The organism is Reyranella sp. (genome assembly GCF_050185545.1).
In the GTDB taxonomy this organism is placed as follows: domain Bacteria; phylum Pseudomonadota; class Alphaproteobacteria; order Reyranellales; family Reyranellaceae; genus Reyranella.
Window position 1 is genome coordinate 1 of record NZ_JBFWZI010000042.1, and the last position, 47,075, is coordinate 47,075.

Consider the following 47,075-nt stretch of genomic DNA (forward strand, 5'->3'; position numbering starts at 1 on the left):
TGAACTGGACCCGGTTTTTGGGACCAGTCGGTTAGTTGGAGACAGAGCTGTTCCGCACTACTAGACGGAGCAGACCATGAACCAGAGAATGAGACGTAAGATCGATGCGGCGTTGAAGGCGAAGATCGCCTTGGAGGCGCTGCGAGAGGAAGCGACGGTTGCCGACCTGGCGCAGCGCTATCAGGTACACCCCAATCAGATCTACGCTTAGAAGAAGCAGCTGCAGGAGCAGGCATCACGGGCGTTCGACGGCGGCGGCGGTAACGTGTCGGCCGACCGAGAGCGCGAGGTCGAGCGGCTGTACGCCAAGATCGGCGAGTTGATCGTGGAGCGGGATTTTTTAGCGGAGGTCCGGAAGATGAGCATACCGGACCGCAGAGCGCTGCTCGACCACGACCAGGAGCAGATTTCAGTGCGTCGCCAGTGCCGGCTGCTGGGAATCGCCCGCTCGGGCGTCTACCGCGAGCGCCGGCCGGCCAACGACAATGACCTGGGCCTGATGCGACGGATCGACGAACTGTTCACGAGCTGGCCGTTCCTGGGCTCGCGGCGGCTGGCCCGGGTGCTGTGGGAGGAAGGACATCCGATTAACCGCAAGCGCGTGCACCGGTTGATTAGGCGCATTCGAATGCGCTCAGGCAGATGGGGATCGCCGCCCTGGGACCCAAGCCACGCACGACCAAGCCGGCGCCGGGCCACAAAGTGTACCCCTACCTGCTGCGCGGCATACCGATCGATCGGCCGAACCAGGTGTGGGCAGCCGACATCACCTACATCCCGATCGGCCGGGGCTTCCTGCATCTGGTGGCGATCATGGACTGGGCCAGCCGGGCTGTGCTGGCCTGGCGGCTGTCGAACACGATGGACAGCACCTTCTGCGTCGAGGCCCTTGAGGAGGCGCTGGCGGGCTCCGGGATGCGAAGGGCCCGATGCAGGTCGTCTCGAACCCCTATGGACGCGTACGCGTGCGCTACGAGGCGCCGGCGGCCCGTCTTCTCGATGCCGAGATGCGCGCATTCCTCGATTGGTTCAACACGCCCGGGACACTCGACCCGGTGCTCAAGGCCGCCATTGCCCATCTGTGGTTCGTCACCATCCATCCTTTTGAGGACGGCAACGGTCGCATGGCGCGGGCGATCGCCGACATGGCGCTGGCGCGTGCCGACCAGACCTCTCAGCGCTTCTACAGCATGTCGGCGTGGATCCAGATTGAACGCAGCGCCTACTACGACATCCTCGAGCACTCCCAGAGGATCGCGATATCACCGCCTGGCTGACGTAGTTCCTGGGATGTCTCGACCGCGCGATGGATGGCGCTGAAGAAATTCTGGGCACCGTTCTGGCCAAGGCCGAATTCTGGAAGCGTCACGGCGACTTCCAGATGAACGACCGCCAGCGCGACATGCTCAATCGGCTGCTGGATGGGTTCACGGGCAAGCTCACTTCCAGCAAGTGGGCAAAATTCGAGAAGTGCTCACCTGGTACGGCGCTTCGAGACATCACCGACCTGGTGAGCCGAGGGGTGCTCAGGAAGGATCCCGCAGGCGGCCGGAGCACGAGCTACTCTTTGGCGCGAGCACCACAATTGGTGTCACATCCCTGATACGGCTTTCGCGAGTGTGGAGCCTTCCTTGTCACTTCCCCCGGTTCATGCCAACAAGACGGGCTGGCGCCGCGATCGTCCCATCGAACCGGAGGCGACCGCCTTGCTGGTGGTCGACGTCCAGAATCTCGAGATTTCGCCGCCGATCGAGCGTGAGCACCCGGCCTTTGTCGCCGACCTGCAAGCTCGGGTGGTGCCCAACATCGCCCGCCTCATCGCGACCTGCCGCCAAGCCGGCATCGAGGTGGTCTATACGGTTATCGAAAGCCTGACCCGCGATGGCCGCGACCGCAGCCTCGATCACAAGCTCTCCGGCATCCTGGTTCCCAAGGGAGCCTGGGAAGGACAGGTGATCGATGCGGTGGCTCCGCACGACGATGAGATCGTCCTGCCGAAGACTTCATCGGGGGTGTTCAACTCCACGAATGTCGATTACGTGCTGCACAATCTCGGGGTGCGTCATCTCCTCGTCGTCGGCCTGCTGACCGATCAATGTGTGGATATGGCCGTGCGCGACGGCGCCGATCGCGGCTACTATGCGATCTGTATTACCGACTGTTGCAGCACCTATACGGCCGAGCGACAGGCCAACGCACTGCAGGCATTCGGCGGCTACTGCCGGACCGTCACCCTTGAGGGCATGCTCGCCGAGATCGCAGCATCGGCGAAGAAAGCTCCGGTGCGCTAGGGTGTCTCCTGCAGTGCGGGGCAGAGCGACATCCACAGCAGCAGGGCGAGCGCCGGCAGCACCATCCACCTGATGGTCATCGTCGTCTCCCGGCTGCCATCCTGGCGCCACTGCGGTTATGATCGAGCGTCATCGAAGTCAGTTGGAGTATCGCATGAGCGTCGCACCGGGTCAGCCTGCCCAACCTGCCGTCGTCGACTTTCTCTCCGTCGACGTCCTCACCGACAATGTCAGCGACACCTATGTCAGCAAGACGTTGTTTGCGGTGTCGGAGTTCGCCAATGTCGTGCTGGCAGGCGCCAAGGAGATCTCAGGCGAGACGCTGCTCGTCGCCAACCTCGGCTACGGACTGCGCCTGCGCACGCGCATCGGGCAGCGCGAGCACGTCCTGCTGTTCGACACCGGCACGGAGGGCGCAGCGTTCATCCGCAACTGCCGCAATCTAGGGCTCGACCTCGGCTCGGTCGAGGCCATCGCCATCACCCACGGCCACTGGGATCACATGGGGGCGGTGCCGGCGGCGATCGACGCCATCGTTGCGCGCCGCGGCCGCGAGTCCGTCACGGTGCACGTCAATCCCGGCATGTTCAACGAGCGCGGCGTGCTGCTGAAGGGTGGGGTCATCTTCCCCGCCGCCCGCGTGCCGACGCCGGCCCAGATGACGGAGCGCGGCGCGCGCGTCGTCAACGACGGCGCGGCGCGCCTGCTGCTCGACGGGCACTTCTATTACAGCGGCGAGATCCCGCGCGTCACCACGTTCGAGACCGGCCGCGAGGATCACCTCTGCCGGCGCGACAACTCCGAGGAATGGCGGCCCGATCCCTACCTGATGGATGAGCGCATGCTGATCGTGCACGTGCGCGATCTCGGCCTCGTCGTCTTCACCGCCTGCAGCCACGCCGGCGTGGTCAATGTCTGCACCGAGGTCCGCCGGCTGTTTCCCGACCTGCCCATCCACGCGGTCATGGGCGGCCTGCACCTGGGCGGCGTCATGGAGCACATCATCCCGCAGACGGTCGAAGGGCTCCGGCCGTTCGACATCCGCTACATCATCGCCGGCCATTGCACCGGCTGGCGGGCGCTGCATGCGCTGGCCGACACCTACGGCGAGCGGGTCAGCCAGTCGGCCGTCGGCACCAGCTACACGTTCGACGCCAGCGCACCCAGCCCGGCCGGATGACCCTGCCGCCCGTCCTGTTCACGGCAGTGCGGCGCGCGAACGGCCGCCTGCCGGTGACCGTGGTGACCGGCTTCCTCGGTAGCGGCAAGACCACGCTGGTCAATCACATCCTGACCAACCGACAGGGCATCAAGGCCGCCGTGCTGGTGAACGAGCTGGGCGAGATCGGCATCGACAACGACCTGATCGTCGCCAGCGAGGGCGGCATGATCGAGCTCAGCAACGGCTGCATCTGCTGCTCGACCAACACCGACCTGATCGACGGCATCGTGCGCGTGCTCGGCCGACCGGAACCGATCGATCACATGCTGGTCGAGACGACGGGAGCCGCCGACCCGCTGCCGGTCGCCCTCACCTTCCAGCGCCCGGAGTTCCGCGACCTGCTGCGCCTCGATGCCATCGTGGCGCTGGCCGACGCCGAGCAGTTCAGCCTCGACCATTTCGACAGCTTCGCCGCCCGCCATCAGCTGCGCTACGCCGATGTCCTGCTGCTGAACAAGTGTGACCGGGTGGACGAGGCCAGGCTCGGCGCCGTGGAAGCGGACATTCGCGACGTCAACCCGAGCGCACGTCTGGTGCGCACGACACGGAGCGCCGTGCCGCTGCCCCTGATCCTCGACACCGATCTGTTCCAGGAGAGCTCACTCGATCGCGCGCGGACCACGGCGCATCTGGCGGACGACGGACTCGTCTCGGTGTCGTTCTCGAGTGACCAGCCGTTCTCGGTTTCGTCGTTCCAGGCCTTCCTCGACCACGGCCGCCCGCCAGGCCTGTTCCGCGGCAAGGGCTTCCTGTGGCTGGCCGAGACCGGCAAGCGCTATGTCTTCCATCTGGTGGGCGAGCGCTTCACGCTCGACGACGATCCCCGGTCGGCGCCTGGCCCCAACCGGCTGGTGCTGATCGGACGCGGGCTCGAGACGGAAGCCCTGAAGGCGCGGCTGGCGAGTTGCCTCGCGCCGCCATAGGCCGCCCTCGGCAAACACGAATGGTCCTGCAACTCTTCTGATGGGAGCGCACCTCTCTAGAGCGAGATCTTCTTGGATTGAAGCACCGAAAAACCTCACCCCGAGGAGCGGCCACGGGCCGCGTCTCGAAGGGTCGGCAACAGACGAACTTCGGCCGACCCTTCGAGACGCCACGCTCCGCGTGGCTCCTCAGGGTGAGACCCTCTTTGGTACTTCGACCAAACAAAACCACGTTCTAGCGGGACATCGCGATCTGCCGCATGTCCTCGAGGGCGGCGGCCGATCTTTCGATCAGGCCTTCGGCGACGGCGACGGATGAGCCGCTTGCCTCGGCCGCGGCGGCAAAGCGGGCAAGATCCGCCAGCCCGAGATGGGTGGCGAAGCCGTGCAGTCGATGGGCGGCCAGGCGTCGAGCCTCCGCAGTCCCGGCGTTGGCCAGGTCCTCGGCGAGCGACGGCAGCTCCATCTGCGCTGCCGACAGGATGGTCCCGATGCCGTCGGCGCCCAAAGCTTCGAGCAGATGCGCGAGGCGGCCGGCGTCGACGCCGACCTCGGCGGGGCGGCCCGGAACCAGGCTGGCAGCCGCGGCCACGATCTCCTCGCGGGTCGCCGGCTTGGCGAGGACGGCATCGGCGCCTGCCGCCTTGGCGCGCTCGACGATGGTCGGCGACGGCATGGCGGTGAACAGCACCAGCGCCGGCCGTTGCGTCCTCTCCGCCAGGAGCCGCGTCATCCGATGCAGGGTCTCCAGCCCGTCCCATCCCGGCAACGACATGTCGAGCAGCACGAGGTCAAAGGTCGACTGCGCCAAGACCTCTAGCGCCTGCTCACCGGTCTCAACGGAGACGACTCGCCAGCCTTCGAGGCCCAGCAGCGTGGCATAGGACGTGCGCGTCAGCTCGAGATCGTCGACCAGAAGCACAGTGAGGGAGCGCGGCGCGACAGCCGACGGCCGGTTGGCGAGCGCCTTGTCGAAGCTCACCTCCAGGCAGAACGAGGCGCCAGGGCCGAGCCGACCCGTCGCCGTCAGGGTACCGCCGAGTGCCGCGGCGAGATGGTGCGATACAGAGAGACCGAGGCCGCTGCCCGCAGACGGCAGGGTCGTCGAGAATGGCTTGAAGAGCCCGGCTGCGCCGCGCTCGCCGAGGCCCGGCCCCTCATCCTCGACCGTGAAGCGGCAACGCAGCGCACGGCCCTCGTCGACGAAGGTGGCGCCCAGCGTCACCGGTCCGCTGGGGGCGTGGCGGTAGGCGTTCGACAGGAGGTTGAGCAAGATCTGCTGCAGGCGTCGCGCGTCACCGATCACCGCTTCCCGGCAGCCGCCGAGGGCAACCGAAAGCGGCCGGCCCGCGACCGCGTGTTGTGCCTCCACCAGTCGCGCCGCGATGCGCGCGACCTCGACGGGGTCGAACGGCGCGGCGCTGAGCGGCAGCTTGCCGGCCTCGCACAGGCCGACCGTCAGCAGGTCGTCGACCAGCTCGCGCAGCGACAGAAAGGCGGCGCGCAAGGCGGCGACATGCCCGCTCGGTGCCGGCCCCTGGGACGACACCTCGATCAGGGCCCCGACCGCAGCCAGCGGGCCGCGCAGCTCGTGGCCGATCGTCGCCATGGCGGTTGCCGACCGCGACGCCAGGGCCCGCTCGCGCTCGGCCGACTCCGCTGCGCTGGCGCGTGCTGCCTCGGCGGCCGCAGCCAGTCGGCCGCGAACAATTTCCATCTCGGCAGCCAGCCGATGCCGGTCGACGACCGGCGCCAGCCATCGCGCGAGCGGCGCGAGCCGCGCCAAGGCCGTGCCGGCCGCCGCCCCTTCGGCATCGACGACGAGAAGGCCGATCTCGTCACCGGCCGACAGGAGACGTGCATTCGCCTGACGCGACTCGCCCTGATCGCCGACCATGGCCAGCCGTCGTCGAAGGTCGCTCGCCTGCGTCTCTGGCCTGGAGGTCCAGGAACGCCAGGCCCCCTCGACACGCACGGCAAGCCCGACATCGAACCCGCAGATGCCGGCAAGCACGGCGGTGGCGCGCTGGCAGGCCTGATCGAGCGAAGCCGCTTCGGCAACTTCCGACAATTGGGCGAAATCGGCGCCGATGTTGGTGGACGACGTGAAACGTGTCACGCCAAGCTGCCGCCAGACCATCTCCGCCGCACCGGCATGCCGTTCTTGTTCGCCCGTCAGGTCGCTCCGCCGCGCAGCGCTCGCCGCCAGCCGATGGATGAAGGCGCGGTCGAAATCCCGGCCGAGCCTCGCCGCCGTTTGCGCCGCCCGATCGTAGAGATGAACGGTGGACCGGCCGCGTGCCGCGGCCACCTCGGCCAGGCAGAGGTCACGCAGGGCCGAGAAGGCCTCCGGACACGTGCGCGCATAGCCGGCAAGCCGGCGCAACGAGCGCCGCGCTCCGGTGAGATCCGCCGTCCGGGCACAGGCAACCACGGAGAACGCGCAATAGAACGGGTGAATGAGCGTCCCCACGAGATTGTTCGCGCGCGGCGCCAGCTCGTCGGCGATGCGGCGTGCGGCCGCGAAGTCGCCATCGACCACCCGCAATTGCAGATCGAGCGTCTTGCAGATCGCCCAGGCATCCCAGTTGTTCATTCGCGCGAGCTGCTCGACGTCCTCGGCCGACACGATGCGGCCATCGAGCGCCAGTGGCTTGTCGACGCCTTCCTTCAGTCCGGCGATCGCCTGGGAGATCGACTCGACGATGCGCCGATTGCCGACATCGCCAAGGCGCGTCAGCAGGCTGGCATACTCGTTCGCCACCCGGGAAACCTGGTCCAGGTCGGCGGCGGCGAACCACAGGCAATGGACCAGGTTGCGCACGCCATAGGCGACGTAGAGCTGGTCGCCCTCGAGGACCGCGTACGCGACGACGCGACGATTGACGTCGGCGAGCTCCGCGAAAGGCCGGCGCCAGATCTCGCCGAAGAACGTGGCGCGATAAAGTGCCGAGGCGCGACCATAGCTCAGGCTGTCCGGCAGCGCGTCCAGGGTCGAGCGCGCCCAGCGCCGCGCCATGGCCAGGCGTCCGGCCGATGCCAGCGCCACGGTCATGCCTGAGTTGGTGCTGTACTGCCGACTTCCATCGACCGCCAGCTGATGCAGGGCCGCACGCGCCCGGAGCCAGGCGCACAGGTGAAGTGTCGAACTGTAAAGTGCCGGCACCCCTTTCTCGATCAGGAAGGCTTCGGCGTCGATCAGCACCCGGCGCGAGGGAGGTGCGCGCCACATCCGCGACAGCCGTCGGGCGAGCGGTGCGGCGAGGCTCGTCCAGGCCATCCCGGCGCCGGCGCGGAGCTTGCCGACCGATCGCGGCGCCGGCAGCCCGAGCGCCGCGAGACCGGCCAATACCGCTGCAACGGCGCGCTTGTTCTCGCCCGCACCAAACCAACGGGCGGCGAGCGTTCCATAGGCGATCGCGATCTCCATCGCCGTCGCGGCCAGCGCGACGAGCTCGGCTTCATGGCCCGCCAGCTCCTCTAACGGCGCCGTCCGCGCGAACACCACGCTCAAGCGAAAGGCAGGCGATGGGCTCCTTCCACGTGCATGCGACTTGACGAGAGTCAGGCCATGCCGGGCGATGCGGCTGGCACCTGCGAGGTCGTCGAGCGCCAGCGAGACTTCCGCGGCGTCGGCAAGCGCGTCCGTCCACGCGGCTGCGAGCTCGATCATGGGCTCGCAGGCCAGCGCATGCGTGGCAAACTTCAGGACTTCGCCGGCCGCCTCCTCAGCCAGGTAACGCTGGCGATGCAGCTCCGCCGCCAGCTGATGAACCCGATGCCGCTCGTCGGCGGCGATGTCTCGCTGGGCGCTCTCCTGAAGCAAATCGTGCGCGAACCGCAGATCGTCATCGCGTTGCGACAGGATCGCCATCGCCAGCAGGCGGTCGACCATGCCCGGCGCGACGGGAGCGCCGGTCAGGCGCGCGACGATCGCGTCGAGATCGGCGCGGCGGAAACGGTCACCGAGGCAGGCGGCGATCGATGCGATCCGGCGCATCTCCGGCGCGAGATTGGCCAACCGGCTTTCCAATCGCACCCCGACATCGGCACGGAGCGCCGTCAGCGACCACAGGCCCGTGGCGCCGCGCGCGAGGATACCGTTGTGCTCGAGCAGCCGCAGCGCTTCCAAGAGACCGAACGGCGTCGACGAGGCCTCCACACCGACGATCTCGACGATGTTGCGCGCCAGGGCACGATCCCCGCCGATTTGCGATTCGACTAGCCGCGTGGCGTCGGTAACGTCGAGCGGCGCCACGATCAGGCGATCACCATCGATGGAGATCCCGGCGGTGCGGCTGCCCGCGATCACGAACAGGGCGTGCGCCGGGCCGAACTTCACCAGCTTGGCAAGCAGCGCGAGAGTCCGCTCCTCGGCCCAGTGCAGATCGTCGATGAAGAGCACGACCGGGCGGCCGAATTTGACCATCGCCGTGGTCACTGCAAGCGCGCCCTCGAGAAGGCGATCGAGCGTGCCGGCGTCGCTGCCGACGTCGACCTCGCCCTGGACGAGAGCGAGCAGTGGGCCGACATCGCTGCGCAGCCGGGCGAGCGCGGCAGCGCGGTCTGCCGCCACAGCCACGACCGCCTCGAGCGACTGCTGCAACGCTTCGCGAACCGGAGCCAGGCCGTTGAGACCGGCCTGCTGGGCGATCTTTCCTCGGCCCACGAAAGCCTCGACGTTCGCCAGGGCAGCTTCGATCGCGGCGCTCTTGCCGATCCCCGCTGGGCCGCAGACCAGGACGACGCCCGAACGATGACTGAGACCGAGCCGTCCGGCGATGGCGCCCACGAGCGCGCGTCTGCCGTCGAGCGCGGTGAAGGCCGCGGCCCGGCAGTCGTTCCTCACGGTCGCCGCCCACGGAGCAGCCGGTACCCCACGCCGTGCTCGGTCTTGATCTGGTGGCTATCGCCCAGGCCCGGGCCGAGCTTGCGGCGCAACCGGCTGACCAGCGTATCGACCGTGCGCATATCGCTCGGCCCGAGCTGGCGCGTGACCACCGAGGCGAGCGTCTCTCGTGTGACGACGTTGCCGTTCGACCTGATCAGGGCGGCGAGCAGATCGAACTCGCCGCGCGTGAGATCGATCGATCCGTCACCTGCCGAACGAACCTCCCGGCGCAGCAGGTCGACCTCGATGTCGCCGATCGACACCACGGTCCCGGTGCCGGCGCCGCGCCGGCGCAGGACGTTGCGCAGCCGGGCCAGCAGCTCGCGCAGGTCGAGCGGCTTGGTGAGGTAGTCGTCACCCGTGGTCTCGAGGGCCTCGATGCGCGTTCTGCGCTCGTTGTGCTGCGTGACGAAAACGATGGCAACGTCGAAGCTGCGGCGGATCTCGGTCGCCAGCGACAGCCCGTCGAGATCGGGCAGGTTGATATCGAGCAACACGAGGGCGAAGGCCTCGGCGACCAACAGGCCGTAGGCCTCTGCCGCTGTCGCGGCGGCCTTCACCTCGAATTCGTTGCGCGCCAGGAAGTGGCTCAGCGTCGCCCTGGTGACCGCCTCGTCCTCGACCAGGAGAATCTTCGGCCTCTGTTCCATCGCCGCATCTAACCGCCCAGCTGGCTCACAACACGTCGACTCGTTGGCAGATTCACAAGCCATCAGCAGGCGTCGACAAGGAATCGACTCCGACGGGACGGCGTGTCCGCGCAGAGAAATATTGTAGCATCGCCAGTGAGCGTTCCAGCACGGAACAATTCGCAGTGTCGTGAGCTCTCGCGCCAACGGGCGGCTGGGTATTCGCGTACGGCCCAAGAGCCGTCATCCCCACCGGAGCCGAGCGCCGCGAGGTGCAGCGGAGGGACCCTTCTTTGTTGCAGCAACAAGAAAGGTCCCTCGACTACGCCGCCAATGGCGCTGTAAACAGCGCCTAATCGGGTGGCTCCGCTCGGGATGACGGCTTTTTTGGCCATAGGCGAACGCCCCTGCGACGTGGGGAGCCGGTCATCCGGCGATGGCACGCCTCGCCATGTCCACGCTTTCGCCCTGGAGGGTGCGGGCAAGGTCGCCCAGCCGCGCCTTGTCGGTGGCGTCCTTCACCGGGATCGAGAACTCGCAATGGGTGACGACGGATCCGTAGCGCTCGTGAAGCTTGCGCGCGATGGTGTCGTAGGTCCCGATGGTCACGAAGGTTTCCAGCACCTCGTCGCTGATGTGCCGCGGCATCTCCTCCCAGCGCTGGGCGCGCGACAGCAGTTTCAGCCGATCGGCCAGCTCGCCGAGACCGAGATGCTCGAAAGCGGCGCGATATTGCGGCGTCGATGCGTAGAAGGCGATGCGCGCCCGCACGTCGCGCACCTTGGGCACCAGCTCGGCCTCGCTCGCCGCCGCGGCGACCAGGGGCTTCATGCAAACGGAGAAGTCGGCAAGCGAGCGGCCGGTCCTGGCCGCGCCGGCGCGCACGGCAGGCAGCATCACCCCGGCGATGTAGGACGGCGTGCACACCGGATGGGGACGGATGCCGTCGGCCACCTCGCCCGCCACTTGGCACATCACGGCATTGACCGCGGCCAGCTGGATGGGAATGCGCGGATGCTCGATCGGGCCCGGATTGAACAGCGGCACCATGAGGTCGAGGTTGTAGTGCGGGCCACGCACCGCGAGCGGCGTGCCGTTCTGCCAGCACTCCCATACGGCGCGGACGGCGCCGACGTACTCGCGCATCCACGGACCGGCCGGCGACCAGGCAAGGCCATAGCGCCGCTCGATGTGCGCCTTGACCTGGGTACCGAGGCCCAGCGTGAAGCGGCCGCGCGACAGCTTCTGCAGTGTCCAGGCGCTCATCGCCGTCACGGCCGGACTGCGCGGAAAGGCGATGGCGACCGACGTCGCGAGCTTCAGCCGGGTCGTCGCCTGCGCGGCCAGCGCCATGATGACGAACGGATCGTCCTTGGTCTCCTCGACGACAATGCCGTCGTAGCCGACCTCCTCGAGCAGGCGGGCGTTCTCGCCGACGGTGGCGAGGTCGAGCGGAATCTCGGGGGCGCGCAGGCCGGGATCGACCTTGCCGAGCGGCAAAAGAGTTTCTAGGAGCACTGTGTCACGAAGATGGAAGCGTCACGAGGATAGATGCAGCCGGCGCGGCCCGACAAGGGCGCGATGCGGCGAGGGAGACAGAAGCCATGAAGGATTTCGCAGGCAGGATCGCGGTCATCACCGGAGGCGGCACCGGCATGGGCCGCGAGCTCGCGCGCCAGCTCGTCGCCGAAGGCTGCAACGTGGCGATGTGCGACATCTCGGCAGCCAGCATGGCCGAGACCAGGCGGCTGTGCGAAGTCGAGCGGCTGCCGCAGGGCCTGCGCATCACCACCCACGTCGCCGACGTCGCCAACGAGGACGATGTCAAGCGTTTCGCCGCCGAGGTGGCCGAACAGCAAGACACCGACAAGATTCACCTGTTGTTCAACAATGCCGGCATCGGCGGCGGCGGCAGCATGATCGCCAACAGCCGCGAGGAGTGGGAACGCACCTTCAACATCTGCTGGTTCGGCGTCTACTATTCCACACGCGCCTTCCTGCCGATGCTCCTGAAGGCCGACCAGGGCCACATCGTCAACACCAGCAGCATCAACGGCTTCTGGGCCTCGGTTGGCCCGATGGTGCCGCATACCTCCTACAGCGCGGCAAAGTTCGCCGTGAAGGGCTTCAGCGAGGCGCTGCAGACCGATCTGCGCATCAACGCCCCGCACATCAAATGCTCGGTGGTGATGCCGGGCCATATCGGCACCTCGATCGTATCGAACTCGCGCAAGATCCAGAGCGGCAATCTCAGCGACACGATGAATGCCACGGAAATCGCCCAGATTCGCGCCCGCATCGCCTCGATGGGCTTCGACGTCGGCAAGCTGTCGGACGACGACGTCGCCCGGCTGGCGGCCCAGCGCGCCCGGAGCTTCCTCGAGGACGCCCCGACCAGCGCCGCCCAGGCGGCCAAGATCATCCTCGACGGCGTGAAGGCCGAGCGCTGGCGCATCCTGGTCGGCGCCGACGCCGAGAAGATCGACCGCCGCGTACGCGAGGCGCCGGAACAGGCCTACGACGTCGACTTCTTCCAGTCCTTCGCCAAGGAAGTCGGCTGGAAGCTCGGGACGCAGTAATCTCGGAACCCGATCTGCTGCCGCCCGTTTCCCGGCATTGGGAAATGGAGTGGCGTCATGATTGCAGCATCAGGACGGCGCACGCTGCTGCGTGCGGGTGCGGGTGTGGGTGCGGGCCTGGCGAGCGCGGCGATCGTTCTGCCTGGCCGGGCGCAGGACATCAGGAAGAAACGTTCCGACGAATTCGTCTCGCCGGCCGAGATGTTGATGCGCGACAACGCGGTGCTGGCCCGCATCCTGCTGATCTACGAAAGCGCCATGCGCCGGCTCGGCCAGGGCGAGGACATCGACCCGGCGGTGCTCGAGGTCTCGGCTCGCATCGTCCTCGACTTCATCCACCGCCACCACGAAAAACAGGAGGAGGAGCTGGTGTTCCCGCGCTTCAAGACGGCCGGGCGCATGGTCGAGCTGGTCAACGTCCTGGCCGTCCAGCATGCCGCCGGGCGCAAGCTCACCGAGCGGATCATCGCCGCCGCCCCGCAGGCGCGCAACCGGCAGCCGCGAGAGGCCATGGCGCCCGACATCCAGGCCTTCGTCACCCTGTACCGCCCGCACATGGCGCGCAAGGAAACCGACGTCTATCCCACCCTCCGCCATCTCGTGACCGGCGACGAGCACCAGGAGATTGCCGACGAGATGGAGAAGACCCAGCGCCAGGCCTTCGGTGCCGACGGCTTCGAAAAGGTCGCCAAGAAGGTCCACGAGATCGAGAAAACGATCGGCCTCGGGGACCTCGACGTATTCACCCCGAAGGGGTGAACGTCACCCTCCTGCGGACCGCGGGCGTCCCGCCCGCTCATGAAACCACGAGCGGGCGGGACGCCCGCGGTCCGCAAGACCATGCCCCCTCCGCCTGCCTGCGCGAAGCCGAAGCGGCTTCGCTTCGGCGAAGGCAGGTCCGCGAAGACGCGGACACCTCCCCAGCGATGGCGCTGGGGAGGAGCCTACCCCCTATAGTGGCAGGACACCCAGTGGCCGGGACGGCTTTCGCGCAGCTCGGGCACGCGCTGAGCACAGTCGGGCTTGGCGATCGGGCAGCGGGTGTGGAAATGGCAACCCGAGGGCGGCCGGATGGGATTGGGCACGTCACCCTGCAGCATGATGCGCTTGCGCTTGACCGTGGGATCGGGGATCGGCACCGCCGACAGCAAGGCCTCGGTGTAGGGATGCAGCGGCGTCTCGTAGAGATCGCGCGCCGGCGCGATCTCGACCACGCGGCCGAGATACATCACCGCCACCCGGTTCGAGATGTGCTCGACCACGCTGAGGTCGTGGGCGATGAACAAATAGGTGAGGCCGAACTCTTCCTGCAGGTCCTCCAGGAGATTGATCACCTGGGCTTGGATCGAGACGTCGAGCGCCGACACCGGCTCGTCGCAGACGATCAGCTTGGGCTCGACGGCGAGCGCGCGGGCAATGCCGATGCGCTGGCGCTGGCCGCCCGAGAACTCGTGCGGGAAGCGGCGCATGTGGTCGGGCTGCAGGCCGACCGTCTCCAGCAACTGAACGACGCGATCCTCCTGCGCCTGACGCGATTCGGCCAGCTTGTGGATGGTCAGCGCCTCCCCGATGATCGCGCCCACCGTGAGCCGCGGATTGAGCGACGCATACGGGTCCTGGAAAATGATCTGCATGTCGCGCCGCAGCGAGCGCAGCGCCGTGGCATCCATGCGCGTGACGTCGGCGCCCTTGAACGAGATCTCGCCCGAGCTGGGCTCGATCAGGCGCAGGATGCAGCGGCCGGTCGTCGACTTGCCGCAACCCGATTCGCCGACCAAACCCAGCGTCTCGCCGGCGCCGATCTCGAAGCTCACGCCGTCGACGGCGTGAACGCGATCGATCTCGCGTACGAACACGCCGCCCTTGACGGCGAAGTGCTTGCGCAGATTGCGGACCGAGAGGAGCGCGTCGCCTGCGCCTGCCGTCGCGCCGCTCACAGCACGCACCGAACGAAATGGCCGGGCGACACTTCCTTGAGGGGCGGCATCTCGCGCACGCAGATGTCGCTGGCGTAGCGGCAGCGGGCGGCGAAGCGGCAGCCAGGCGGCGGATCGAGCAGGCTCGGCACGGTGCCCGAGATCGCTTCCAGGCGCTGCTTCTTCTCGGCCGCCCGATCGACGCGCGGGATCGAGCGGATCAGCCCCTGGGTATAGGGATGGCGCGGCTGGCCGAACAGCTCGCCGACCGGCGCCTCCTCCACCACCTTGCCGGCGTACATCACCGTCACCCGCTGGCAGGTCTCGGCGACCACCCCCATGGCATGGGTGATCAGCATGATCGCCATGCCGAAGCGATCCTTCATCTCGTGCATCAGCTCCAGGATCTGCGCCTGGATGGTGACGTCGAGCGCCGTGGTCGGCTCGTCGGCGATCAGCAGCTTGGGCTGGCACGACAGCGCCATGGCGATCATGACGCGCTGGCGCATGCCGCCGGAGAACTGGTGCGGATAGTCGTGCACGCGGCGCTGCGGGTTGGGGATGTTGACCAGGCGCAACATCTCGGCCGCCCCTTCCATCGCCTGCTTGCGCCCGAGCTTCTGGTGCAGTGCGATCACCTCGGCGATCTGGTCGCCGACCGTGTAGACCGGGTTGAGCGAGGTCATCGGCTCTTGGAAGATGATGGCGATCTCGCGGGCGCGAATCCTGTTCATCTCCTCGTCGTCGAGCGGGATCAGGTCGCGGCCGCGCCACAGGATCTTGCCATCCTCGAAGCGGCCGGGCGGCATGTCGATCAGCTTGAGCACCGAGCGCGCGGTCACGGTCTTGCCGCAGCCCGATTCGCCCACCACTCCCACGGTCTCGCCGTGATCGATCCGCAAGTCCACGCCGTCGACGGCACGAACCATGCCGTCGTCGGTCTTGAACCAGGTTTTCAGTCCGTGAATCTCGAGCAGTGTTTCGACCACGAACCCCTCAAATGACGCGGCGCGGGTCCAGCGCATCGCGCAGCCCATCGCCAATGAAGTTGATGGACAGCACGGTGAGGAAGATCGCAGCACCGGAGGCGAGCGCCCAATGCGGCGCGATGTCGAGATAGTCCTTGGCGTCGGCGAGCAGGCGCCCCCAGGTCGGGATGTCGGGCGGAAAGCCCAGCCCGAGGAACGAGAGGGTCGATTCCTGGATGATGGCGGCGGCGACGTCGATGGTGGCGGCCACGATCACCGGGCCCAGCGCATTGGGCAGGATGTGCTGGATGACCTGGCGGCTGCGCGAGGCGCCGAGCGCCCGCGCTGCTTCGACGAACTCCTTTTCGCGCAATGACAGGAATTGGGCGCGCACCAGGCGGGCCGCCGGCATCCAGCGCAGGCCGCCGATCACGATCACGATCATGATGAAGATGCCGCCCTCGACGCCGAACACCGCCTTCAGCGAATCGCGGAACAGGTAGATGATCAGCAGCAACAGCGGCAGCGTCGGCAACGACAGGAACAGATCGGCCAGCCACATCAGCGCGGCGTCGACCTTGCCGCTCGCCATGCCGGCGATTGCGCCGACCAGCACGCCGACGAAGATGGCGACGACCATCGCCGCCAGACCGACCGCGAGCGAGATGCGTCCGCCGTAGATCATGCGGGCCAGCACGTCCTGGCCGAGATCGTCGGTGCCCAGTGGATGGGACCAGCTCGGCCCCTCCAGCTTGGCGGCGAAGTCGATCTCGTTGATCGGCACCGTCCAGATGAACGGACCGACCACGACGGTGGCGACGATCAGTCCCAGAACAATGGAGCTCGCCAGCGCCAGCCTATGGCGGCGGAAGCGCCGCCATACTTCCTGCCAGGGGGAGAAATGCTGCTTCTTGCGCGCCGGCGCGGCCGCGGCCGCGGGCTGCGCGGCGATACCGGTCGGGGCGCTCTGCGTGACGGTCATGGGCGCGCCTCAGCGGTAGGAGATGCGGGGGTCGAGCCAGGCATAGAGCACATCGGCGATCAGGTTGCAGAGGACGACGAGACAGGAGAACACGAAGGTGACGGCCATCACCACCGGCGTGTCGTTGGCCAGCATGGCCGAGATCAGGAGCGAGCCGATGCCAGGGACACGGAAGATCTGCTCGGTGACGATAGCGCCGCCGAATACCACCGGCATCTGCAGCATGACCAGGGTGACGACGGGGATCAATGCATTGCGCACCACGTGCTTGGTTATCACCTTGCGCTCGCCAATGCCCTTGGAGCGTGCCGTGATGACGTAGTCCAAGCGGACCACGTCGAGCACCGAGGAGCGCACGTAGCGTACCAGGGAGGCGCCCTGGAACAGGCCGAGCACCATGACCGGCATGATCGACTGCTTGATGTGCTCCCAGTAGAACTTCCAGCCGGTGGCGTTGATGTCGGCCCGGTAGACGAAGGGCAGCCAGTCGAGCTGGATCGAGAACACCAGGATCAGCAGCAGGCCGGTGAAGAAGGTCGGCAGCGAGAAGCCGATGAAGGCCAGCGTGTTGGCGATCTGGTCGAACACGGAGTACGGCCGGATGCCGGCCAGCACGCCGACCGGCAGCGCCACCAGGATGGCGATCAGCTGGGCGGCACCGATCACCACCAGGGTGGTCGGCAGGCGTTGCAGGATCAGGGTGTCGACATCCATGCGGCTGACGAACGAGAAGCCCCAGTCGCCGCGCATCATGGAGGTGAACCAGTGGCCGTAGCGGACCCACACCGGGTCGTCGAGGCCGAACTTGGCGCGCAGCGCCGCCGCCACCTCGGGCGGCACTGCCGGATTCTGCGCCAGCTCGGAGAACGGGTCACCCGGCGCCAGCGCAAGAACGGTGTACAGGAGAACGCTGATCCCGAGCATGGCCGGGATCACGAGCAATAGTCGGCGAACGATCCACTGTCGGGACACTCACAGCCTCCGCTGCTCTGCCGTCACGACTGTCGGCTCAGCTCTCCTTGTACCAGTCCTGGATGTCCCAGGTGTTGTTGTCCCAGCCGCTCAGGTTCACCCTGAGCTGGTTGCTCACCGCCGTGACCGTGGGACGGGCCACCACCGGGATCACGACCACGTTGTTGATCACCATGTCGTTCAGCTTGATGAACATGCCGGCGCGCTTGACCGGGTCGACCTCGACCTGGGCCGCACTGAAGATGTCGTCGTACTCCTTGTTCCGCCAGCGCGTGATGTTGCGACCCTGCCATTTGTTGGCCTTGGTCGCCGCCTCGGCCGACGTGAACTGCAGCATGAACACTTCCGGATCGGGCTGCGTCATGGTCGTCGTGTACATCTGCAGGTCGGTGTAGAATTTGGTGTAGGTGTCGGGGTTGGCGACATCCGACGAGAAGTACACCGACGCCGTCACCGCCTTGACCTCGATGTCGATGCCGGCCTTTTGGCAGGCCTGCTTGACGATCGCCTGGTTCTTCTGGCGCGGCTGGTTGATCGAGGTCTGGTAGACGAACTTCAGCTTCTTGCCGTCCTTGGCGCGGATGCCGTCCGATCCCTTCTTCCAGCCCGCCTTCTCCAGAATGTCGTTGGCCTTGTCGACATTGAACTCGAACTTGGTGTTCTTGGAGCGGAACTTCTCCGGGTTGTTGACGAAGTTGGCCGTCGCCGTGCCTGTCCGGCCGTAGATGAACTTCTCGACCGAGACCTTGTCGACCAGCATCGACAGGGCCTGGCGCACCGCCGGATCCGACAGGGTCGGATGTGTGGTCTTGAGGCTCGAGCGCTCGCCGTCGACCTCGGTCCAAGGATCAGTGCTGTTGAGCTGGATATGCTCGATGTTGCCGCCCTGGGAAATGACCACCCTGCCCTTGCCGCCCTTCTCCAGGCGCTGCAGGATCTCGTCCTCGACCTGCATGTTCCAGGCGAAGTCGAACTCGCCGGTCTGCAGCACGGCGCGGGCCGCCGACACCGCATCGCCGCCGCCCTTCATCTCGAAGGCGTCGAAGTAGGGCCGGTTCGGCATGTGGTAGTTGGGGTTGATCACGCCCGCCAACATGTCGCCCGGCTTGAAATCCTTGAACATGTACGGGCCGGTGCCGACCGGCTTGAGGTTGGTCGGCGCGTCGCGCGACTTGTCGCCGGCAAAAGCCTCGAACAGGTGCTTGGGAATGATCATGCCGCGCGGGCCGACGAAGGCGTCGGCCCAGAACGGCGTCGGCTTGGCGAAGCTCACCTTGACCGTGTACTGGTCAATCTTCTCGGCCACGACATCCTTGTAGGAGCCGCTGGTGGTCGCGGCAGTCGCCGGGTTCTTCGCATAGGCCCAGTTGAACACGACATCGTCGGCGGTGAACGGCTTGCCGTCGTGCCAGGTGACGCCCTGCTTCAGCTTCCAGATCACCGACTTTCCGTCGGCCGCCAAGGTGCCGTCCTCGCGGCCTGGAATGGATGCCGCCAGCCTGGGCTGGAGATTGCCGTCGGCGTCCCAGTTGGCCAGCGGCTCGTAGAACCAGCGCGAGCCGTCCTGGTCCTTGGTGCCGACGGCGAAGTGCGGATTGAGCAAGGTCGAGCCTTGCCACCACAAGACCTTGAGCAGCCCGCCGCCACCGCGCTTGGTCGGCTTGTAGGTCGACTTGGGCTGCGCCATCGCCACGCCCGAGTAGGCGAGCAGCTGTGTTGCCATCGGCGCTGCCAGTCCCACCGCCGCCATTCGCTGGACGAAGCCGCGTCGCGACAGCTTGCCAGTCTTCACCGCGCCGATCAGGCGCCGCAATTCACGTTCGTTCATGGTCCCGCTCCCATCACCCTGTACCAATCCATTGCCATCCGACGCTCTCGCTATCCTGCAAGATGCGTGCAAGTCTTAGATCAGAAGTGGGATCAGAACAGGCCGGCACGCTGTCGTCAACGATGCTGCGACCGGCAGCGAGGAGGAGAGGGATGGCGTGGCTCTATCTGGTGCTGGCGGGAATCTGCGAAATCGGCTGGCCGGTCGGCCTGAAGCTCGGCTGGACCGACCAGGGCGCCCGCTGGGGATGGATCGCCTTCGCCGTCCTGGCCATGTCGGCGAGCGGCGCGCTGCTTTTGTGGGCACAGCGCTTCATCCCCATGGGCACGGCCTATGCCGTGTGGACCGGCATCGGCGCGGTTGGCGCTTTCGTCGTCGGTATCGCCGCGTTCGGTGATTCGGCATCCACCCTGCGAATGGTGTCGATCGGCCTCATCGTGGCCGGAATCATCGGCCTCAAGCTGGCCTGATCCAGGCAGCCTGATCCAAATTGGCCCAATCGAATTGGCCGGTTCGTACATAACCTCGAGGGAGAGAAACGATGCGCATGAAGGACAAGGTCGCCCTGATCAGCGGCTCGGCCGGCGGCATGGGCGCCGCGACGGCCCGCCTGTTCGCCCGCGAAGGGGCCAAGGCCGTCATTGTGGCCGACCTGCTCGACAAGGAGGGCGAGGCGGTGGTCGCCGATATCGTCAAGGCGGGCGGCCGGGCGAGCTACGCCCATCTCGATGTCACCGACGAGGCGCAGTGGAAAAGCGTGATCGATCGCATCCTGGCCGACCATGGCCAGCTCGACGTGCTGGTCAACAATGCCGGCATCTCGGGTTCGGCGGAGCAGGATCTCTATGATACGGCGGCCTGGAACCGGCTGATGGGCATCAATGCGACCGGCGTCTTCCTCGGCATGAAGCACGGCATCGCGGCGATGAAAAAGGCGGGTCGCGGCTCGGTGATCAACCTGTCGTCGGTCTCCGGCATCGTCGGCCAGGGCTACATCCATGTCGGCTACAACGCCTCCAAAGGCGCTGTGCGGCTGATCACCAAGGCGGCCGCCGCCCAGCACGGCCGCGACGGCATCCGCGTCAATTCGGTGCATCCCGGCCTGATGCCGCCGATGCGCACGTCGGGTCGCACCGCCGATCCGGCGACCCGGGCCAAGACCCTGAAGGGTGTGCCGCTTGGCCGCGCCGGCGAGGTCGACGAGGTGGCCTATGCCATCCTGTTCCTGGCGTCGGACGAATCGTCCTACGTCACCGGGGCCGAGCTGGTCGTCGACGGCGGCTGGACGGCGGTGTGATGGCCAGCGACGGGCAGGCCATTGCGATCGAGCCCTGGCAGGTGCTCGACACGAAATACAGCTACCGCGATCGCTGGCTGGCGCTGCGCAGCGACACGGTGCGCGTGCCCAACGGCACCATCCTGTCGCCCTACCACACCCTCGAATTCCCCGAGTGGATCTGCGCCGTGGCGCTCACCTCCGATCGTCACATTGTCCTGATCGAGGAGTATCGTCACGGCGTCGGCCGGAATTCCATCGAGCTGCCGTGCGGTGCCCCCGATCACGACGGCGAGGATCTGCTCGCCGCCATGCAGCGCGAGCTTCTGGAAGAGACTGGCTACGCCGCGGATGAATGGCACGCTCTCGGCTCGTCGACAGCCAACACCGCGCGCCAGAACAACCGCGTGCACGCCTTCCTGGCGCTCGACGCGCGCCCCGTTGCCGACCAGAAGCTCGATCCCGGCGAGGTGATTCGCCCGCACGTCATCCCGTGGCGCCAGTTCATCGCCGAGCTCGGCGACGGCAGGCTCGAGATCCCCGGCCTGCACCTCGCCGCCCTGTGGCAGCTCAAGACCTTCGCGCAGACGAGCGGCGATTCGCGGCTGGCGGCGCTGGATCTTTAGCTCTTCCGGACCGCTGGCGTCTCGCCTGCCCGGCGCATTCACATGCGCCGATCATGAGGTGAGCGGGCGGGACGCCCGCGGTCCGGAAGAAGAAGAAGAAGATGATGATGATGATGATGAGTCGCCAAGCGACAACCTGCCCCTTCCGCTTCACCCCCGTTCGTGCGTAGCTGGAACATGGATCGCCGGCACCCCGCATCGGGTTGGCGCGCAGCGGCATTGGCCGTGGCGCTGTTTGCGATCACGCTCGAGTTCCTGCAGCCGCTCGCCCATGCCGTGCTGATGCGCGACGGCGGCCCGGCGACCTGGGCGGCGATGTGCCTGCCCGGCGCCTCGGCCGAGCGCGATCGCGACGGCACGACGCCCGTTGCGGGCAAGCTGCACGAATGCTGCCTTGGGCTGGCCCACGCGACCCAGGTGAGCGAGCCGCCGTCGATCTTCGTCATCGTCGGCCTGCCGTCCCCCACCGTCGAACGATCCGTCCTCCCGCAAGCAGCGATCGCGCCGGTCGGCATCCGCGACGGACCCAGTCAACCGCGAGCGCCACCCCTCCCCGTCTGACCCATGAAGCCGCCGCGCGTGTTCACGCGCGGCATTCGTTTGTCAGTTGGGGAGAGTATTCATGTTTTCCATTCGGGTGGCGACGTGCGCCGCCCTGGGGGCACTGACCCTCATACCCGCGCTCGCCAGGGCGCAACAGCCGCCGCCTGCCGATCCCACTGCACCGGCCGTCGACCTGCCGCCCATCACCGTGACCGCCGGCCGCGGCTCGGCACTCGACAAGCTCGACGTCAGCACGACGCTGCTCACGCGAGAGCAGATCCAGGCCCTGCCCGAGACCGGCATCGACCAGATCGTGAACCGGATTCCCGGCGTTTGGCTGCCCAATATCCCGACCGGCCAGCTCCATCCGACAGCCCAGCCGGTCAACATTCGTGGCTTCGGCACCAGCACGACGATCAACACGCTGGTCATGGTCGACGGCGCGCCGATCAACGACCCCTATTTCCGCACCATCAACTGGAGCACCATCCCCAAGAACGCGGTCGAGCGCATCGAGGTCATTCGCGGCGGCGGCGCGACCAGCCTGTGGGGCAACATGGCGATGGGCGGCGTGATCAACATCGTCACCCGCGAACCGACGAAGGCGGGCGCCGCGGCCGACACCAGCTACGGCAGCTACAACACCGCCACCGCAGAAGTCGCCGGCAGCGTGATCGTCAACGACAAGGTCAAGGTCGGGGCGAGCTACAACCACGCCCAGAGCTCGGGCTACAACCTCACGCCGGCGCAGTACCGGAACATCAACCTGGTGCCGACGGCCTCCAAGGCCGACAATATCGCTGCCAGCGTCTTCCTGGCGCCGAGCGACAAGCTCAAGGTCTTCGCCAAGGCCTACTGGAACCAGACCTACGAGGATGGGCTGGTCTGGACCTTCGCCCACAACAACTGGTCGACCTACCGCCTGCTGCTGGGCGGCAGCTACCAGCTCGACGACAAGTCCTCGATCAACTTCAGCGGCTGGCTGAGCAGCGGCTCGTTCGGCACCATCAACGTGGGCAGCGGCGGCTACACGCTGAACAACACGAGCGCCCTCAACCAGTTCGTCAGCCAGATCGAGGCGGCCCCCAATGCCGATCAGGGCGGCTCGATCTTCTACGAGGCGAATTTCGGCCCCTTGCGCGACGTCAAGATCGGCGTCGATGCCCGCCGCACCCTGATCACCGACTACAACAATCTCTATGCCAGCGTGAGCGCCAACCCGACGACCTTCGTCGTCAACGGCGAGCATCGCCTGCAGGGCGTGTTCGGGCAGGGCACCTGGCGCTTCGGCGGGCTGCCGGTCGACGTCACGGTCGGCGTGCGCGGCGATTTCTGGCAGGCCATGAACGCCAGCGTGCTGACCACGAACTCCGGCACGCTCAACGTGGTGCCCAATGCCAGCGCATCGAGCTTCGATCCGAGGATCGGCCTGAAGTTCTATGCCAGCGACGAGCTGACCTTGCGCGGGGCGATCTACCGCAACTTCTCCGCACCCGGCATGAACCAGATGTATCGGGTCTTCGCCTCCGGCACAGGCTATACGACGATCAATCCCAACCTGCAGCCGATGACCAATTTCGGCCAGGAAGTCGGCTTCGACTTCGAATGGAAGGGCTTCACCCTCTCCGGGACCTACTTCAACAACAACCTCGACAACTTCATCGACCTCGTGACGGTCTGCAACACCAACCCCGTCTGCGCCGCGCCGTTCGTCTGGGCGGCGGGCCTCAGCCCGGCCTTCACGACGGTCCGCCAATACCAGAACATCGGCAACGCCATGTTCCAGGGTTTCGAGCTGATCGCCACCTGGCAGCCGTTGGAGCAGCTCCGGCTGATGGGCAGCTTCACCAACACCAACGCCCATCTCACCAGCTCGATCAATCCGACCCTGGTACGGACAGGCGTCCAGCTTGGCCAGGTGCCGACCTACATGTTCACGGCCGGCGTGGAATGGCGGCCGATCGAGACCCTGGTCATCACGGCGTCCATGAAGTCGTTCCCGCAGTATTGGAACGACACAGGTCACACGCAATTGAACGACGGCGCCACCCTGATCGACCTTGGCGTGCGCTGGTCGCCTGCCAAGGATGTCGACATCTATGGCAGTATCCAGAACCTGACGAACGTCCAGTATCTGGCCCAAGGATACTCGCTGACGTCGTTCGAGGGGTCGACCGTCAACCCCTCTTCTATCCCGCAGCTCGGCATGCCGCTGACGGCGATCGCAGGCTTGAGAGTGAGGTTCTGATGCGACTGTTGCTCGCGCTTCCAGCGCTTATCCTGTTCGGCTCTGCTGCCGTCGCACAGCATCAGCACGGCAGGCCGGGCAGCGCGCCCGAGGCGTTCACCGCTGCGCCGGCTTTCGCGCCGGACGGCACGCTCTGGTTGGCGCGGCCAATGGTCGACCGTGTCGTCGTGCAGCGTTCGATCGACCTCGGCAAGACCTTTTCCGCACCCGTGAGGGTGACGCCCGAGCCCATGAACCTCGACTGGGGACCCGATGCGCGCGCGCGCATCGCGGTCGATCCCAGGGGTGGCCTGATCGTCACTTTCGGCATCTTCCAGGACAAGAACTTCAATGGCCGCGCCTTCTTCACCCGCTCAGGCGACGACGGCGCCAACTTCTCCAAGCCCCGGCCGATCACGCCGGACACGACCAGCCAGCGCTTCGAGATCGCCGGCATCGATCCGGCCGGCCGGGTCTTCGCGACATGGCTCGACAAGCGCAACATTCCGCCCGCACGCGCCGCCGGCAAAGCCTACGCCGGCGCCGCCCTGGCCTACGCCTGGTCGGACGACGGCGCCACGTTCGGCAAGACGGACATCGCGCTCGACAACACCTGCGAATGTTGTCGGCTTGGCCTTGCCTTCGCCGGGCCAGGGCGTCCCGTGATCGCCTTCCGCAACGTCTTCTCCGGATCGGTGCGCGACCACGCCGTCGTCACCTTCAGGGATGCGACGACGCCCGGCCCGTTGCGTCGCGTAAGCACCGACGACTGGAAGATCGAGGCGTGCCCTCATCATGGCCCAAGCCTCGCCGTCGCCGCGGACGGATCTCAGCACGTCGCGTGGTTCACCGATGGCAAGGCGCGCAAGGGCCTGTTCTATGCCCGCGCCGAGTCGGCTGACTCGGCCTTCGGGCCGCCGCGCGCCCTCTCCTCGTCCGACCGCCAGCCGGCGCGGCCGTACCTGCTTGCCGTGGGCCGCGCCGTCTATCTGGTCTGGAAGGAATTTGACGGCAACAAGGTCGTCGTGCGCTGGCAGGTCTCCAACGACAGCGGTGTGACGTGGAGCAAGGGCCGCACGGTCGCCGAAACCGATGATGCCTCCGATCACCCGCTGCTGATCGGCCACGCCGGGCGAGCGTACCTGTCATGGCTCACCAAGGCGCAGGGATATCGCCTGATTCCGCTGGAGGACCAGCCATGAGACTGTCGATCCTGCTCGCCATTCTCCTGGCGATCGCGTCCTTCGCCAGCGCCGAACCGACCAGCCCGCTCGCCTTCGAGCGCGGCAGCTGGGCCAAACTGCGCGCCAGCCACGATGGCCAGCCGACCGTGATCCATTTCTGGGGTTTCACCTGCGGCCCCTGCCTGGTCGAGCTGCCGCACTGGGGCAAGCTGCGTCGGGAGCGGCCGGACTTGAAGCTCGTGCTGATCGCCGCCGATCCGCTGCCGCAGGATCCCGACCGCGTCGCGGCGACGCTGGACAAAGCGGGCCTCTCCGGCAGCGAAAGCTGGAGCTTCACCGATCGCTTCTACGAGCGGCTGCGCTACGAGATCGATCCGGCCTGGGCCGGTGAGCTGCCGCGCACCGTCATGATCGACGCCAAGGGCGAGGAAACCGTCCTGCCCGGCGTCGCCGATCTCGCCCAGGTTCGCGCCTGGCTCGACGCCCAACGCAACTCACGTCCCTGAGGAATTCTCCAATGTCGATCACTCGCACTGTGCTGGCCGGTCTCTTGAGCCTGCTTGCCGTCGCCGCCGAGGCCGCCGACTACAAGCTCGGCGCCATCGAAATTAAGCAGCCGTGGACCCGTGCAACGCCTCCCAGCGCACCAGCGGGCGGCGGTTATCTCGTCCTCACCAATACCGGCACGACGCCCGACCGCCTGGTCGCCGTCACCAGCCCCAGCGCCGGCAAGGTCGAGCTGCACGAGATGTCCATGGAGGGCAGCATCATGCGCATGCGCGAGCTGCCCAAGGGCGTCGAGCTCCCGCCCGGCGCCACGGTGACGCTGAAGCCGGGCGGGCTGCACCTCATGTTCATGGATCTGAAGGCGCCGTTCGCGAAGGACACCAAGGTGCCGGCGACTCTCGTGTTCGAGAAGGCCGGCAGCATTCCGGTCGAGCTCACCGTCGAAGCGATGGGCGCGTCCGCGCCCGGACAGCACGGGCGGTGATCCAAGTCAGCACTCTTGTCTTCCGGACCGCGAGCGTCTCGGTCGCTCATGATCATGAGCGACCGAGACGCTCGCGGTCCGGAAGAGCATGATTCTAACAATCACACGGCCACGCGCGCCGGGTGCAGAGGCAGTCCCGCGACATCGACCCTAGTGCGGAACACGCTGCCGCAATTCTCCGATGGCCCGCCGCGCGATCCGGTGACGACGTAGAGATCGCGCAGGTCATCGCCGCCAAAGCACAAGCTGGTGACCATCGGCAGGGGCACCGGCACATCGCGCCGATGGCTTCCGTCCGGGTTGAACACGACGACCCGGCCACCGTGAGCGTCGGCCACCCAAACCGAGCCGTCGCTTGCCACTTTGAGGCCGTCAGGAACACCGCCGGCCGCGAAGGTGGCGAAGGTCCGCCACGGGCCCACGCTGCCGTCCGCCTTGACGTCGTAGACCCGCACCAGGCCCGAGCGCGCGTCACAATGGTAGAGAAGCTTGCCGTCGGCCGAGAAGCCGAGGCCGTTGGTCAGCATGACGCCGTCCGACAGCGTACGCATCGAGCGATCGAGATCGATCACGTGCAGGTGGCCGGGCTTCGGCGGGTCGCCACCGAACACGCGAAAGGCGAGCGAGCCGACATAGACCCGGCCCGCCTGGTCGGTCGTGAGATCGTTGAAGCCGGTGGCACCGGGTATGGCATCCTGGGCCAGGAGCTGGTGCGTGGCGCCGTCGGCGCGACCGACAACCGCGATGTCGCGGCCGCCGACCACCAGCCCGCCCGCAGCGTGCAGCGCCATGCCGCCGATGCCGCGTCGCCTGGGCACCGCCACCGACACCTGGTCGGCACGGTCGAGCAGAAACACGCCGCCATTGATGACGTCGCTGAAATAGAGACCGCGAGACGGATCCCACACCGGCCCCTCGATGAGACCATAGCCCGTGGCGAGTTGCTGCATGCGCTCCTCCGCTGAACGCTGGTGATTGCCCGTCGTTCTGGATCACGGGTCGGCGCAGGGAAAGGCAAATCGGCCGCGACGTATCGAGGTGCGAGGCCGCTCGTCGATGGGCTGGGCTCATATCTCTTTCGCTGGGGGAGGTCATGGCTGGGAGCGCGCCACTCATAGGCGCTAACTTTACAGAAGACCTCACCCTGAGGAGTGGTCCGGAGGGCCCCGTCTCGAAGGGTCGGCAACAGACCGGGCGCTGCGACACCGCTTCTCCAGCGATCTCGTGTGTCGCCCATCCTTCGAGACGGCCGCTGCGCGGCCTCCTCAGAATGAGGACTTTGTTGGTCCGGCCAAAGTTAGCGCCTATGAGCGCGCCACTCCTGTGGCGCTCATAGGATGTGGGATCAACGAGAAGAGCGCCACAGGAGTGGCGCGCTCCCAGCGCATGAGATCATGGTCTTCCGGACCGCGAGCGTCTCGCTCGCTCAGAGTCATGGGCGACCGAGACGCTCGCGGTCCGGAAGACTCATGTCCCCTCCACGCCGTATGACGGGCACCTCCCCAGCGAAGCTGGGGAGGACAAGCGTCAGAGCGCCTGCAGCAGGGTCCAGGCGATCATCGCCATGCCGATCACCGCGATGAACCAGGCGATGGTGCGCAGCCAGGGAATGCCGATCAGGTAGATGATCGCGTAGGCAAGGCGGGCCCAGAAGAAGATCATGGCGCCCATCGCCGTCGTCGCATTGGCCTTGCCCGCGGCAGCCGCGATCAGAACCAGAGCGGCGAACAGCACCAGGTTCTCGATCATGTTGAGATGGGCCCGCTTGGCGCGGCCGGCCCAGCCGGTCATGTCGGGAAGGCCCTCGCGATTGCCGGCGAGGGTGTTCAGGCCGACCTGGCTGTTGGCTCCCGACGCGGCCACCAGCACCTGAACGAAGCACAGGATCGTGGAGAACAGGAGATACTTGAGATCCGGTGACATCCGTACTCCCCTTCTTGCTTCTACTTGGTCCCGAAAAGGCGGTCGCCCGCGTCTCCCAGGCCGGGGACAATATACCCGTGATCGTTGAGCTCTGCATCGACCGCCGCTGTGAATATCGGCACGTCGGGATGCACCTCGGCGAAGGCGTTGGCGCCCTGCACCGAGCCCAGCACGCAGATGAACTTGATCCGCCTGGCGCCGGTCTCCTTCAGCCGATCGACCGCGGCGATCGCCGAATGCGCGGTCGCCAGCATGGGATCGCAGACGATGACGTCGCGGTCGGAGATGTCCTGCGGGATCTTGAAGTAATATTCGACCGCCTGCAGCGTGCGCGGATCGCGATAGAGCCCGACATGGCCCATGCGGGCGAGCGGCACGAGATCGATGATGCCTTCCGCCAGCCCCAGTCCGGCGCGCAGGATCGGCACGACCACGAGCTTCTTGCCGTCGAGCAACGGTGCCTTCATCGCCGCGATCGGCGTCGTGATGTCGGTCTCGACCAGCGGCAGGTCGCGCGTGGCGTCATAGCCCAGCAGCAATCCGATCTCGCGCAGCAGACGGCGGAAGTTGGTGCTCGAGGTCTGGCGGTCGCGCATCTTGGTGAGCTTGTGCTGCACCAGCGGATGGCTGACGACGTGGACCGACTTCGGCAAGGACATGCAGCTCTCCCCTTCTTCAAAAGACCGTGCCATCGCTGGCGACGGTAATCGGCGGCCCGCCCCCCGGGCGCCGTTCGGCGGCGAGCGCGCGCCCGGCAAACCAGGTGCCGGCCTCCAAGACCTTGACCAGCGGCAGGCGCTCGGCGTCGAGGCCGAGATGACCGCGCACGTGGCCCGCGACGCGATCCAGCAGCGCCACCGTGAGCGCACGCCATTCGACGATCGGCTCGTCGCCGGGCGCGAACGTTTGCTGCAGCAGCGCCGCCTGCTTCGGCCGTAGCGCGCCGGCATCGACCAGCAATCCGCCGTTGCGATATTCGGGCAGGCCGGTCAGCCGATCCAGCTCGACGACCCTGAGGCCGGCGCCTTCGAGCGGCTCGACCAGCGAATAGGACAGCCACTGCGAAAGCTTGTGGAACGGCACCAGCCCGAGCGCCGGATGCGGCCAGACATCACCCATCGGGCGTGGCCAGATCGAGGAAAGCCGGTCGAGCACGGCCGCGAGAATCGATTCGGCCTTCAACTCCCCCCCAACGGCCAGGATGTCGAACAGGGCGCCGGGCCGGGCCAAGCCGGTGGCGCCGAGCTTTCGCAGCAGCTCGGCGCGCCCCTCGAGGCCGGTCAGAGGATTGTGCGCCCGCACCTGGAACCCGAATGCGATGTCGGCCGGCGTCAGCGTGGCCAGCCGTTCGGCATCGACGCGCAAGGGGTCGTCGCGATCGCGGCTGAAGGCGCCCGCGGCGAACATGTGGAAGCTCGCCACAGCCAGCCCTTCCGAGCGGGCGAAGGTCTCGCCGCTGCCGGGCTCGCGATAGGACCAGTCCGGTCCGGCGCCGGCGTCGAGCAGCACCGAGACCACGGCGAGATCGATGCGCCGCCGGGCGATCTCCTCGCGCGGCAAGGAAGCCAGCCGCGGGGCGAGCGCGGCCCAGCGGTCGCGCCCGCCGGCCTCGAAATGGCGCCAGCGCGAATGGAAGGGAATCGCCGCCGGATTGGAAAAGCGCCGGCGGGTGACGGCGAGCGTCGCCTGCACGGCCGATTCCAGCCCGTTGGGATCGACTGCGAACCAGGCCGAGCGACCATCCTCGGCGTACTTGAGCATACCTTCGGCGCGCTCGCGGATTGCCGCGGGCGTGCGCAGCCACGCAAGCGAGTCGCTCATGGCTGGGGATGCGCCACTAGCAAGAAACAAGGTCGCCGCCGGGAGCGCGCCACTGCGTGGCGCTCTTCTCGTTGATCACGCGACCCATGAGCGCCACGCAGTGGCGCGCTCCCGGCCATGAGTTTCATCCTTGAGGGTCGGCCAGCAGGCGGGTGGCAAACTCCAGTGGCGCGTCCTACCGCGGGCAGCCTGCCCTGAGCGTGTCGAAGTGTCCTGCCCGCCTCATGAGCGGGCCGGAGGCCCGCGGTCCGGAAGACCATGACGCGCCGCTCGAGCGGCGCGCCCCCGGCACTACTCATCGAGGCCCCGCCCCTTGGGCTTGATCAGGTCCGCGGTCGCCGGCTTGAGCAGCGTGAAGTAGCCGGCCGCCTTCTTGGCATCCATCTCGACCTGGGCGTCGGCCGGAATCAGGTCGTCGGGAATCGGCACCTGCTCGACGACGTCGACGCCCTGCTCGCGCAGGGCGTCCGACTTCATGTTGCTCATCGAGGCGAAGCGGTCGATGCGGGCGATGCCCAGCCAGTGGAACAGATCGGGCATCAGCTCCTGGAAACGCATGTCCTGCACGCCGGCCACGCATTCGGTGCGGTTGAAGTACTGCGCCGCCGAATCGCCGCCGGGCTGGCGCTTGCGCGCGTTGTAGACGAGGAACTTGGTCACCTCGCCCAGCGCCCGCCCCTCCTTGCGGTTGTAGATGACGACGCCGACGCCGCCCCGCTGGGCCATGTCGATGCAGATCTCGATGCCATGCGCCAGGTAGGGCCGGCAGGTGCAGATGTCGGAGCCGAACACGTCCGAGCCGTTGCATTCGTCGTGGAGGCGACAGGCAATCTTCGTCTCGGGCTTGCCGAGCTTCCCGACGTCGCCGAAGAAATAGATCGTGGCGCCGCCGATCGGCGGCAGGAACAGCTCGAGATCGGGCCGCGTCACCAGCTCGGTGTACATGCCGCCGGTGTGCTCGAAGAGAGTTCGGCGCAGATCGACTTCCTTGACGCCGAAGCGCTCGGCGATGCCGGGCAGCCACCACACCGGCTCGACCGCCGCCTTGGTCACCCGCACGTCGCCGTTCGGCATCAGGAGATCGTTGTCGGGTCGCAGGCGGCCGGCCGCGATCGCGTCCCTGATCTCGGGCATCTGGACGCGCGCCTTGGTGACCGCGATGGTTGGCCGGATATCCCAGCCGGCGGCGAGCTTGTCGGCGAAGACCTCGGCCACCATGTGGCCCCACGGATCGAGCGATACGATCTTCTTGGGATCGAACCAGCTCTCGAATGGGCCGATCGGCTCGGCGGGGGCGGTATTCGTGAAGTCCGGGCGATGGCTGGGCTTCAGCTCCTGGGCGGCGATGGCGAGCGCCCGGTAGATGCCGTAGCTGCCGGAATGGACGCCGATGGCGTTTCGCCGGGCGGGATCAGCCACCGTGCCGACGACAGGGCCCCGCACCTTGGGATCGCGCGCTCCCCAGACCACAGCAGGGGCCGCTTGGCCGCCCTGCGCCGGATGGGTGTTCAGTCTGATATGAGCCATATGCTTTCCGAGTGCCAAACGCCGGGAAAGCGAGGCATCTTAAGGTCTGAGCGTTAAGAAGGAAAGACGCCCCCAAGGGCCCCGGAGAGCAATGCCGCATAATGACAGAGATCAAATCAGACCGTCTCGCCCATGGGGCGGGCTGGCACTTATTGTCGCACTCATCGCAACCATTCCACCCCTGTCTGCGTTAGGGCAACCCACGAGTCTGCCGCCCATGTCGACGATCACCTTCGCCCCTGGCTCCTCGACGGCGACGGCCGGCGGCCAGGTTCAGCCGGGCGGTCGCGCGCTCTACTACGTGGCGGCGCAGGCCGGGCAGACCATGACGGTCTCGCTGAATCCCGCAGCTGGCCTCGCTTTTCAGGTCTATCGGCCGGACACGACCATCGCCCGGGCGGCGGACGGAACTCCTCTCATCACCGGCCGAACCCTGCCGGACGCCGGGTTCGGCGACAACGCGCAGGCTTGGATGGGCGCCCTCCCGACCACCGGCGATTACCTCATAGCGGTAGGTCCGACCGGGGTGGCGGGCGCCGTTTTCAGCCTGACCGTAACGCTACAGTAGATATGCATATTCGTATCCTCTTGCCTTCGCCATGCAACTACAGCACAATTGCTACCGTCAGCCGGCTGGGCAAGGAAGGGTACGTCTTGGGGCTTATCCGGGACTCGCCCGCGCTGACTGTGGAGAGAGTGGAGTGCCGGCATGTCTGGGGTGGACCGCCGGCATTTCCTTTTCCGGGCCCTGGCCCCGCCTCCAGACCCACAGACCAAGTATCTTTTCCGCAGAGCCGCTGTAATTTCATGAAGCGACGCCCATGGCTCATCCGGACCGTGGGCGTCTCGCCCGCTCATGAATCGAGCATGAGCGGGCGAGACGCCCGCGGTCCCCGGAAACCATGAGGGTCACATGAGCCACCGATCTCTTCCCCCCAATTCATCGCGAGTCGAAGACGAGAAGAGATCGTGGATACACACGAGGCGCCGGTTTCCCCGGCCGGCCATCCTGATGACACGGCTCCCAAGCGGCGTCTAAGCTAATGTAATGCAGTTCGGTTGGCTCACCCTTTCCATGTCGCCCTCGCCTGACGAGGACGGCGCGCGCATCGACCAGATCATCCAGCAGGTCTGTGCGGCGGAACGAATGGGCTTCTCCGACGTCTGGCTGACCGAGCACTATTTCACCGGCGAGAGCGTCTATAACGATTCACTGATGTTCGCGGCCGCGCTGGCCATGAAGACCGAGCGCATCCGCATCGGCTTCGCCGTGGTGCAGACGCCGTTCCATCATCCGGTACGTCTCGCCGTGCAGCTCGCGCTGCTCGACAATCTCAGCAAGGGCCGCATCGATGTCGGCATCGGCAAGGGCACGGTCTACAACGAGTACGAGTTCGTCGGCCATGGATTGCGCAGCCACGACAGCCGCGAGCGCATGGAGGAGGCGGTCGATATCCTCGAGCGCGCCTGGCGCGAGGCGCCGCTGACCTACGAGGGCAAGTTCCACAAGGTCCACATCCCGGCACTCAGGCCGCGCCCGGTGCAGCAGCCCGGCCCGCCGCTGTGGCGCAGCGTCATCTCGCCCGGCTCCTTCGCCGAGTGCGGTCGGCTGGGCGTGCCCATCCTCACGGCGCGCCTGCCAGTCAATCGCATCAAGGAGCGCTGGGCGACCTACGCCCAGGGCATCGAGGCCGGTGGCCACGACGAGAAGAAGCGGGCGCTCCTGCTGGCGCAGAGCGCCCTATGGCGGAACGTCTACGTCGCGCAGTCGAATGCCCAGGCCGAGGACGAGCTGGCCGCCCTGCTGGTCGAGACGCGCGCCCACATGATGCACGTGCGCGAGGCCTACAATCCGCACGATTTCCAGCCCGATCCGGCGACGCTCAACGCCTGGACCGATCCCGGAGTCAGCGACGACCAGGCCATCCCCTATGTTCTCGGCACCGGCTGTCTGTACGGCACGCCGGCGCGCGTGCGCGACCAGGTTGCCGAGTTGCGCGACGTCGGCGTGCAGCACCTGCTGTGCCAGACCGGCTTCGGCGCCATGAGCCACGAGCAGAACATGGCCTCGCTCAGCCGCTTCGGCGAGCAGGTGATGCCCGCCTTCATGTAGCGGTGGCCGTCAGCAGTCGCCGATCCGCTTGCCGCTCATCGCCGAGCTGCCCTTCAGCGTCGTGCCGGCTTGGTCCTTGATCAGGAGCTGGCCCAGGCCCTCGTAGCTGTCGGGCTTGTAGCTGATCTCCGCCGAAGCCGTGACGCTGGGCAGCGTCGCCGTCGCCGGGCACACCGTGGTCGCCTTGAAAAGGCCGGTTTGAGCCGGCGCCGGCCGGAAGGTACAGCCGTGCTTCGCGAACACGTCCGGGGCCGGGTAGAGCAGCCGCTCGAGCGTCGCTTCCCCACCCTTGATGCAGACCTTGCGCGACGTCATCGGCATCGGCTGGACGCCTTCCATCGTCGTCTTGTCCATCACCTCCCACAGGCCGGGCTGCAGCGCGGTCTGCGCCCGCCCTTCGTTCGCGACCACAGACAAGGCGACGACCGCCGCCGCGACGCTGATGATTTTCATCGATGCTCCATTCCGTGCGCGACCAGCATAGGGGCATCGAACACGACGCGCGACTCTCCCTCATGCTCTCCTCCATAGGTCCCACGAGCGCCATCGCAGTGGCGCGCTCCCAGCCACGAGATTTGCCTGATGCCCGGCCGGCCAAAGGACGCAGTGGAGGAAATGTCGGGGCTGGCAACAGCCCGCAGACTTCAGATCTGAAAGTTGGCCGGCCTAAAGGCCGGGAACACGCTGCCCACCGAGGTTGACGCCGTCGAAGTCTGCCAGGCGTGAGAGCGCCGGAATGTCGAGGCAGGTCAACCTCGCGCCTTGAAGCGAGATCAGGCCGTCTTCACGCAGCCGCCGAAGCGTCCGGTTGACATGCGGCACGCTCAGCCCGAGCGTGTCGGCGATGAGTTCCTGCGTCAATGGCAGGTCATAGGACCGCTCGTCGGCCAGCCCCGCGATTTGCATTCGGAACAGAAGCTCCAGCAGAAGGCGCACCACACGCTCGTAGGCCGACTGGCGTCCGACGCCCACCAGGTGCTCGGCAAAGAGTGCTGCCTCGTGTCCGGCAATCCAGAACATCGCCGCTCCCAGCCGGGGATGGCGACGGAAAAGCTCGAACATGGCATCGAACGACAGGGGGCAGACAACCACATCAGTTAGGCCAGATATGGAATACAGAGAGCTTTGAAACATGCATCCGGGCAGTCCGATCAGGTCTCCCGGCAAAAGAAGATTGAGCACATGGCGACGTCCGTCGTGCAGAACCTTGTAGCGGATGGCCATGCCCTGGCTGAGAACGTAGATGCAACGATAGGTCTGGCCGGCCCTGATGATGTCGGCACCTGCCCGCATCGGCACGAGTTCGGTCTGCACGTTCGCCAGGTACGTGCGTTCCTGCAGCGTGAGGTCGATGAATCGGGCGAGCTTGTCGCTCAGCGAAGTCATTTGCTGGGGCGCCGAAGCCGTCACCTGCCCCTCAATGAACACGAGCCGAGCCAACCGCCGCTGCTGCGGCAATGGAAGGTCACGAGGTCACCAGCCCCAGAGCAGCCGCCGCGCCACCCAGCCCCGCTTTCCTCCTTCGTGCTGCACCCTGACCCAGCCTTCCTTGCGTGTGAGAGTCTTCAGCACTTCACCGTAGGCAAGCTTTGCGATGATCCGACTGCGCGTCGTCGGCTGGCTGCGCATGTTCGCCACCGCGACCTTCACGATGTGATACGCCGTGCTGTTGGTGAGCGGCCGATAGATCCAACCACGGTCATTCTCGAAGTCGGTCACCTTGAGCCATTGCCCCTGACTTCCGACGACCTTGAGAGGATAGCCTCGGCCCACTATCCACTCGGCGGGGTGCTGCGTGCCGGGACCGGAGCGAAGATTCACTTCCTTGCCGGACACGCTCACCATCTGCTGCGCAACGACCTGCGAGGCGGCAAGCAGAAGGAGGGCTGGCAGAAGAGTGGTCAAACGCCGGAAAGGGCGAATCGTTCTCCCATTCAGGGAGAGCTGCGTGCTTGGCCTAGTGGGGGGCAGGTCGAATATCCTCGCGGTCCTTGAGGGGGAAAAGACGGGGCGGGACGTCGTTCTTGCTTCTTTTGGTCCAGGCAAACGCAAACCGCAAAGTAGGTCGGCTGAAACACCGGGACGAGACGATTGGCGGCCAGCGACTGCATGCGACACTACAATTGGCCCGAAACTTGTCAATAATGTGATTGCGTGGACGGTCGAACCAAACAAGCAACTGAAGAAGGCCGGAATTGTCGTCTCTCGAGGGGTGCAATCGAAGTGCCTCGAGCGTCGCGGGCAGTCACGAGTTGGCGACTCCGTCGGGTACTCTGCGGCCGAGGCGCACCTCGACTTGATCCATATCATAAATCCAGTTGAAGGCAGCCGCTTTCGTCACCTGGCACGGTTCGACCTTCTGAACAAAAAAAGAGGCGATCATGAACGCGAGCGTTCCCGATTGGTTGAGGCCGGCTGCGTGGGGTGGTGTCGTCGGAATCGTGGCAGTCGCAATTGTCGGCTTCGGAACGGGCTGGGTGATCACGAGCGGTTCCGCCGAGGAGATGGCCAAGAAGGAAGGGGAAAAGGCTGCCCTCGCTGCACTCACGCCGATCTGCGTGGCCCAGTTCAAGAAGCTCGCGCCCGCGCTTCGGACAACACAGCTCGCCGCCCTGAAGGACACGAGTTCCTGGCAACGAGGTGACTTCGTCGAGAAGCAGGGTTGGGCGACCATGCCCGGCAGCAAAGAGCCGGACGACGAGGTCGCTGCGGCCTGTGCGACGGAACTCATGAAGCTCGCGGCCAAGTAGGACAAAGACTTGTCACTCATGCGGTGACGACGAGCGAGCGTCGGTCTCGGTGGTTGCGGGTCCCGCGACCGCCGAGCCCAAGTCGCGCTCACGCTGCTTCCTTCTCGATCGTCGGGCGGAGCAACATCTCGGCCGAAATGCCGAGTTGCCGGATCGTCACATCAAGACGGACGGACTCGACCACATTTATTTTGAGAGTACACCCTCCCCTGGGCTGCCGCGGATCGGCTACCCTCTGCCGGCACGAGAGGGAGCACATCATGCGGATCGGCATCACGATGTTTGCGACGGACTACGCGATCCCGCCGCACGAACTTGCCATGGAGGCCGAGGCGCGCGGCTACGAATCGGTCTGGTTCCCGGAGCACAGCCACATCCCGACCAGCCGCAAGTCGCCATGGCCAGGCGGCGCCGAGCTGCCGAAATGGTATTACGACACCTATGACCCATTCCTCGCCATGGCCGCCGCCGCGGTGGTCACCAGGACCATCAAGCTCGGCACCGGGGTCTGCCTGGTGGTGCAGCGCGATCCGATCCATACCGCCAAGGAGGTCTCGACCATCGACCGGCTATCGAATGGTCGGCTGCTGTTCGGGATCGGCGGTGGCTGGAACGCCGAGGAGATGGCCGACCATGGCACGGCATTCGGCACGCGCTTCAAGCTGATGCGCGAGCGCATCGAGGCGATGAAGCAGATCTGGGCGCAGCCGAAGCCGAAATACGCGGGCGAGATGGTGAAGTTCGAGGAGATGATGCAATGGCCCAAGCCGGTGCAGAAGCCGCACCCGCCGATCATCGTCGGCGGCGGCTTCCCGCAGGGCGCGCGCCGCGCTGTGGCCTATGCGGACGGCTGGATGCCGATCGGCGGCCGCGGCGGCGATACGCTCGGCATGCTGCCGCCGTTCCGCGAGATGCTGAAGGAAGCCGGCCGCGCCGAGGCAGACGTACCGGTGACGCTGTTCGGCGTCGGCATGAATGGCGACGGACTGAAGCGCGCCCGCGATGCCGGCGTCGACCGGGTCGTCTTCGCCGTGCCACCCGAGGCCAAGGACAAGGTCCTGCCGCTTCTCGACAAGGGCGCCACCCTGATGCGCGAGGCCTGACCGGGCTTGCCGTGACCCCTCCTCTTGCCGGCCTGACGGAGGTTCCCTCCGAGCCGATTCCGCTCTCGTTGCTTACGGGCTTCCTGGGCAGCGGCAAGACGACGCTTCTCTCCAGGGTCCTCGCCGTCCCCGATCTCCGCGACACGGCCGTGCTGATCAGCGAGTTCGGCGCGGTCGCGCTGGACCATCTCCTTCTGGAGCAGACGACCGACGACGTGGTCGAGCTGCCCAACGGCTGCACGTGCTGCGCCGTGCGCCAGGGCCTCGCCGACTCGTTCTACCGCCTGCTGCGATCGCGCCAGGCGGCCGGCCGGGCACCGTTCCGGCGCATCGCGCTGGAGACCAGCGGCCTCGCCGATCCCGCGCCCACCCTCTACACGCTCTCGGCAGACGCCTTTCTCGAGGCCTCGCTGCGGCTCGACCGCGTCGTGACGACGATCGATGCGGTGCTGGGCGAGAGGACGCTCGAGCGCTATCGCGAAGCCACGGCACAGGCCGCGGTCGCCGATCTCCTGCTCCTGACCAAGACCGACATCGCCCCTGCCCCGGACAGCCTGGTGCAGCGTCTGGCATCGCTGAACCCGCTGGCGCCGATCGTCGCCGCCGGCGACGCCGATGCGGCCAACCTGCTGTTCGGCGGCGTTCCGAAGTCGCTGCCGCGGCCACGGCCGAGCGCGAGTGCGGTGCACGCGCACGGCATCCATGCGCTTTCGGTGCGACTCGGGCGCCCGATGAGTCGATTAGGCTTCGCCATGGCGCTGGGCAGGCTGGCGAACGACCACGGTGAGAAGCTCTTGCGGGTGAAAGGTCTCGTCGAATTCTCCGACCGGCCCGAGGGGCCGGCGGCGATCCACGCCGTGCAGCACACGCTTTATCCGCCGCGCTGGCTGGAGCGCTGGCCCGATGCCGACCACACCAGCCGCCTCGTCTTCATCGTGCGGGACCTCCAGCCGGAAGAGATCCTGCACCGGTTCGCCGACGGCGCGCCGGTATGTGTCGCCCCTCCGGCAGGAGTGACCTGATGCTCGACCTCGCCATCACTGGCGGCACGTGCGTGCTGCCGACCGGAACCCAGGCCGCCGATATCGGCGTGAAGGACGGATGCATCGTTCTGGTCGGCGGCGCCGGCAGCCTGCCGCAGGCGGCGCGCACCGTGTCGGCGGAGAACCGCCTGGTGATCCCGGGCGGCATCGATCCGCACATCCACTGCCTGATGCCGGTGCGCGCGCCGGGGCGGCCGGACGTGCTGACCGATCCGCCGTCGCAGGTCAGCAAGGCGGCCCTGCACGGCGGCACGACGACCTTGATCGACTTCGTGCAGTGCGTGCACGAGCGCACCGTCCAGGAATCGATCGCGCAGACCCAGGCCGCGTGGAAGGACGCCTGCTACTGCGACTACGGCTTCCACCTCACCTTGATGGGCGAGGTGCCGACGCCGCATTTCGGCCAGCTCGCCGATGCGATGCAGGACGGCCACGCCAGCATCAAGATCTTCACGACCAATATCCGGCCCGGCAACCTCGGCCGCATGGTGCCGCACGGCCACATCTGGGAGGCCCTGAAGGTGGTCGCGGCCCAGGGCGGCATCGCCTGCATCCATGCCGAGGACAACGACATCGTCATGTTCATGTACGAGAAGCTGGTGCGCGAGAACCGCGTCAGCTTCGAGCACATGGCCGAGGTTCACAATGCTCTGTCCGAGGAGCTGTCGTTCAACCGCGTGATCCGGCTGGCCGAGAACGTCGAGGGAGCCGCGCTTTACATGGTGCACGTCTCGGCGGCGACCGGCGTGGCGGCGCTTGCCCAGTCGCGGGCGCGCGGCTTCCCGATGTACGGCGAGACCCTGCACCAGTACCTCATGTACAACGCCGAGGACTACAAGCGGCCGGGCGGGCAGATGTTCCACACCTACCCGTCGCTGAAATTTCCCGAGGACCAGAAGCGCCTGTGGGAGGCGACCAATCGCGGCGCCATCCAGGTCATCGCCACCGACGAGCTGTGCTGCCCGCTGCGCGTCAAGCTGCAGGGCAGCCGCATCGACGACACCACGGGCGGCAACTCGGGCGTCGAGCCGCGCGTCGGCCTGATGTACACGCAGATGGTGACGAAGCGCGGCTACTCGGCCGAACATTTCGTCGACATGATCTCGAGCAACGCCGCGCGCATCATGGGCCTCTATCCGCGCAAGGGCGCGCTGGCAGTGGGCTCCGACGCCGATATCGTGCTGCTCGAGACCGGCCTCTCGAAGACGATCCGCGCCGCCGACCTGCACGAGACCGACTACACGCCCTGGGAGGGTCATGTGGTGACGGCGTGGCCCACCGTCACGATCAAGGGCGGCAACGTCGTGGTGGAGAACGGCGCCTTCCACGGCGACCTGCGCCACGGAAAATTCCTCAAGCGCAAGGTATCCGACGAGATCCGCAGCCGGCCGGCGGTTTGATCCGTTGCTGGGAGCGCGCCACTCCCGTGGCGCTCTTCTTGTCGATCCCACATCCCATGAGCGCCACAGGAGTGGCGCGCTCCCAGCAATGACTCCCCCTATGGCCACCGCTTGCCAATCGCCGCGACGATGTCGTCCACCCGTGCCGCCAGAAGGCGTTCGCCCTTGAAGGCAGTGGCGCGGGTCGGGTCGCCGGTGGCGCCGGTGCGTTCGAACGGGCCGTCGAGCGCCAGCTTGTCCATGCGCACGCTGCGCGGGTCGAGGGCCAGCATCACCGACGTCTCGCGCTCGTCGGCGTGACCGCCCTCCGGCACCTCGATCAGCCGCTCGGCGGCGGCACCCAGGCCGCGCATGTGCAGGACCAGGAGATCGTCGGCGCCGGTCGAGATCTCGTCGATCGGCTTCTCGGTTGACACGCCGGTATTCACTAGGACGATCCGGCTGACGCCGTGGCTGCGCAGATTGCCAATCAACTCCAACAGCAGCGCCTTGAAGGTTGCCGCCGACAAATGCTGGCTGCCGGCAAAGGAGGTGAAGGCCGGGTAGGAGCCGAAGCCCACGACCGGCGCCACGATCACGGGCAGGCGCTCGGCGAGGCGCTGGCCGAGCGCCCGTGCCGTCAGGGCGTCGGTCTTCAAGGGAAGGTGCGGGCCGTGCGCCTTGGCGGCGGCGCCGACCGGCACCACGACCACTACCCCGGCGTCGAAGCGCGCCTTGGCTTCGGGCCAGGTAAGGTCCTCCAGCCAGGCTCCGGTGTTCTCGGGCATGTTCAGCTCTGCCAGGGCAGCTTCACCGGCTTGGGCGGCCGGTTGCCCGGGACGATCATCTTGCGCCATGCCGCGCTCGGCGCGGAGTCGTCGAGGGCGATGCGGCCGCCGATCAGGCTGACGCCGAGTTCCTTCCAAAGGGCCGCGAGATCGAGCGGCCCGCCGCGGTTGAAATGGCGGTCGACCAGGGCGCTCATTGCCTGGGTGCCGGTGGCGCGATCGCACGCGGCGGCGTAGTCGCCGACCGAGGCGCGCCGCGCGCCATCGAGCCCACTCCACAGCACGCCGCCCAGGCAATCCTCCAGTCCCCTGGCGCCCTGGCTGGCGCGCCGGATGGCGAGATCGGCGAGCAGCATGAAGGTGGCGCCGCCCCAGTAATTCTCGCGACCCGATGCATTGGCGAGACCGGACGCGAAGGCCGGCACACCTTTCGGCATGTTGTCGACCCACTCACGCCACACCTCCTCCTCCGTCTTCCACCCGGCGCGAGCGCGGATGATCGGCTCGACATAGGTGGCGGCGCCCTCCATGAACCAGCTGCCGCGGCCGCGGATGAACGGCATGCCGGTGTGCACCAGCTCGTGAGTCAGCACCCAGTCGCCGAACAGGCGATGGCGATCGACCTCGTTGCCGATCTCGACCATCACGGTGACGCCGCCGCCGGGTACGGAGCGGCCATAGCCGACGCCGCGCCGGTCGGGCATCGGCACCAGGCCGACCAGCGCCTGCCGCGCCGTGAAGCCCTGCCAGTAGTTCGCCTGCGCCTGGGCCGTGCGCTCGACCCAATCCAGGACATCGGCGCGGCTGCCCTCGGCGACGCCGTCGAGCAGGGCGACGCGCAACACGCCCCGCGATGCGGGCTGGCCAGGCCGCAGCGATCCGGGCGCCGGCACCGCAAGCTCGCGATAGGTCAGCCGGCCGAGCGCGGTGTAGCCGGCGAAGCGCACGGTGGTGCCGGCGAGCCGCCAAGCGTCGCCGACCTTGGGCAGGCCTGCCGCGAACGCGAGCCCAGGCTCGGCATTGATGCGGATATCGATGACCGGCGGACGGTCGTAGCCACGCGGCTCGAGCAGCCAGCTGCCCAGCGTCGCGAGCACGCCGTTGCCGCGCTGCACGGCGAGCGATGTCGACTGGACGGTGCCGGTAAAGTCGGACAGGTCGAAGTGGTAGCGCGCCTCGGCGATGCCATTGCCCTGCTCGACCCTGAGGCCGCCGACGTACGGCGCGGCGCGCGCCTCGCCCATCTCGAAGGCGAGCGACTGCGCCGCGCGACAGCGATAGGTGACCTCGAGGCCGAGGCCACCGCGTTCGCTCAGCTGGACGTCGACCGTGCAGTCGGGCGCGGCGACCGGCTGCGCCAGGACCGGCGAGACGGCGAGCAGGGCGGCAAGGAGCGTTCGGCGGAACATTACCGACGCTACCACGTGCCGGCGCGGGGCCCACGAACCTGGTCGTTCACGTTTTGCGGCGCATTGGGGGACGCGCCGTCAGCGCACTACCTTGGTGAAGCAATCACTTTTTCATTGCCCTTCCCGTCTTGCGGGTCAGGGCATTCGCACATGGCAAAAAGTGCCGTCATTCCGACCGGAGCCGAGCTTAGCGAGGCGTAGTGGGGGGAGCTTTCTTGTTGCAGCATCAGCAAGAAAGGTCCCTCGACTGCGCCGCCCTTTGGGCGGCTCCGCTCGGGATGACGGCACTTTTTTGCCATGTGCGAATGCCCTGAGTCTCACGGGGGAGGCCAATGACAAGAGAGCGCTACACCGTCGCCGGCGGCTCCGGCCATTTCTTCTGCGCACCGCGCGCCGATTCGAACCAGCGTGCCAGGCGCATCACGCCGAGGTCGTCGAAGCGGCGGCCGGCGATCTGGACGCCGATCGGCTTGCCCTCCGCGGTGTGGCCACAATTGATCGACGCGGCCGGCTGCTCGCTCATGTTGTAGGGCATGGTGAAGGAGATGTGCTCGAGCGGCCGATTGACGTCATTGGTCGGCGTCTCCCATTCGGCGGGGAAAGTCGGCACAGGCGACACCGGCGACAGGACATAGTCGAAGCCGTGGGTCGCTTTGATCGCGGCGGCGCGGATCGCCATGTAGTTGTTGACGGTGCGAATCACCGTCGCCCCCGAGACATCGGCGCCGCCGCGGCACCAGTCGGCGATGAAGGGCAGCACACTCGCCTGCCGGGCGTGGCTCAGGCCCGAGAAATCGACCCAGCTGCGCACCCGCCAGAACAGGTCCTGCAGATGGAGCATCTCGGGCGACAGGAAGGGCGCCACCGGCTCGATCGCGGCGCCGGCGTCGGCGAACAGCGTCGCCGCCGCTTCGACCGCCGCCTTGACCTCTGCCTCGACCGGGAGGCCCGAGCCGGCATCGAGATGCAGGCCGATCCTGAGGCCCTTGGGCTCCAGGGGATCCGCCCTCCAGTCGAGGCTCGCCGGCGGCAGGCTCATGTGGTCGCGCCAGTCGGCCTTGGACAGCTCCGCCATCAGCAGCGCCGAATCGGCCACGGTCCGGGTCATCGGCCCGACGACACGGCCGAAGTACGGCGGGTCGACCGGGACGCGGCCGAGGCTGGGCTTCAAGGTGAAGATGCCGTTCCAGGTCGCCGGCAGGCGCACCGAGCCGCCGATGTCGGTGCCGAGATGCAGCGGACCGTAGCCTGCGGCCGCACCGGCGCCGGCGCCGGCGCTCGAGCCGCCGGGGTTCCAGGCGAGGTTCCAGGGATTGCGCGTCAGTGGATGGAACGAACTCCTGCCCGACGACAGCATGCCGAAGTCGGGCATCGTGGTCTTGGCCAGGATCACCGCCCCCGCCTCGCGCACCCGGGCCGCCGCCGGCGCATCGGCCGCGGCCGGGACGAGCTGGGTCGCCGCCGTGCCGAGCGGCACCGGCACGCCCTTGGTGGCGATGTTCTCCTTGATGGTGATCGGCACGCCGTCCAGGGCGCCCATCGGCTCCCCCCTCCGCCAGCGCTGCTCGGAGGCCTTGGCCTGCTTGCGAGCCCCGTCGAAGTCCGGCGCGTAGAGCGCCTTCAGTTTCGGCTCCCAGGCCTCGATGCGGGCAATCACGGCGTCGATTGCCTCGACGGGCGACAGCTTGCGGGATTTGTAGGCGGCCAGCAGGTCGACCGCGGCCATGTCATGGATGTTCGTCATTCGGAGACCTTAGCCGTTGGGCGATGAAGCGCGTCAAGATGGGCGCGAGAAACAGCACCGCGATCATGCGCACGGTTTGCATTGCCATGACGAACGAGACGTCGACGTTGGTCGAGGCCGCGATGATGGCGATAGAATCGGAACCGCCCGGGCTGGTCGCGAGATAGGCGGTCAAGGGATCGATACCGGCGCCATAGACCAGCATGGCCGCCACCCCGGCGCACAGCGCAATCAGCGCCAGGGTAGCGCCAATGATGCGCGGCAAGGCGCGCGCGGCGTGGACCAGCAGCGGCCGCGTGAAGCGCAGTCCCACGTTCCAGCCGACCAGCGTATAGCTGATCGCCATCAACCAGGCCGGCAGCTCGATGGTCATCAGGCCGAAATGCGTCAGCACGATGCCGCCGATCATCGGCACCAGGAAGGCACCGGCAGGAATGCGCAGCCACTTGGCAACCAGCGGGCCGACGATGGCGAGCGCCAGGGTTTCACCGAGAGCCAGCCAGTCGGGCCTGGGAAACCACACGATCTCGATGTCACCATGAGCGACGCTGACGCCGAACAGCTTGGCGACCAGGGCCGCGACGCCGGCCACCATCACGACCCGCAGGTACTGCATGAGGGCGACCAGCCGGATATCGGCGCCATAGGACTCGGCCATGATGGTCATGACCGAGGCGGCGCCCGGGCTCATGCCCCACAGCCCGGTCGTCCCGGGCAGCAGCTGCAGGCGGGTCATCAGCCAGCCGAGGAAGCTCGAAACGGCAACGACGAACAGCACGGCGGCCGTGAACATCTGCCAGTGCGCCGCGATGTCGCCCATGATCGACAGCGGCACCATCTTGGCGATCAGGCAACCGATCAGGCCCTGGGCCAGCACGAACGGCGTCAGGGGGAAGCGCACGCGACCGCCGGCGGCGGCGACCACGATGGCGGCGATCAGTGGCCCCAGCATCAGGGCGGCCGGCGCGTGGAGCCAGAATAGCAGGGCGCCGAGCGCGGCGGAAAGACCGATCAGCGCCGACCAGACCAACACCTACTGGGTGAACTCCTCGGCCTCGCCGTTCATGGTCCGGATGGTCGCCATCAGCTCGGCCGAGGCGATTTCGAGCCGCGCCGCATCGATGCCGCGCAGCACCAGCGAAACGCTGGGCTTGCCGTTGCGGAAGGCCGGGTAGCTGCCGATGTCGAGATCCGCGTAACGCTGCTGCAGGGCGCCCAGCGGCTCGGCGATGACGCCCTCCGGCAGGTTGGTACGCACGGTTCGCGAGAGCATGGGCTCGCCGCCCACCAGCCGGTGCTTCATCGACTGGAACATCGCCTCGGCGACCTTGGGGATGCCGGCGAAGGTGAAGACGTTCTCCATCTGGAAGCCGGGCGCCACCGACACCGGGTTGTCGACCAGGGTGCCGCCATGCGGCACCCGCGCCATGCGCCGTCGCGCCGGCGTGAACAGTGCCGGGTCGCCGTAGTGCCGCGCCATGCGGGCCACCGCCTCGGGATGCTCGGAAATGCCGACGCCGAACGCCTTGGCGATCGAATCGGCGGTGATGTCGTCGTGCGTCGGGCCGATCCCGCCGGTGGTGAACACGTAGTCGAACCTGGCGCGCACCTCGTTGATGGTGGCGACGATCGTGGCCTCGATGTCGGGGATGACACGGCACTCCATCACCCGCACGCCCAGCACGCCGAGTTCGGTGGCGAGGTACTGGATGTTGGAATCCCGGGTCCGGCCGCTCAGGATCTCGTTGCCGATGACCACGATGCAGGCGGTGACGGTCTTTGCCGGCGGCGACATGCGACTCTCTTTTTCCTTTTCTTTCAGGACACTAGCGGAGGGCGGCCAGCCGGCCAAGCGGTCCACGGCCTTGTTACTGCCGATATCGCATGCCAAATATGGGCCATGAGCAGCCCCCGCGATATCATCGACGACAGCGCCGACTACTGGCGGCGCGACGAGCGCACGATCAAGCTCCACGGACCGGACGGGTTCGAGGGCATGCGGCGCGCCGGCCGGCTGGCCGCCGAGACGCTCGACTTCATCACGCCTCACGTCCAGCCCGGCATCACCACCCTCGAGCTGGACCGGCTGTGCCACGAGTACATCCTGGACAATAAGGCGATCCCGGCGCCACTCGGCTACCGCGGCTATCCCAAGTCGATCTGCACCTCGATCAACCATGTGGTCTGCCACGGCATCCCGTCCGACAAGCGCCTGCAGAACGGCGACATCGTCAACATTGACGTCACCGTGATCCTCGACGGCTGGTACGGCGACACAAGCCGCATGTTCTTCGCCGGCGAGGTCGGGGTGAAGGCGCGCAAGCTGTGCGACGTCACCTACGAGGCGATGATGCGCGGCATTGCCGCGGCGCGGCCGGGCGGCCATGTCGGCGATATCGGCTTTGCCATCCAGAGCTATGTCGAGGCGCAGCGCTTCTCCGTGGTGCGCGACTTCTCGGGCCACGGCCTTGGCCGCATCTTCCACGATGCGCCCAACATCCTGCACTACGGCAAGCGGGGCACCGGGCCGGTGCTGAAGCCCGGCATGTTCTTCACCGTCGAGCCGATGGTGAATGCCGGCACCTGGCAGGTGAAGATCCTGAGCGACGGCTGGACGGCGGTGACGCGCGACAAGCAGCTGTCGGCCCAGTTCGAGCATTCGGTCGGCATCACCGAGACCGGCGTCGAGTTCTTCACCCTCTCGCCACGCGAGCTAGCCAAGCCTCCCTACGATCTCGGCGCCGACAAGCCCGCCGAGCAGCCGCAGCCCGCGACGGCCTGAGCCGCATGGCGCGGCGCAAGGCGGAGGCCGAAGACCCGGCCTTCATGGTCGGCTCCGTCGGCGCCGCCAGCGACGATGCGCTGCTCTCCCTGCTCGACGCAGGCCTGCGCCTGCAGTCGGCCGGCGACGCCCGCTGGAAGGTGAGCGGCAACACGCTGCCCAACCGAGACCTGCTGCGCGGCGCCGGCGGCAGCTGGAACAAGCTTGACCAGTGCTGGGAGTTCGCCGGCGAGGACCCGACGGTCCGGCTCGCCGCTGCCCTGATCGCAGCGCCACCGGCGCCCGGCCACAACAGCGGCGTGACGGAGACGCCACCCAAGCCGCATTATCACGGCCATCGCCAGCGTGTGCGCGAGCGCGTGCTGGCGGCCGGCGTCGAAGCGCTCGCCGACTACGAGCTGCTGGAGCTGCTGCTGTTCTATTCGATCCAGCGTATCGACACCAAGCCGCTGGCCAAGCGCCTGCTCGAGCGCTTCGGCACCCTGGGCGACGTGTTCGCAGCCGAGCCCCAGCAGCTCAAGGAGTTCGACATCGACCAGCGCACTCTGGTGCAGTTCAAGGCGCTGCGCGAGGTCGCCCGCCGAATGGCCGAGCGCAAGGTCAAGCACATGCCGGTGCTGACCAACTGGCAGCAGCTGATCGACT

At 67.0% G+C, this 47,075-nt stretch carries 45 protein-coding genes and 2 pseudogenes; 26 read left to right on the forward strand and 21 right to left on the reverse strand.

Going from position 1 to position 47,075, the window contains the following annotated elements; all coding sequences use genetic code 11:
• Positions 1-88: 88 nt before the first annotated feature.
• From AB7O82_RS14070 to AB7O82_RS14105, 8 genes and pseudogenes are all read left to right on the forward strand, one after another.
• Entirely contained in the window at positions 89-211 is a 123-nt protein-coding gene (locus tag AB7O82_RS14070; RefSeq protein WP_428619625.1) for a hypothetical protein, read from the forward strand.
• A gap of 288 nt (positions 212-499) precedes the next feature.
• Positions 500-577 (forward strand): annotated as a pseudogene (locus AB7O82_RS14075) (hypothetical protein); the annotation flags it as partial.
• 65 nt (positions 578-642) lie between these two features.
• A pseudogene (locus AB7O82_RS14080) lies at positions 643-846 on the forward strand (IS3 family transposase); the annotation flags it as partial.
• Between the two features lie 83 nt (positions 847-929).
• Positions 930-1,277 carry a Fic family protein gene (locus AB7O82_RS14085; RefSeq protein WP_428619627.1) on the forward strand — a complete coding sequence of 116 codons (348 nt, stop codon included), beginning with the start codon at positions 930-932 and terminating at the stop codon, positions 1,275-1,277.
• Between the two features lie 29 nt (positions 1,278-1,306).
• Positions 1,307-1,603 (forward strand): hypothetical protein, encoded by a 297-nt coding sequence (locus AB7O82_RS14090; RefSeq protein WP_428619629.1) that lies wholly within the window; start codon positions 1,307-1,309, stop codon positions 1,601-1,603.
• A gap of 28 nt (positions 1,604-1,631) precedes the next feature.
• A complete protein-coding gene (locus tag AB7O82_RS14095) occupies positions 1,632-2,291 on the forward strand; it encodes an isochorismatase family cysteine hydrolase (RefSeq protein ID WP_428556075.1) in 660 nt (219 codons plus the stop codon).
• Between the two features lie 154 nt (positions 2,292-2,445).
• Positions 2,446-3,471 (forward strand): MBL fold metallo-hydrolase, encoded by a 1,026-nt coding sequence (locus AB7O82_RS14100; protein ID WP_428556078.1) that lies wholly within the window; start codon positions 2,446-2,448, stop codon positions 3,469-3,471.
• Positions 3,468-4,436, forward strand: a complete 969-nt coding sequence (locus AB7O82_RS14105; RefSeq protein WP_428556081.1) for a CobW family GTP-binding protein — start codon at positions 3,468-3,470, stop codon at positions 4,434-4,436. Before AB7O82_RS14100 ends, AB7O82_RS14105 begins: the two co-directional genes overlap by 4 nt.
• Before the next feature lie 235 nt (positions 4,437-4,671).
• On the opposite strand, the gene AB7O82_RS14110 is transcribed toward AB7O82_RS14105, so the two are convergent.
• From AB7O82_RS14110 to AB7O82_RS14120, 3 genes are all read right to left on the reverse strand, one after another.
• Positions 4,672-9,285 carry a response regulator gene (locus AB7O82_RS14110; protein WP_428619632.1) on the reverse strand — a complete coding sequence of 1,538 codons (4,614 nt, stop codon included), beginning with the start codon at positions 9,283-9,285 and terminating at the stop codon, positions 4,672-4,674.
• Positions 9,282-9,977: a response regulator transcription factor gene (locus AB7O82_RS14115; RefSeq protein ID WP_428555630.1), complete on the reverse strand. Its 696-nt coding sequence runs from the start codon at positions 9,975-9,977 to the stop codon at positions 9,282-9,284. The genes AB7O82_RS14110 and AB7O82_RS14115 overlap by 4 nt, the downstream gene beginning before the upstream one ends.
• A gap of 405 nt (positions 9,978-10,382) precedes the next feature.
• Positions 10,383-11,456, reverse strand: a complete 1,074-nt coding sequence (locus AB7O82_RS14120; protein ID WP_428555633.1) for a TIGR03617 family F420-dependent LLM class oxidoreductase — start codon at positions 11,454-11,456, stop codon at positions 10,383-10,385.
• A gap of 104 nt (positions 11,457-11,560) precedes the next feature.
• On the opposite strand from AB7O82_RS14120, the gene AB7O82_RS14125 reads away from it, so the two are divergent.
• Positions 11,561-12,535, forward strand: a complete 975-nt coding sequence (locus AB7O82_RS14125; protein WP_428555636.1) for an SDR family NAD(P)-dependent oxidoreductase — start codon at positions 11,561-11,563, stop codon at positions 12,533-12,535.
• Between the two features lie 57 nt (positions 12,536-12,592).
• Positions 12,593-13,294, forward strand: a complete 702-nt coding sequence (locus AB7O82_RS14130; RefSeq protein WP_428555639.1) for a hemerythrin domain-containing protein — start codon at positions 12,593-12,595, stop codon at positions 13,292-13,294.
• Between the two features lie 185 nt (positions 13,295-13,479).
• On the opposite strand, the gene AB7O82_RS14135 is transcribed toward AB7O82_RS14130, so the two are convergent.
• From AB7O82_RS14135 to AB7O82_RS14155, 5 genes are read right to left on the reverse strand one after another with little or no spacing between them, the layout of a single operon-like run.
• Positions 13,480-14,481 carry an ABC transporter ATP-binding protein gene (locus AB7O82_RS14135; protein WP_428552062.1) on the reverse strand — a complete coding sequence of 334 codons (1,002 nt, stop codon included), beginning with the start codon at positions 14,479-14,481 and terminating at the stop codon, positions 13,480-13,482.
• The gene (locus AB7O82_RS14140) at positions 14,469-15,476 is read right to left on the reverse strand and encodes an ABC transporter ATP-binding protein (protein WP_428552059.1); all 1,008 of its coding nucleotides are present in this window, start codon (positions 15,474-15,476) and stop codon (positions 14,469-14,471) included. The genes AB7O82_RS14135 and AB7O82_RS14140 overlap by 13 nt, the downstream gene beginning before the upstream one ends.
• Positions 15,448-16,401, reverse strand: a complete 954-nt coding sequence (locus AB7O82_RS14145) for an ABC transporter permease (protein WP_428552056.1) — start codon at positions 16,399-16,401, stop codon at positions 15,448-15,450. Before AB7O82_RS14145 ends, AB7O82_RS14140 begins: the two co-directional genes overlap by 29 nt.
• Positions 16,402-16,410: 9 nt before the next feature.
• Positions 16,411-17,373, reverse strand: coding sequence for an ABC transporter permease (locus tag AB7O82_RS14150; protein ID WP_428552053.1), 963 nt, complete (start codon positions 17,371-17,373; stop codon positions 16,411-16,413).
• A gap of 37 nt (positions 17,374-17,410) precedes the next feature.
• Positions 17,411-19,201, reverse strand: a complete 1,791-nt coding sequence (locus tag AB7O82_RS14155) for a peptide ABC transporter substrate-binding protein (RefSeq protein ID WP_428552050.1) — start codon at positions 19,199-19,201, stop codon at positions 17,411-17,413.
• A gap of 152 nt (positions 19,202-19,353) precedes the next feature.
• Between AB7O82_RS14155 and AB7O82_RS14160 the strand changes: the two genes are divergently transcribed.
• The 8 genes from AB7O82_RS14160 (at position 19,354) to AB7O82_RS14195 (ending at position 26,048) form a co-directional block, all read left to right on the forward strand.
• Positions 19,354-19,671, forward strand: a complete 318-nt coding sequence (locus tag AB7O82_RS14160; RefSeq protein WP_428552047.1) for a DMT family transporter — start codon at positions 19,354-19,356, stop codon at positions 19,669-19,671.
• 77 nt (positions 19,672-19,748) lie between these two features.
• Positions 19,749-20,498: an SDR family NAD(P)-dependent oxidoreductase gene (locus AB7O82_RS14165; RefSeq protein WP_428552044.1), complete on the forward strand. Its 750-nt coding sequence runs from the start codon at positions 19,749-19,751 to the stop codon at positions 20,496-20,498.
• Entirely contained in the window at positions 20,498-21,103 is a 606-nt protein-coding gene (locus tag AB7O82_RS14170) for an NUDIX hydrolase (RefSeq protein ID WP_428552041.1), read from the forward strand. Before AB7O82_RS14165 ends, AB7O82_RS14170 begins: the two co-directional genes overlap by 1 nt.
• 177 nt (positions 21,104-21,280) lie before the next feature.
• The gene (locus AB7O82_RS14175) at positions 21,281-21,664 is read left to right on the forward strand and encodes a DUF2946 family protein (protein ID WP_428552038.1); all 384 of its coding nucleotides are present in this window, start codon (positions 21,281-21,283) and stop codon (positions 21,662-21,664) included.
• Between the two features lie 61 nt (positions 21,665-21,725).
• The gene (locus AB7O82_RS14180) at positions 21,726-23,894 is read left to right on the forward strand and encodes a TonB-dependent receptor (RefSeq protein ID WP_428619634.1); all 2,169 of its coding nucleotides are present in this window, start codon (positions 21,726-21,728) and stop codon (positions 23,892-23,894) included.
• A complete protein-coding gene (locus tag AB7O82_RS14185) occupies positions 23,894-25,075 on the forward strand; it encodes a sialidase family protein (protein WP_428556310.1) in 1,182 nt (393 codons plus the stop codon). The genes AB7O82_RS14180 and AB7O82_RS14185 overlap by 1 nt, the downstream gene beginning before the upstream one ends.
• Positions 25,072-25,563, forward strand: coding sequence for a TlpA family protein disulfide reductase (locus tag AB7O82_RS14190; protein ID WP_428556308.1), 492 nt, complete (start codon positions 25,072-25,074; stop codon positions 25,561-25,563). Before AB7O82_RS14185 ends, AB7O82_RS14190 begins: the two co-directional genes overlap by 4 nt.
• Before the next feature lie 11 nt (positions 25,564-25,574).
• Positions 25,575-26,048 carry a copper chaperone PCu(A)C gene (locus tag AB7O82_RS14195; RefSeq protein WP_428556305.1) on the forward strand — a complete coding sequence of 158 codons (474 nt, stop codon included), beginning with the start codon at positions 25,575-25,577 and terminating at the stop codon, positions 26,046-26,048.
• A gap of 101 nt (positions 26,049-26,149) precedes the next feature.
• Here the strand turns inward: AB7O82_RS14195 and AB7O82_RS14200 are convergent, their stop codons facing one another.
• From AB7O82_RS14200 to AB7O82_RS14220, 5 genes are all read right to left on the reverse strand, one after another.
• Entirely contained in the window at positions 26,150-26,998 is an 849-nt protein-coding gene (locus AB7O82_RS14200; protein WP_428619636.1) for an SMP-30/gluconolactonase/LRE family protein, read from the reverse strand.
• Positions 26,999-27,575: 577 nt separating this feature from the next.
• Positions 27,576-27,971 carry an MAPEG family protein gene (locus tag AB7O82_RS14205; RefSeq protein WP_428552146.1) on the reverse strand — a complete coding sequence of 132 codons (396 nt, stop codon included), beginning with the start codon at positions 27,969-27,971 and terminating at the stop codon, positions 27,576-27,578.
• A 20-nt stretch (positions 27,972-27,991) separates the two neighbouring features.
• The gene (gene upp, locus AB7O82_RS14210; protein WP_428552149.1) at positions 27,992-28,630 is read right to left on the reverse strand and encodes a uracil phosphoribosyltransferase; all 639 of its coding nucleotides are present in this window, start codon (positions 28,628-28,630) and stop codon (positions 27,992-27,994) included.
• Between the two features lie 16 nt (positions 28,631-28,646).
• Positions 28,647-29,792 (reverse strand): URC4/urg3 family protein, encoded by a 1,146-nt coding sequence (locus tag AB7O82_RS14215; protein WP_428619639.1) that lies wholly within the window; start codon positions 29,790-29,792, stop codon positions 28,647-28,649.
• 291 nt (positions 29,793-30,083) lie between these two features.
• The gene (locus AB7O82_RS14220) at positions 30,084-31,319 is read right to left on the reverse strand and encodes a GTP cyclohydrolase II (RefSeq protein ID WP_428552154.1); all 1,236 of its coding nucleotides are present in this window, start codon (positions 31,317-31,319) and stop codon (positions 30,084-30,086) included.
• 217 nt (positions 31,320-31,536) lie between these two features.
• Between AB7O82_RS14220 and AB7O82_RS14225 the strand changes: the two genes are divergently transcribed.
• Together AB7O82_RS14225 and AB7O82_RS14230 are read left to right on the forward strand one after the other, a co-directional pair.
• Entirely contained in the window at positions 31,537-31,887 is a 351-nt protein-coding gene (locus tag AB7O82_RS14225; RefSeq protein WP_428552157.1) for a hypothetical protein, read from the forward strand.
• A 480-nt stretch (positions 31,888-32,367) separates the two neighbouring features.
• Positions 32,368-33,432, forward strand: coding sequence for an LLM class flavin-dependent oxidoreductase (locus AB7O82_RS14230; protein WP_428552160.1), 1,065 nt, complete (start codon positions 32,368-32,370; stop codon positions 33,430-33,432).
• A 9-nt stretch (positions 33,433-33,441) separates the two neighbouring features.
• On the opposite strand, the gene AB7O82_RS14235 is transcribed toward AB7O82_RS14230, so the two are convergent.
• The 3 genes from AB7O82_RS14235 to AB7O82_RS14245 all read right to left on the reverse strand — a co-directional run bounded on the left by AB7O82_RS14235 (position 33,442) and on the right by AB7O82_RS14245 (position 35,268).
• Positions 33,442-33,885: a DUF3617 domain-containing protein gene (locus tag AB7O82_RS14235; RefSeq protein WP_428552162.1), complete on the reverse strand. Its 444-nt coding sequence runs from the start codon at positions 33,883-33,885 to the stop codon at positions 33,442-33,444.
• Positions 33,886-34,098: 213 nt separating this feature from the next.
• Positions 34,099-34,872 carry a Crp/Fnr family transcriptional regulator gene (locus AB7O82_RS14240; protein ID WP_428552165.1) on the reverse strand — a complete coding sequence of 258 codons (774 nt, stop codon included), beginning with the start codon at positions 34,870-34,872 and terminating at the stop codon, positions 34,099-34,101.
• A gap of 33 nt (positions 34,873-34,905) precedes the next feature.
• Positions 34,906-35,268, reverse strand: a complete 363-nt coding sequence (locus tag AB7O82_RS14245) for an SH3 domain-containing protein (RefSeq protein WP_428552168.1) — start codon at positions 35,266-35,268, stop codon at positions 34,906-34,908.
• 545 nt (positions 35,269-35,813) lie between these two features.
• Here AB7O82_RS14245 and AB7O82_RS14250 point away from each other — a divergent pair.
• The 4 genes from AB7O82_RS14250 to AB7O82_RS14265 all read left to right on the forward strand — a co-directional run bounded on the left by AB7O82_RS14250 (position 35,814) and on the right by AB7O82_RS14265 (position 39,728).
• On the forward strand, positions 35,814-36,182 hold the full coding sequence (locus tag AB7O82_RS14250; protein ID WP_428552171.1) for a hypothetical protein: 369 nt from the start codon (positions 35,814-35,816) through the stop codon (positions 36,180-36,182).
• Positions 36,183-36,442: 260 nt separating this feature from the next.
• Positions 36,443-37,285: an LLM class F420-dependent oxidoreductase gene (locus AB7O82_RS14255; protein ID WP_428619641.1), complete on the forward strand. Its 843-nt coding sequence runs from the start codon at positions 36,443-36,445 to the stop codon at positions 37,283-37,285.
• Positions 37,286-37,296: 11 nt separating this feature from the next.
• Positions 37,297-38,307 carry a CobW family GTP-binding protein gene (locus tag AB7O82_RS14260; protein WP_428551949.1) on the forward strand — a complete coding sequence of 337 codons (1,011 nt, stop codon included), beginning with the start codon at positions 37,297-37,299 and terminating at the stop codon, positions 38,305-38,307.
• Entirely contained in the window at positions 38,307-39,728 is a 1,422-nt protein-coding gene (locus AB7O82_RS14265; RefSeq protein ID WP_428551946.1) for a dihydroorotase, read from the forward strand. Before AB7O82_RS14260 ends, AB7O82_RS14265 begins: the two co-directional genes overlap by 1 nt.
• Positions 39,729-39,826: 98 nt before the next feature.
• Here AB7O82_RS14265 and AB7O82_RS14270 read toward each other — a convergent pair whose 3' ends face one another.
• The 5 genes from AB7O82_RS14270 to AB7O82_RS14290 form a co-directional block, all read right to left on the reverse strand.
• Positions 39,827-40,495, reverse strand: a complete 669-nt coding sequence (locus tag AB7O82_RS14270) for a creatininase family protein (protein WP_428551944.1) — start codon at positions 40,493-40,495, stop codon at positions 39,827-39,829.
• A 2-nt stretch (positions 40,496-40,497) separates the two neighbouring features.
• On the reverse strand, positions 40,498-41,904 hold the full coding sequence (locus AB7O82_RS14275) for a hypothetical protein (protein WP_428551942.1): 1,407 nt from the start codon (positions 41,902-41,904) through the stop codon (positions 40,498-40,500).
• Positions 41,905-42,250: 346 nt separating this feature from the next.
• Positions 42,251-43,648, reverse strand: coding sequence for an amidase (locus tag AB7O82_RS14280; RefSeq protein ID WP_428551939.1), 1,398 nt, complete (start codon positions 43,646-43,648; stop codon positions 42,251-42,253).
• The gene (locus AB7O82_RS14285) at positions 43,632-44,681 is read right to left on the reverse strand and encodes an AbrB family transcriptional regulator (RefSeq protein ID WP_428551936.1); all 1,050 of its coding nucleotides are present in this window, start codon (positions 44,679-44,681) and stop codon (positions 43,632-43,634) included. The genes AB7O82_RS14280 and AB7O82_RS14285 overlap by 17 nt, the downstream gene beginning before the upstream one ends.
• Positions 44,682-45,443 (reverse strand): competence/damage-inducible protein A, encoded by a 762-nt coding sequence (locus AB7O82_RS14290; RefSeq protein ID WP_428551934.1) that lies wholly within the window; start codon positions 45,441-45,443, stop codon positions 44,682-44,684.
• A gap of 105 nt (positions 45,444-45,548) precedes the next feature.
• On the opposite strand from AB7O82_RS14290, the gene map reads away from it, so the two are divergent.
• Both map and AB7O82_RS14300 read left to right on the forward strand, forming a co-directional pair.
• Positions 45,549-46,430 (forward strand): type I methionyl aminopeptidase, encoded by an 882-nt coding sequence (map, locus tag AB7O82_RS14295; protein ID WP_428551931.1) that lies wholly within the window; start codon positions 45,549-45,551, stop codon positions 46,428-46,430.
• 5 nt (positions 46,431-46,435) lie between these two features.
• The coding region (locus tag AB7O82_RS14300) for a UPF0758 domain-containing protein (RefSeq protein WP_428551928.1) at positions 46,436-47,075 on the forward strand (640 nt) is incomplete at its 3' end.

Coding starts and splice junctions, on each gene's coding strand:
- AB7O82_RS14070 (WP_428619625.1), top strand. CDS start 89: ATGAGACGTAAGATCGATGCGGCGTTGAAGGCGAAGATCGCCTTGGAG.
- AB7O82_RS14085 (WP_428619627.1), top strand. CDS start 930: ATGCAGGTCGTCTCGAACCCCTATGGACGCGTACGCGTGCGCTACGAG.
- AB7O82_RS14090 (WP_428619629.1), top strand. CDS start 1,307: ATGGATGGCGCTGAAGAAATTCTGGGCACCGTTCTGGCCAAGGCCGAA.
- AB7O82_RS14100 (WP_428556078.1), top strand. CDS start 2,446: ATGAGCGTCGCACCGGGTCAGCCTGCCCAACCTGCCGTCGTCGACTTT.
- AB7O82_RS14105 (WP_428556081.1), top strand. CDS start 3,468: ATGACCCTGCCGCCCGTCCTGTTCACGGCAGTGCGGCGCGCGAACGGC.
- AB7O82_RS14115 (WP_428555630.1), bottom strand. CDS start 9,977: ATGGAACAGAGGCCGAAGATTCTCCTGGTCGAGGACGAGGCGGTCACC.
- AB7O82_RS14125 (WP_428555636.1), top strand. CDS start 11,561: ATGAAGGATTTCGCAGGCAGGATCGCGGTCATCACCGGAGGCGGCACC.
- AB7O82_RS14130 (WP_428555639.1), top strand. CDS start 12,593: ATGATTGCAGCATCAGGACGGCGCACGCTGCTGCGTGCGGGTGCGGGT.
- AB7O82_RS14140 (WP_428552059.1), bottom strand. CDS start 15,476: ATGCGCTGGACCCGCGCCGCGTCATTTGAGGGGTTCGTGGTCGAAACA.
- AB7O82_RS14145 (WP_428552056.1), bottom strand. CDS start 16,401: ATGACCGTCACGCAGAGCGCCCCGACCGGTATCGCCGCGCAGCCCGCG.
- AB7O82_RS14155 (WP_428552050.1), bottom strand. CDS start 19,201: ATGAACGAACGTGAATTGCGGCGCCTGATCGGCGCGGTGAAGACTGGC.
- AB7O82_RS14160 (WP_428552047.1), top strand. CDS start 19,354: ATGGCGTGGCTCTATCTGGTGCTGGCGGGAATCTGCGAAATCGGCTGG.
- AB7O82_RS14165 (WP_428552044.1), top strand. CDS start 19,749: ATGAAGGACAAGGTCGCCCTGATCAGCGGCTCGGCCGGCGGCATGGGC.
- AB7O82_RS14170 (WP_428552041.1), top strand. CDS start 20,498: ATGGCCAGCGACGGGCAGGCCATTGCGATCGAGCCCTGGCAGGTGCTC.
- AB7O82_RS14175 (WP_428552038.1), top strand. CDS start 21,281: ATGGATCGCCGGCACCCCGCATCGGGTTGGCGCGCAGCGGCATTGGCC.
- AB7O82_RS14180 (WP_428619634.1), top strand. CDS start 21,726: ATGTTTTCCATTCGGGTGGCGACGTGCGCCGCCCTGGGGGCACTGACC.
- AB7O82_RS14185 (WP_428556310.1), top strand. CDS start 23,894: ATGCGACTGTTGCTCGCGCTTCCAGCGCTTATCCTGTTCGGCTCTGCT.
- AB7O82_RS14190 (WP_428556308.1), top strand. CDS start 25,072: ATGAGACTGTCGATCCTGCTCGCCATTCTCCTGGCGATCGCGTCCTTC.
- AB7O82_RS14195 (WP_428556305.1), top strand. CDS start 25,575: ATGTCGATCACTCGCACTGTGCTGGCCGGTCTCTTGAGCCTGCTTGCC.
- AB7O82_RS14200 (WP_428619636.1), bottom strand. CDS start 26,998: ATGCAGCAACTCGCCACGGGCTATGGTCTCATCGAGGGGCCGGTGTGG.
- AB7O82_RS14205 (WP_428552146.1), bottom strand. CDS start 27,971: ATGTCACCGGATCTCAAGTATCTCCTGTTCTCCACGATCCTGTGCTTC.
- upp (WP_428552149.1), bottom strand. CDS start 28,630: ATGTCCTTGCCGAAGTCGGTCCACGTCGTCAGCCATCCGCTGGTGCAG.
- AB7O82_RS14215 (WP_428619639.1), bottom strand. CDS start 29,792: ATGAGCGACTCGCTTGCGTGGCTGCGCACGCCCGCGGCAATCCGCGAG.
- AB7O82_RS14220 (WP_428552154.1), bottom strand. CDS start 31,319: ATGGCTCATATCAGACTGAACACCCATCCGGCGCAGGGCGGCCAAGCG.
- AB7O82_RS14225 (WP_428552157.1), top strand. CDS start 31,537: ATGTCGACGATCACCTTCGCCCCTGGCTCCTCGACGGCGACGGCCGGC.
- AB7O82_RS14230 (WP_428552160.1), top strand. CDS start 32,368: ATGCAGTTCGGTTGGCTCACCCTTTCCATGTCGCCCTCGCCTGACGAG.
- AB7O82_RS14235 (WP_428552162.1), bottom strand. CDS start 33,885: ATGAAAATCATCAGCGTCGCGGCGGCGGTCGTCGCCTTGTCTGTGGTC.
- AB7O82_RS14250 (WP_428552171.1), top strand. CDS start 35,814: ATGAACGCGAGCGTTCCCGATTGGTTGAGGCCGGCTGCGTGGGGTGGT.
- AB7O82_RS14255 (WP_428619641.1), top strand. CDS start 36,443: ATGCGGATCGGCATCACGATGTTTGCGACGGACTACGCGATCCCGCCG.
- AB7O82_RS14265 (WP_428551946.1), top strand. CDS start 38,307: ATGCTCGACCTCGCCATCACTGGCGGCACGTGCGTGCTGCCGACCGGA.
- AB7O82_RS14270 (WP_428551944.1), bottom strand. CDS start 40,495: ATGCCCGAGAACACCGGAGCCTGGCTGGAGGACCTTACCTGGCCCGAA.
- AB7O82_RS14275 (WP_428551942.1), bottom strand. CDS start 41,904: ATGTTCCGCCGAACGCTCCTTGCCGCCCTGCTCGCCGTCTCGCCGGTC.
- AB7O82_RS14280 (WP_428551939.1), bottom strand. CDS start 43,648: ATGACGAACATCCATGACATGGCCGCGGTCGACCTGCTGGCCGCCTAC.
- AB7O82_RS14290 (WP_428551934.1), bottom strand. CDS start 45,443: ATGTCGCCGCCGGCAAAGACCGTCACCGCCTGCATCGTGGTCATCGGC.
- map (WP_428551931.1), top strand. CDS start 45,549: ATGAGCAGCCCCCGCGATATCATCGACGACAGCGCCGACTACTGGCGG.